This is a genomic window from Paenibacillus whitsoniae (assembly GCF_003955665.1).
Taxonomy (GTDB): domain Bacteria; phylum Bacillota; class Bacilli; order Paenibacillales; family NBRC-103111; genus Paenibacillus_E; species Paenibacillus_E whitsoniae.
The window spans coordinates 1-57,671 of the sequence record NZ_RXHU01000009.1 but is presented as its reverse complement, the minus strand read 5'-3'; the positions used below and the strand labels follow the sequence as shown (position 1 = coordinate 57,671).

54 protein-coding genes and 2 pseudogenes (1 of these 56 running past the window's edge) are annotated in these 57,671 nt (G+C 52.6%); 36 read left to right on the top strand and 20 right to left on the bottom strand.

Annotation, left to right across the window (positions count from 1 at the left end; genetic code table 11):
• Nucleotides 1-759, top strand: the 3' portion of a protein-coding gene (locus tag EJQ19_RS02250) for an L-dopachrome tautomerase-related protein (protein WP_420901656.1). The gene continues 327 nt to the left of window position 1, outside the view; 759 of the gene's 1,086 nt are visible here — the last part of the coding sequence; its start codon lies off the left edge, out of view; the stop codon is at nt 757-759.
• Nucleotides 760-912: 153 nt separating this feature from the next.
• Here the strand turns inward: EJQ19_RS02250 and EJQ19_RS02245 are convergent, their stop codons facing one another.
• The 4 genes from EJQ19_RS02245 to EJQ19_RS02225 form a co-directional block, all read right to left on the bottom strand.
• A complete protein-coding gene (locus EJQ19_RS02245) occupies nt 913-1,521 on the bottom strand; it encodes a TetR/AcrR family transcriptional regulator (protein ID WP_126139585.1) in 609 nt (202 codons plus the stop codon).
• A 399-nt stretch (nt 1,522-1,920) separates the two neighbouring features.
• Complete coding sequence (locus tag EJQ19_RS02235; RefSeq protein ID WP_126139583.1) at nt 1,921-2,565, bottom strand: peroxiredoxin-like family protein; 645 nt, start codon at nt 2,563-2,565, stop codon at nt 1,921-1,923.
• 46 nt (nt 2,566-2,611) lie between these two features.
• Nucleotides 2,612-3,304, bottom strand: a complete 693-nt coding sequence (locus tag EJQ19_RS02230; RefSeq protein WP_126139582.1) for a cytochrome c biogenesis CcdA family protein — start codon at nt 3,302-3,304, stop codon at nt 2,612-2,614.
• Between the two features lie 28 nt (nt 3,305-3,332).
• On the bottom strand, nt 3,333-3,587 hold the full coding sequence (locus EJQ19_RS02225) for a thioredoxin family protein (protein ID WP_126139581.1): 255 nt from the start codon (nt 3,585-3,587) through the stop codon (nt 3,333-3,335).
• 183 nt (nt 3,588-3,770) lie between these two features.
• On the opposite strand from EJQ19_RS02225, the gene EJQ19_RS02220 reads away from it, so the two are divergent.
• Together EJQ19_RS02220 and EJQ19_RS02215 are read left to right on the top strand one after the other, a co-directional pair.
• Entirely contained in the window at nt 3,771-4,484 is a 714-nt protein-coding gene (locus EJQ19_RS02220; protein WP_126139580.1) for a response regulator transcription factor, read from the top strand.
• Nucleotides 4,481-5,518 (top strand): sensor histidine kinase, encoded by a 1,038-nt coding sequence (locus EJQ19_RS02215; protein WP_164716272.1) that lies wholly within the window; start codon nt 4,481-4,483, stop codon nt 5,516-5,518. The genes EJQ19_RS02220 and EJQ19_RS02215 overlap by 4 nt, the downstream gene beginning before the upstream one ends.
• Before the next feature lie 80 nt (nt 5,519-5,598).
• On the opposite strand, the gene EJQ19_RS02210 is transcribed toward EJQ19_RS02215, so the two are convergent.
• The 4 genes from EJQ19_RS02210 to EJQ19_RS02195 form a co-directional block, all read right to left on the bottom strand.
• Nucleotides 5,599-6,972 (bottom strand): sulfatase family protein, encoded by a 1,374-nt coding sequence (locus tag EJQ19_RS02210; protein WP_126139578.1) that lies wholly within the window; start codon nt 6,970-6,972, stop codon nt 5,599-5,601.
• Nucleotides 6,973-6,991: 19 nt separating this feature from the next.
• Entirely contained in the window at nt 6,992-7,885 is an 894-nt protein-coding gene (locus tag EJQ19_RS02205) for a carbohydrate ABC transporter permease (protein WP_126139577.1), read from the bottom strand.
• A gap of 1 nt (nt 7,886) precedes the next feature.
• Nucleotides 7,887-8,768: a carbohydrate ABC transporter permease gene (locus EJQ19_RS02200; RefSeq protein WP_126139614.1), complete on the bottom strand. Its 882-nt coding sequence runs from the start codon at nt 8,766-8,768 to the stop codon at nt 7,887-7,889.
• 88 nt (nt 8,769-8,856) lie between these two features.
• Nucleotides 8,857-10,215, bottom strand: coding sequence for an ABC transporter substrate-binding protein (locus EJQ19_RS02195; protein ID WP_126139576.1), 1,359 nt, complete (start codon nt 10,213-10,215; stop codon nt 8,857-8,859).
• A 223-nt stretch (nt 10,216-10,438) separates the two neighbouring features.
• On the opposite strand from EJQ19_RS02195, the gene EJQ19_RS02190 reads away from it, so the two are divergent.
• The 3 genes from EJQ19_RS02190 to EJQ19_RS02180 all read left to right on the top strand — a co-directional run bounded on the left by EJQ19_RS02190 (nt 10,439) and on the right by EJQ19_RS02180 (nt 13,559).
• The gene (locus tag EJQ19_RS02190) at nt 10,439-11,197 is read left to right on the top strand and encodes a response regulator transcription factor (protein WP_126139575.1); all 759 of its coding nucleotides are present in this window, start codon (nt 10,439-10,441) and stop codon (nt 11,195-11,197) included.
• Entirely contained in the window at nt 11,124-12,980 is a 1,857-nt protein-coding gene (locus tag EJQ19_RS02185) for a sensor histidine kinase (protein WP_164716271.1), read from the top strand. Before EJQ19_RS02190 ends, EJQ19_RS02185 begins: the two co-directional genes overlap by 74 nt.
• A 78-nt stretch (nt 12,981-13,058) precedes the next feature.
• Nucleotides 13,059-13,559 (top strand): glycoside hydrolase family 88 protein, encoded by a 501-nt coding sequence (locus EJQ19_RS02180; RefSeq protein ID WP_206438352.1) that lies wholly within the window; start codon nt 13,059-13,061, stop codon nt 13,557-13,559.
• Between the two features lie 65 nt (nt 13,560-13,624).
• Here the strand turns inward: EJQ19_RS02180 and EJQ19_RS02175 are convergent, their stop codons facing one another.
• Nucleotides 13,625-13,915: a hypothetical protein gene (locus tag EJQ19_RS02175; protein WP_126139573.1), complete on the bottom strand. Its 291-nt coding sequence runs from the start codon at nt 13,913-13,915 to the stop codon at nt 13,625-13,627.
• Between the two features lie 188 nt (nt 13,916-14,103).
• Here EJQ19_RS02175 and EJQ19_RS02170 point away from each other — a divergent pair, with 188 nt between their 5' ends.
• From EJQ19_RS02170 to EJQ19_RS02135, 8 genes are all read left to right on the top strand, one after another.
• Nucleotides 14,104-14,709, top strand: a complete 606-nt coding sequence (locus EJQ19_RS02170) for a class I SAM-dependent methyltransferase (protein ID WP_206438351.1) — start codon at nt 14,104-14,106, stop codon at nt 14,707-14,709.
• A gap of 98 nt (nt 14,710-14,807) precedes the next feature.
• Complete coding sequence (locus EJQ19_RS02165; RefSeq protein ID WP_126139572.1) at nt 14,808-14,990, top strand: hypothetical protein; 183 nt, start codon at nt 14,808-14,810, stop codon at nt 14,988-14,990.
• A gap of 546 nt (nt 14,991-15,536) precedes the next feature.
• Entirely contained in the window at nt 15,537-16,142 is a 606-nt protein-coding gene (gene mobA, locus EJQ19_RS33000) for a molybdenum cofactor guanylyltransferase (protein ID WP_126139571.1), read from the top strand.
• A 103-nt stretch (nt 16,143-16,245) separates the two neighbouring features.
• Nucleotides 16,246-16,416: a cytochrome c oxidase subunit 2A gene (locus tag EJQ19_RS02155; RefSeq protein ID WP_241242684.1), complete on the top strand. Its 171-nt coding sequence runs from the start codon at nt 16,246-16,248 to the stop codon at nt 16,414-16,416.
• A 30-nt stretch (nt 16,417-16,446) separates the two neighbouring features.
• Nucleotides 16,447-16,917: a cytochrome c oxidase subunit II gene (locus tag EJQ19_RS02150; RefSeq protein ID WP_126139570.1), complete on the top strand. Its 471-nt coding sequence runs from the start codon at nt 16,447-16,449 to the stop codon at nt 16,915-16,917.
• A 31-nt stretch (nt 16,918-16,948) separates the two neighbouring features.
• Nucleotides 16,949-18,637, top strand: a complete 1,689-nt coding sequence (locus EJQ19_RS02145; protein WP_126139569.1) for a b(o/a)3-type cytochrome-c oxidase subunit 1 — start codon at nt 16,949-16,951, stop codon at nt 18,635-18,637.
• An 84-nt stretch (nt 18,638-18,721) separates the two neighbouring features.
• Complete coding sequence (locus EJQ19_RS02140; protein ID WP_126139568.1) at nt 18,722-19,267, top strand: hemerythrin domain-containing protein; 546 nt, start codon at nt 18,722-18,724, stop codon at nt 19,265-19,267.
• Between the two features lie 32 nt (nt 19,268-19,299).
• On the top strand, nt 19,300-19,830 hold the full coding sequence (locus EJQ19_RS02135; RefSeq protein WP_126139567.1) for a hemerythrin domain-containing protein: 531 nt from the start codon (nt 19,300-19,302) through the stop codon (nt 19,828-19,830).
• A gap of 139 nt (nt 19,831-19,969) precedes the next feature.
• On the opposite strand, the gene EJQ19_RS02130 is transcribed toward EJQ19_RS02135, so the two are convergent.
• On the bottom strand, nt 19,970-20,683 hold the full coding sequence (locus tag EJQ19_RS02130) for a Crp/Fnr family transcriptional regulator (protein ID WP_126139566.1): 714 nt from the start codon (nt 20,681-20,683) through the stop codon (nt 19,970-19,972).
• A 249-nt stretch (nt 20,684-20,932) separates the two neighbouring features.
• Here EJQ19_RS02130 and EJQ19_RS02125 point away from each other — a divergent pair, with 249 nt between their 5' ends.
• The 3 genes from EJQ19_RS02125 to EJQ19_RS02115 all read left to right on the top strand — a co-directional run bounded on the left by EJQ19_RS02125 (nt 20,933) and on the right by EJQ19_RS02115 (nt 23,220).
• Nucleotides 20,933-21,400, top strand: a complete 468-nt coding sequence (locus EJQ19_RS02125) for a hypothetical protein (protein WP_126139565.1) — start codon at nt 20,933-20,935, stop codon at nt 21,398-21,400.
• 70 nt (nt 21,401-21,470) lie between these two features.
• Entirely contained in the window at nt 21,471-22,121 is a 651-nt protein-coding gene (locus EJQ19_RS02120) for a response regulator transcription factor (RefSeq protein WP_126139564.1), read from the top strand.
• Nucleotides 22,114-23,220, top strand: a complete 1,107-nt coding sequence (locus tag EJQ19_RS02115) for a PAS domain-containing sensor histidine kinase (protein WP_126139563.1) — start codon at nt 22,114-22,116, stop codon at nt 23,218-23,220. Before EJQ19_RS02120 ends, EJQ19_RS02115 begins: the two co-directional genes overlap by 8 nt.
• A 759-nt stretch (nt 23,221-23,979) precedes the next feature.
• On the opposite strand, the gene EJQ19_RS02110 is transcribed toward EJQ19_RS02115, so the two are convergent.
• From EJQ19_RS02110 to EJQ19_RS02100, 3 genes are all read right to left on the bottom strand, one after another.
• Entirely contained in the window at nt 23,980-24,528 is a 549-nt protein-coding gene (locus EJQ19_RS02110; protein WP_126139562.1) for a DoxX family protein, read from the bottom strand.
• 111 nt (nt 24,529-24,639) lie between these two features.
• Entirely contained in the window at nt 24,640-27,852 is a 3,213-nt protein-coding gene (locus EJQ19_RS02105; protein ID WP_126139561.1) for a galactose-binding domain-containing protein, read from the bottom strand.
• Between the two features lie 254 nt (nt 27,853-28,106).
• Nucleotides 28,107-28,967: a helix-turn-helix transcriptional regulator gene (locus tag EJQ19_RS02100; protein ID WP_126139560.1), complete on the bottom strand. Its 861-nt coding sequence runs from the start codon at nt 28,965-28,967 to the stop codon at nt 28,107-28,109.
• 133 nt (nt 28,968-29,100) lie between these two features.
• Here EJQ19_RS02100 and EJQ19_RS02095 point away from each other — a divergent pair, with 133 nt between their 5' ends.
• The 5 genes from EJQ19_RS02095 to EJQ19_RS02075 all read left to right on the top strand — a co-directional run bounded on the left by EJQ19_RS02095 (nt 29,101) and on the right by EJQ19_RS02075 (nt 35,802).
• Entirely contained in the window at nt 29,101-31,041 is a 1,941-nt protein-coding gene (locus tag EJQ19_RS02095) for a glycoside hydrolase family 127 protein (RefSeq protein ID WP_241242683.1), read from the top strand.
• Between the two features lie 289 nt (nt 31,042-31,330).
• On the top strand, nt 31,331-31,687 hold the full coding sequence (locus EJQ19_RS02090) for a response regulator (protein ID WP_126139558.1): 357 nt from the start codon (nt 31,331-31,333) through the stop codon (nt 31,685-31,687).
• A 50-nt stretch (nt 31,688-31,737) separates the two neighbouring features.
• On the top strand, nt 31,738-32,163 hold the full coding sequence (locus tag EJQ19_RS02085) for a chemotaxis protein CheW (RefSeq protein WP_126139557.1): 426 nt from the start codon (nt 31,738-31,740) through the stop codon (nt 32,161-32,163).
• Between the two features lie 17 nt (nt 32,164-32,180).
• Entirely contained in the window at nt 32,181-34,199 is a 2,019-nt protein-coding gene (locus tag EJQ19_RS02080; RefSeq protein WP_126139556.1) for a chemotaxis protein CheA, read from the top strand.
• Between the two features lie 13 nt (nt 34,200-34,212).
• Nucleotides 34,213-35,802, top strand: a complete 1,590-nt coding sequence (locus tag EJQ19_RS02075; RefSeq protein WP_126139555.1) for a methyl-accepting chemotaxis protein — start codon at nt 34,213-34,215, stop codon at nt 35,800-35,802.
• A gap of 84 nt (nt 35,803-35,886) precedes the next feature.
• Here EJQ19_RS02075 and EJQ19_RS02070 read toward each other — a convergent pair whose 3' ends face one another.
• The 3 genes and pseudogenes from EJQ19_RS02070 to EJQ19_RS02065 all read right to left on the bottom strand — a co-directional run bounded on the left by EJQ19_RS02070 (nt 35,887) and on the right by EJQ19_RS02065 (nt 37,381).
• Nucleotides 35,887-36,528, bottom strand: coding sequence for a ThuA domain-containing protein (locus tag EJQ19_RS02070; RefSeq protein ID WP_126139554.1), 642 nt, complete (start codon nt 36,526-36,528; stop codon nt 35,887-35,889).
• Nucleotides 36,529-36,645: 117 nt separating this feature from the next.
• A pseudogene (locus EJQ19_RS32340) lies at nt 36,646-36,720 on the bottom strand (hypothetical protein); the annotation flags it as partial.
• A gap of 103 nt (nt 36,721-36,823) precedes the next feature.
• The gene (locus EJQ19_RS02065; protein ID WP_126139553.1) at nt 36,824-37,381 is read right to left on the bottom strand and encodes a hypothetical protein; all 558 of its coding nucleotides are present in this window, start codon (nt 37,379-37,381) and stop codon (nt 36,824-36,826) included.
• Between the two features lie 224 nt (nt 37,382-37,605).
• Here EJQ19_RS02065 and EJQ19_RS02060 point away from each other — a divergent pair, with 224 nt between their 5' ends.
• The 3 genes from EJQ19_RS02060 to EJQ19_RS02050 all read left to right on the top strand — a co-directional run bounded on the left by EJQ19_RS02060 (nt 37,606) and on the right by EJQ19_RS02050 (nt 42,516).
• Nucleotides 37,606-39,786 (top strand): GAF domain-containing sensor histidine kinase, encoded by a 2,181-nt coding sequence (locus EJQ19_RS02060; RefSeq protein ID WP_126139552.1) that lies wholly within the window; start codon nt 37,606-37,608, stop codon nt 39,784-39,786.
• Nucleotides 39,787-39,789: 3 nt separating this feature from the next.
• Nucleotides 39,790-40,428, top strand: a complete 639-nt coding sequence (locus EJQ19_RS02055) for a response regulator transcription factor (RefSeq protein WP_241242682.1) — start codon at nt 39,790-39,792, stop codon at nt 40,426-40,428.
• Nucleotides 40,429-40,683: 255 nt separating this feature from the next.
• Nucleotides 40,684-42,516 (top strand): copper amine oxidase N-terminal domain-containing protein, encoded by a 1,833-nt coding sequence (locus tag EJQ19_RS02050; RefSeq protein ID WP_126139551.1) that lies wholly within the window; start codon nt 40,684-40,686, stop codon nt 42,514-42,516.
• Nucleotides 42,517-42,582: 66 nt separating this feature from the next.
• Here the strand turns inward: EJQ19_RS02050 and EJQ19_RS02045 are convergent, their stop codons facing one another.
• From EJQ19_RS02045 to EJQ19_RS32760, 3 genes are read right to left on the bottom strand one after another with little or no spacing between them, the layout of a single operon-like run.
• A complete protein-coding gene (locus tag EJQ19_RS02045; RefSeq protein WP_126139550.1) occupies nt 42,583-43,362 on the bottom strand; it encodes a DUF1295 domain-containing protein in 780 nt (259 codons plus the stop codon).
• Complete coding sequence (locus tag EJQ19_RS02040) at nt 43,363-45,165, bottom strand: DegV family protein (protein WP_126139549.1); 1,803 nt, start codon at nt 45,163-45,165, stop codon at nt 43,363-43,365.
• Nucleotides 45,166-45,174: 9 nt separating this feature from the next.
• Nucleotides 45,175-46,074 carry a methyl-accepting chemotaxis protein gene (locus tag EJQ19_RS32760; protein ID WP_126139548.1) on the bottom strand — a complete coding sequence of 300 codons (900 nt, stop codon included), beginning with the start codon at nt 46,072-46,074 and terminating at the stop codon, nt 45,175-45,177.
• A gap of 182 nt (nt 46,075-46,256) precedes the next feature.
• On the opposite strand from EJQ19_RS32760, the gene EJQ19_RS02030 reads away from it, so the two are divergent.
• The 6 genes from EJQ19_RS02030 (at nt 46,257) to EJQ19_RS02005 (ending at nt 53,038) form a co-directional block, all read left to right on the top strand.
• Nucleotides 46,257-47,147 (top strand): MerR family transcriptional regulator, encoded by an 891-nt coding sequence (locus EJQ19_RS02030; protein ID WP_126139547.1) that lies wholly within the window; start codon nt 46,257-46,259, stop codon nt 47,145-47,147.
• A gap of 141 nt (nt 47,148-47,288) precedes the next feature.
• On the top strand, nt 47,289-48,089 hold the full coding sequence (locus tag EJQ19_RS02025; RefSeq protein WP_126139546.1) for an HNH endonuclease: 801 nt from the start codon (nt 47,289-47,291) through the stop codon (nt 48,087-48,089).
• Between the two features lie 150 nt (nt 48,090-48,239).
• Complete coding sequence (locus EJQ19_RS02020; protein WP_126139545.1) at nt 48,240-48,566, top strand: metal-sensitive transcriptional regulator; 327 nt, start codon at nt 48,240-48,242, stop codon at nt 48,564-48,566.
• Between the two features lie 886 nt (nt 48,567-49,452).
• Nucleotides 49,453-49,650 carry a copper ion binding protein gene (locus EJQ19_RS02015; RefSeq protein WP_126139544.1) on the top strand — a complete coding sequence of 66 codons (198 nt, stop codon included), beginning with the start codon at nt 49,453-49,455 and terminating at the stop codon, nt 49,648-49,650.
• A 20-nt stretch (nt 49,651-49,670) separates the two neighbouring features.
• Entirely contained in the window at nt 49,671-52,130 is a 2,460-nt protein-coding gene (locus tag EJQ19_RS02010; protein WP_126139543.1) for a heavy metal translocating P-type ATPase, read from the top strand.
• Between the two features lie 23 nt (nt 52,131-52,153).
• On the top strand, nt 52,154-53,038 hold the full coding sequence (locus EJQ19_RS02005; protein ID WP_126139542.1) for a hypothetical protein: 885 nt from the start codon (nt 52,154-52,156) through the stop codon (nt 53,036-53,038).
• On the opposite strand, the gene EJQ19_RS02000 is transcribed toward EJQ19_RS02005, so the two are convergent.
• Nucleotides 53,039-53,650 carry a TetR/AcrR family transcriptional regulator gene (locus EJQ19_RS02000; RefSeq protein ID WP_126139541.1) on the bottom strand — a complete coding sequence of 204 codons (612 nt, stop codon included), beginning with the start codon at nt 53,648-53,650 and terminating at the stop codon, nt 53,039-53,041.
• Nucleotides 53,651-53,848: 198 nt separating this feature from the next.
• On the opposite strand from EJQ19_RS02000, the gene EJQ19_RS01995 reads away from it, so the two are divergent.
• From EJQ19_RS01995 to EJQ19_RS01975, 5 genes and pseudogenes are all read left to right on the top strand, one after another.
• Nucleotides 53,849-54,607: an SDR family oxidoreductase gene (locus tag EJQ19_RS01995; RefSeq protein ID WP_126139540.1), complete on the top strand. Its 759-nt coding sequence runs from the start codon at nt 53,849-53,851 to the stop codon at nt 54,605-54,607.
• Between the two features lie 176 nt (nt 54,608-54,783).
• Nucleotides 54,784-55,254: a DinB family protein gene (locus tag EJQ19_RS01990; RefSeq protein WP_126139539.1), complete on the top strand. Its 471-nt coding sequence runs from the start codon at nt 54,784-54,786 to the stop codon at nt 55,252-55,254.
• Between the two features lie 203 nt (nt 55,255-55,457).
• Nucleotides 55,458-56,240, top strand: a complete 783-nt coding sequence (locus tag EJQ19_RS32945; protein ID WP_338143318.1) for a response regulator — start codon at nt 55,458-55,460, stop codon at nt 56,238-56,240.
• 306 nt (nt 56,241-56,546) lie between these two features.
• Complete coding sequence (locus EJQ19_RS01980) at nt 56,547-57,371, top strand: alpha/beta fold hydrolase (RefSeq protein WP_126139538.1); 825 nt, start codon at nt 56,547-56,549, stop codon at nt 57,369-57,371.
• A 104-nt stretch (nt 57,372-57,475) separates the two neighbouring features.
• Nucleotides 57,476-57,671: pseudogene (locus EJQ19_RS01975) on the top strand (DUF6596 domain-containing protein); the annotation flags it as partial.

Sequence of the window (57,671 nt, the reverse complement as noted above, 5' to 3'; positions counted from 1 at the left end):
TTAGTCGCTGTAGATTTAAATACGAATACCATAAGAAGCGTATTTACATTTACAGAAGATGTTGTTCTGCCGACTACTTATCTGAATGATGTTAGATTTGATTTTCGTGTTGGTAAAGCAGGGTATGCGTATATTACGGATTCGTCTTCCCGAGGACCAGGAGCCATTATTGTCGTTGATTTAGAAACGGGCTATGCCTGGAGACGGTTAAATGGAGCAAATTCAACCTCGCCCGATCTCTTTTTCTTACCGAAAGTTGAAGGTAAAATTCTGATGAATCGAAACAAAGACGGATCTACTTCACCCTTTAGATTGGCATCCGACGGTATAGCGATTTCCGCGGACGGCAAGATGCTGTATTATTGCCCTCTCTCCAGTCGTCATCTATTCTCGATTTCAACGGAAGCCCTGAGAGACAGGTCTATACCGGATATGAATTTACAATATCACGTGAAGTATTGGGGAGAAAAAGGTGCTTCAGATGGCATGATCACCGATGCACAAGGAAACGTTTATGCTGGAGACTATGAAAACAATAGTATTCGGAAGATTTTGCCGAATGGCATAATGGAAACCATCGCACATGACCCGAGAATTTTATGGCCGGATACTTTTTCTATTGGTCCAGATCAATACTTATATTTCATCGTGAACCAATTACATCGGCAGTCCAGATTTCATTATGGAAATGACCTGCGGCAGAAGCCTTATAGTTTACTCCGTATGAAAATAGACGAACCGCCTGCTCCTACTTATTAGTAAATATTAGATAGTAACCCCAACAAGTCCCGGTGATTGATTTTACATCGGGACTTTTTTATGAACGGAAAATGATATCACTCAAAAACGCCTTTTCATGAAGGCGTTTTTTTATTTTCGCAAATCACCATTATGATGTAGCATAGCCTTTACTTAACCATCCGCAGCACGTGAGCACAGCTCATGGAGATGGCGGATGACGATCTGCTCAACGGTCTCCGGTGCATAGAGCTCCGGGCGAAGCAAGGCAAGAATCGTCAAGCCTTCGATAAGCGCGGCCAATCGTAGTGTTTCGAGTTGAATGTCCACCGCGGGAGGGAGAAGCTGCGCCTGAGCTAGAATGTCAAGGGTAGCTTTAGTCAGGTAGTGGAGTCCGTCGATGAGCTCGTCTTTTTTAGCCTGCAGCGCTAAGCTCGTGAGGGAGCGGATGGCGAAGATCCACCAGACGCCGGCGGCAGTTCGTTTTTCCTCATTCATTGGGAGCAGCTGCAACAGAATTTCCTTCGCAGCCTTTATCGGAATGTGGCTTATCACCAGCCCCTCTGCTGCTCTATCAACTCCTCTAGTCAAATAATAATCCACGATAAATAGCAACAGTTCGTCCTGCGTTGAAAAATAATGCCGCAAGGCGCCGGGCGACAATCCTGCCGCAGCGGCGACAGCGCGGATGGATGCATGCTCGATGCCTTTTTCTTCAATAATACGCCAGGCCGATTCGGCGATTAGTTTTCTTTTTTGTTCGTGGTCGACGATTTTTGGCAACGGTAGCGCTCCCTTGTCTTTTTTAATACACTGTGCTAAATTAAATAATACAGTGTGTTATTTAGAATTTATTCCGTTATAACGCAACGCGATGATCATGTCAATAGGGATGAACCTTGTCGAGGAACTCATTAGGAGGGGGTAAAATGTTTTACTTTGAGGTACTATGTTTTAGTTGTAAAAAAACATTCAGAGCATACGAGGGTTCACTAAAATATAAACAAGCGAAGGAAAGGAAGGTTAAGTATTTCTGTTGCGAAGAATGCGCTGATAAAATACGCCTTGAAGCTATATTGAATTTTATGAGCAGGATAAAACGTATATAATTCATGACGGAAGAAAGCCCCACGCGTCGTCGGCGCATGGGGCTTGGTCTTGAGTCGTGTTGATGGAAACAGTTCACAACTTCCGTAACTCATCCAGAATATCCTCCGGCTCCAAGCGTTTCATAAAATCCGGGTTGACGTACGCTGAGCGGATAATGCCGGACTCGTCAATCATAAAGGTAGAGGGAATGGGGAGTATCCACCGCTCGGTCGCGTTGTATTCAGCCAGATCCAGCTTGAACAGGTTCATCATGATCTCCTGCAAGTACGAAGGTACGTCGTACAAGATATTGTAAAAGGCGGCCACCAGACCGTTCGTATCGCTCAGCACCTCAAACTGGAGTTGTTCCTTCTCCTGATGCGAGAGCGTGTTGTCCGGGCTTTGTGGGCTGACGGCGATGAGCCTGGCGCCCAGCGCTTGTATCTCCGGCAGTACTTTCTGGTATGCACGGAGCTGCGCGTTGCAGTATGGGCACCAGCCGCCGCGGTAGAAGGTGAGCACGACGGGACCTTTGGCCAGTTCGTCGTATAAGTGAACGGGAATGCCCAGCGAATTGGTCAGCGTAAACCCCTTCGCCTTCTGCCCTTCCTGCAGGCCATACTGCACACCCGACTCCATCTGCTCTCGAATGGAACGGAACATCGCGGCTTGGACTTCTGCGGGCGAATGGGCGATAAGCTGTTGTTTCATTTCTTCCAACGTTTGATTTAATGACATGAATGAATGTCCTCCTAAAATAAAGTGATTTTTCTATGTTAAACTGTTACTTCATAAACCCAATAATCAGAAAAATGATGCCAATTACGATGGAGAGGTAGCCGGCAATTTTTTTAACAGGACCGCTCCATTTTGCCAATTTGCGTAGAATGGAAATGGAAAAGACGGCAACAGCCGCGAGTACCAAGCCTTTTCCTAACGAATAGGTCGTCATGAGCAGCGCCCCGTGAAGCGGGCTTCCCTGAAGTGCAATGTAGCTGATCAGTGCAAAAAAGATGGGGACGGCACAGGGCGAAATGACAAGTCCATAGGGAATGCCTAGTTTGAAAGCGGCCATGGCGCTTTGTGGGCCTTCTGGCCGGCTCAACGGCTTTTGAAAAGCAGGCATTGCAAATGAAATGACGCCAAGCAGCTGCAGCCCCGCCAATATGTCAAAGACGGGCGGTACCCAGTTGAGCAAGTGATACTTCTCAACGAAGGGTAGGAACTGCTGGCCGAGCAGCGCGAAGATCAAACCGGCCAACAGTGAAGTGACAGCCATGCCCAGGATAAAGTTGATCGCGATGAGCATGGCTTTTCTTTTATTACCGGCTGCTCCTTTCTGGACATATCCAGCAAACATAGCAAGTACAGGCAAATAGCAGGCTAACACCGCGCTCACGACTCCGACGATAAACACAAGCAGGTAGGTAGTGGCGGAAATTCCGCCTGTAATTGTGAAATGATATAAGTTTTCCATAGGTTCTCCTTTGATTCAGTGGATGATGTTAAGTATTGAGCAAGTCTTGGACACGTTCACGAAGCTTAGACAGAGAGGGTAATGAAGTAAATTCCACTTTTCGATTGATGAGAATCGCTCCGGCGCTGAAAATGCCCAGCTCCTGGAGACGTTCAAACTGATCGACCACATGCAGCTCCTGTGTTTCGATTTGCGGATATTCCAGCGCGACTTGCGACACGGCCTTCAGCGCCTTTTCACAAATTGAACACCCTGGTCCGGCTGTTACAACCTCAATTAACAAAAGAACTCCTCCTTCTTTTCAATGCTGTTCAACATCCTCCATGCCAAAGGAAGATTTGCTTTGATTATAAAGGTCGAGCTGTTAAATCCTTGTTAAGTGAAGCTTCGAAAGAGCAGATTAATTTCTCGCATCGCTGAAATGTGTGTGATATTCTAAATGTCATAAAAGGAAGGAGTGGTGGTATTGCGAATCCTCATTGTTGAAGATGAGGAGGACCTTGCGCGTGCATTAGCCAAAGGTCTGAAGCGGGAAGGATATGCCGTGGACATCGCAGCGGACGGGCTAACCGGGTGGGAGTTGGCGGATACCAATGAGTATGATGTGATTCTCCTCGACATCAATCTTCCGGAGCTGGATGGCATTTCACTTTGCCAACGAATTCGCCGGTCCTCCCACCATAACGATGTGTTTATCCTCATGTTGACAGCACGCAGCCATCCGGACGAGGTGGAGGAAGGACTCGATTCAGGCGCAGATGACTACCTCCGTAAACCCTTTGTCTTCAATGAATTGCTGGCCCGCATTCGGGCGCTCCTTCGCCGGAGTTCGTCAGTGAAAAGCTCCGTCCTGCAGTTCGACCAGCTTAAGCTTGATTCCAAAACAAAGGAAGTCTGGTTCGAGAATGCTCTTGTGCCATTGACGAGAAAAGAATTCGGGCTGCTCGAATATCTGATGCTGCATCCCGGCGAGGTCATTTCGTCTGAAAGACTCCTTGAGCACGTCTGGGATATTCATGCGGATCCGCTTACCTCCACGGTCCGAGTTCATATTAATTCCTTGCGTAAGAAGCTTGCCCACCACGACCCAGAGGCAGGAGAAAGGTTTATTCAAACCGTTCAAGGTCACGGGTATAAATGGACGCTGCGTACAGCCGAAAAGAAAGAGGAAACGACATGAGACGTTGGAACCGTCTTTCACTGCGAGCAAGATTGACGTTGTTTGCGATTCTCTATTTGGCGGTCATGATTATCCTATATGCGGGGATAGAGTCTTTTTTCTCCGTTTACAGAATCGTGTCAGACATGCAGGGCCGAATCATAAGCTTGCTTATCGCTTTAGCGGGCATGGTTCTCAGTGCGCAATGGCTCGCAGCGATGATTCTAAAGCCTGTGAAACGGATGAGTGAAACGACTGCTGAAATAACGGCGGACACCCTCCACAAGCGACTGGAGATTGATGAGCTTCATGATGAATTAAAGAAGCTCGGTATCACGTTCAACACGATGCTGGATGGGCTGGAAGATGCTTTTCAACAGCAGGCTCGCTTTGTTTCTGCGGCTGCGCATGAATTACGAACACCGCTTTCCATTCTGCGCACGAATCTTGAAGTGGCCGGCGACAGCGAAGGTATTGATCCAAGCGAATGGGGAGATTACAAGGCGACAACGGAGCGGACGCTTTCGCGACTAGAGTCGTTAACAGAGGATTTGCTGCTGCTGGCTGACGGAACGCATGATCGGACGGAGCGTGAGCACAGTGTTGTGGAGCTTGCCAACATTCTCGCAGACGCAATTTCATTTATGGAACCGGTGGCGGCCCAGCATGGGGTGACGCTTCAACTGGTGAAGCCCTGCAAGGCTTTGGTAAAAGGAGAAGAGGGGTTCTTATTCCTGGTTTTTCGAAACCTGCTGGACAACGCTATCCGATATAATCGGCCGGATGGGAACGTTACGCTAAAGGTTGAGGATGAAGATGGACGGGTCGCAGTTCGGGTTGCGGACACGGGAAAGGGAATCTCCCTTTCGTCCAGGGAGCTGATTTTTGAGCGATTTTATCGAGTCGACTCGTCACGAGCACGTCGAAATGGCGGGGCTGGCCTAGGGTTGTCGATTGTGCGTCATTTGCTTGCATTTTTCCAAGGGACCGTTGAATTGGAGACGAGTTCCGAATTGGGAAGTGTGTTTAAGGTCACGTTGATGCGGGGAACGTAAATAACAGCGGCAGTCCAAGTCTTTTCAAATCTTGGACTGCCGCTATTCGTGTTAATCCACCGTAAGCGGCATGCGTTCCGCTACTCATAGATCTCAGCCTTCGCTACCTTTAACTGCCCTGAATCTTGGGCAGGAAGCGCATGGATCCTGGGAACGGATTCGCCAATAGTGACCATTCGCTTAATCAGCAGCTTGCGCAGGTGTGCTCTTACCTCCTCGTGCGATGGTTTATCGACAAGGTTGTTCAGCTCATACGGATCCGCCTCCAGGTCGTACAGGCAGGACTCGACGTAGTCGGAGGCGCCCCTGTCGCGAATCGGATCGCGTGATGGTGCCGTCACGGCATATTTCCAGCGGCGGGTACGGATGGCACGCCCGACTTCAGATTCGCTAATCTGGACGAATATCTCCTGCTGCCACGCGGTACCTCCACGATTGCCGCCAAGGAGTGGCAGGATGGAGTGCCCCTGCATGTGGGCCGGAACTTCGATCCCGGCAGCGTCCAGCAAGGTCGGCGGCAGATCAATTAGACTGATCAGCTCGCGCAGGGTACCGCCCCCGTTAAAACCGGGGCCGCTGAACGCCAGCGGTACCCGGATGGAGCTTTCGTGGCAGGAACGCTTATATTCGGCGTTGCGAGTTTTGAAATGGCAGCCATGATCGGAGGTAAAGGCAATCACGGTGTTGTCTGCCAGGCCGAGGCTCTTTAGTGCGTCGTTCAAGCGTCCTAGTGCCTCGTCGAGTCTTTTGACCATGCCGTAGTAGCCATCCAAATGCTGATGAGCCGTTCCCCCAAGCGCAGCGAGATCCGGCGGTACATAGCGGGACGCGTATCTTCCCCGATAGACATCAGGGGAAGGATAATCGTCGCGATGATTTTGATGGTGCGGTTCCAGAAACGAGAGAAAGAGATAGAACGGTTTCTCCGCGTTCCGGCGGTCTGTAAGATAACGGATGGCGGCATCCGTTAAAGCGTCGACGCGATAGCCGGGCAGCTCGACGGGCTCGTTATGGCTGTTAAAGAGCAGGGTCCGATAAGCATCGGACGTGTGCTCAAGGGAATCTGCGGCAAGCCAGTAGTCGTAACCGCCTCTTTTGCCTGCAGGCACCGGGTTGGTACGGGTCCCGGCCAGGTGCCATTTGCCGATATAGCCTGTATCATAACCAGCTTCCTGGAAATAGTGCGCAACGGTCCGGGCTCCTTCCGGAAGTGGGATGCTGTTCGTAAAACAGCCGGACGCCGTCGGATAAAGCCCCGTTTGCAAGGCGGAGCGGGAAGGCCCGCAGACAGGCTGACAGGAAAAGGTATAAGCGGCATGCGTGCCGTATGCGGCCATCCGGTCAAAATTCAGCGTCAGCTCCAGCGGGTTGCCATGCACGCCGGTTGTATCCCAGCGCTGCTGATCGGTGAAAAATACGAGTATATTGGGCCGCTTCTCTGCGGGCTGATTCATAGGCTAAGCGCCTCCTCCATTATCCTTTGATGCCTGTGGTTGCGATCCCTTCCACAAAATATTTTTGGGAGAAGAAGAACACAAGTACCGGTGGCAAGATAGCCAGTACAGCCATTGCCATAATCTGATTCCATTCAATGGTGCCGCCGGTCGAATCGATCGTCATGCGCAGCGCCAAGGAAATCGGAAACTTCTTCACGCTGTTAATGAAAATAAGCGGGTTGAAGAAGTCGTTCCAGGTCCAGATAAATTGAAAGATAGCTGCTGAAATCATAGCAGGCATACATAACGGCAGGAGGATACGGAATAGAATAGTTGGCGGATTGCAACCGTCCATAACGGCAGACTCATCCAGCTCCTTGGGAAGTCCCCGGAGAAACTGAACCATCATAAAGATGAAGAACGGAAAGCACCCGAAGGCGGCAGGCACGATGAACGGCCAGAAGCTATCCAGCCACCCCAAATTGCGAAAAATGAGATACCGCGGAATGATAATGACGGTATGCGGCAGCATCAAGGTGGAGATCATCAGAACAAACATCAGGTTGCGAAGCGGAAATTTGAATCGTGCAAAACCGTAGGCGACCATGACACTGGAGAGTACGGTGAGAACGACGGTAGGAATGACCAACACAAAGGTATTGTAGAAAAACGTTGTATAGGTATACTGACCGGTGCCTGCCCAACCCTTTACATAAGAATTCCATACAAATTGACTGGGCCAAAGGCTGAGCGTACCGAATAAGTCTGCATTCGTCTTAAAGGAACTCAGGAACAGCCAAATCAGCGGATAGATCATCAGCCAGCCAAGCAGCAGCAAAGCGAGATGTTTGATCGCCCTGCGCAGCACGGCGCTTTGCGCTCTGGAGGCCGAACTTCGCGGTTGGGCCGCTAGCGTTGTTGGATTCTGCATCTTATTTACCTCCGTCTTCATAGTGGACCCATGATCTTGCCGAGCGGAAGATGAAGAGGGTCAGGATAAGAATCATGGCGAACAAGAACCAGGACAGGGAGGAAGCGTAGCCCATTTTCATATTTTGAAAGGCTTCGTCGTAGATTTTCAAACCGAATAAATATGTCGATTTCACCGGTCCGCCGTTGGTTACGACAAATGCCGCGGTAAATTCCTGAAGTGCATTGATGGTCTGCATAACCAGATTAAAGAAAATGATCGGCGTGAGCAGCGGGATGGTAATCATCCCGAGCATACGGATGCGGCCAGCGCCATCGACCATGCCAGCTTCGTATAGCTCCGCTGGAATTTGCTTGAGTCCTGCAAGGAACAGAACCATGGAAGAGCCGAATTGCCACACCACGAGCATACTGATGGTGCCGAGCGCCACATGCGGGCTTCCCAGCCAATTAATGGGCGGAATATGAAGAAAGGACAAGGCTTGATTCACAACACCTTCCTTCATGAACAGGAAGCGCCATAGAATGGAGATGGCAACGCTGCCGCCAAGGATGGAAGGCAAATAGTAGATGGTGCGATACAAATTGACCGATTTTCCTTTGATATTGAGGATCAAGGCAATAAGCAGGGCAAAAGCCAGCTTAGCCGGTACCGCAATCAGTGCATATATCATCGTGACCTTAATGGAGGGGAAGAAATCCTTATCGACCGTCAACATTTTCACGTAATTATCCAATCCAATGAACTTTCCCGGCTTTACAATCGTGGAATCTGTGAAGGAGTAATAGAATGATAGGAGCAGCGGATAAAGCTGAAACCAGAAAAATCCGATAACCCATGGCGATACGAATAACAGACCCCAGAGGACGTTGCGCATGCGCATGCTTTTCAAGTCAGATGTTCCTTTCCCTATGCGGGCTGCGTGTTAAGAAGGGTGCTGCCCTGACGGACAGCACGCCTTCGCGCATCCCTTATTTTGCTTTCATTTCCTGGAGTTTGGAGGTAAAGCCAGTGTAAATTTGGTTAGCTGCCTGATCCGGTGTGAGCTGATTGTAGATCAGCTTCTGAATGGAATCTTTCACGACTTGGGCAAGCTCTGCGTTTGTGCTGACGACATTCGGTGAGATGGTTTTCTTGGCCGAAGCGAGTTCCAGTCCTTTGGAGATGTTAGCATCCAGTTTGCCGGATTCCTCGAGCGCTTTGCGTGCTGCGCTTGAAGCGGGAATTCCGCGCTGTGTTGTCAGCAGCAAGGCAGCTTCTTTGTCATTGACCAGGTAATTAATAAATTTGGCGGCTTCTTCTTTGTTCGCGGAGTCCTTAGAGATGGCAAAGCCCGTGCCTGCAACGGTAGCGTTGCCTGACTGAACTGCGCCTGAATTCTCCGGGAATGCACTGACGCCGATTTTGGCAGTAGGAACAGCTTGCTTATACTTGTCGATCGCTTGAACGTAGTCGAGCAGAAGGCCGATTTCGCCTTTCACCCATTTCGGATTTTGCTCCATCTTGCCGACGAACGCGGTACTGTCGCCGAACGGTTCAATCGCTCCGCTCTTATAGAGATTGGACAAGTAGGTAAGACCATCCGTTAACTGAGCCTTATCGAAGCCAGGTGTGAAGTCGTCGTTCACCCAGCCCTTGCCTGTTTTTTGCATGATGTACGGCTGCAGGATAAGCTTGTTAATCACGTCGATGTCAGCAGTTAACAAGTAAGCGTTTTTGTCTTGTTCATGGACTTTTTTGCCTGTTTCGATAAGCTTGTCCCAGGTCCATACGGTGTCGGCGGGAATGCCATGCTTCTGCATAAAATCTTCATTTAATATGGTCGTCGCTGCAAACATGCCGGACGGGATCATAATTTGCTTGCCCTTGTAGGAACCGTAATCCTTAAGAGCGGCATCGGGGATTTGCTTCATATCGATCAGATTGCTGAGGGAGTTCAGATCCACCATGAATTCGCTCATTTCCACGGACCATTCATAGGTGAACTGGAATAAGTCCGGAGCGGTTCTGCCGGCAAATTGCGTTGCGAGCTTTTTGTTAAACCCGTCAAATCCCATATATTCGCCTTCGATTTTTACGTTCGGATGCTGCTTCATATAGGCGTCGATGGCAGCGAGAGTTGCTTTGTGTCTGGCGTCGTTGCCCCACCACGCAAAGCGCAGCGTAACGGGCTTGTTATCACTTGCCGCCTTGTCTGATCCAGCACCTGCTGAAGCGCTGGAAGCAGCGGGTTCCTGCTTGGAGCCAGCGCTGCAAGCAGATAAAATGAAAAGGATGCTTAGCATCAAAATAAACATTTTGGATAGATGATGAAGTTTTCGTTGAAACAATGGACTTCCCCCTGTCTGGTAGTGAATTTCGGGCCCAACCTCAAGTTAACATGAATCCGCTTTCATAAAAAGGGGTTTCATTTTGGAAGATGCTTGATGCATTGCCCGTTTACTTTGGATTAGGTATCATATCTTTAGATTGTTCCCTTACCTTGTGCTAAATGCTAGACGCATTCCTTTTCCTCTTCATGAAAGGATATAATCAATAAGAGGGGGATCGATCATGTACAAGTTAGCCTTTGTTGACGATGAAGCGACGACTCGGGACACGCTTTGCAGTTGTTTTCCATGGGAGAAGGCCGGGTTTGAGATTGTGGCACAGTTCAGCAATGGCATGGAAGCGCTTAAATACCTGCTTCAGCACGAGCTGGACGCCATACTTTGCGATATCAAGATGCCTGTCATGAACGGGATTGAATTGTCGCGGGAAATTCATGAGCGTAAATTGCCCGTACAGATCATCCTGCTAAGCGGACTGAGGGATTTTGAGCTGGCACGGCAAGCCATCAGCTATGGGGTACGGCACTACATGGTGAAGCCGGCAAAGTTTCAAAACTTGCATGACGTGCTCATGCTCCTTAAGCAAGAATTGGATGAGAAAAAGGGGATAACCGGTAAACCTGACACCAACGTGTCAATTCAGACGGACGTGAACGCGCAATCCTCGGATCATCCTGTGATTCAGCGCATACTTCACTATGTCGAAGCGGAATACCGTAACGTAACGCTGGAGGATGTGGCACGGTTTGTGCATATGAATCCCAGCTATGTAAGCTCGTACTTTCGTAAGCTTACCGGGCAGAAGTTTTCGGATTACGTGCTCACGGTTCGAATGAAAAAGGCGGCTGAGCTCCTGCGCGAGCATCGTTGGAAAGCGCTTGAGGTCGGCGAAATGGTGGGGTATGCCAATGCGAAAAATTTTATACGCGCTTTTAAGCAGTATTACGGGAAAACGCCCGGGCAGTTCAAGCACGAACATTAAATATGTCAAACAAAGCGATGCGGCGCTGGCGCGAAAATTTTTCATTGAAAATTTGCGAAGAGTGATCGTCTTAACGCTCATCCCGCTGACCATATTAGGCTCCTTGTCCATCTTCATTACAGTCTGGTACATCCGGGGCTCCATGGAGCAAAATAGTGAAAACCGGTTGAATCAGATCAATCAGCTTACAGAAGTTATTCCGACTGAGCTGGATTCTTTAAGTCTCTCCTTCGATAAAGACCCGAAGATTCGAATTCGGCTGAAGAATATTTTGAATACGGCTTCCTTTTCCTTTGAAGAAGTGGAGGCGCTGTTTTATTTGCGCAATGTCATTGATGTTCCGGCCAATTCCAAGGCCTATATTCACTCCATCTATATTTATTATGAGAATTCGCAAGGGCGCTTTCTTAGCTCGCGAGATGGCATTGCACAGTTGGATTCGACGCTGGATACGAGTTGGTACTCCTTTTATCAATCCGAAGCCTTCGAAGGCGTTGAATATATCATCACACAGCCCCGCGAGCTGGTGACCAGCTCCGATCCTAACGGCACTACGAAGGTGCTGACCGTGTATCAGCCGTTCGGCGAACCGGATGTGAAGGGGCATCCCCGGGGCCTCATTGTGATGAATATCCTGCCTTCCTATTTCGCAAAATCATTGAATTTATTTAACGAGTGGCAGGGCAGTTATTCGTATATCGCAGACCCAAGCGGCGCTGCGCTGATTACTTCCGACAGTTTTGGAGGCCGCATCCCGCTGCCGGCTGACGAGCAGTTATCCCATGGGGAATTGCTTCGCTCCTCGCTTGACGGCGCTTTGGTCACGATGAAGCAATCTTCGCGCTTGGCGTGGATTGCCGTATCTGTGATTCCAACGAAAGCCCTGTACAGCCTTCCGCGGATGATCGTGTATATCACGATGGCCCTATCCGTATTCTCTTTGTTGCTTAGTATGCTGTATGCGCTATGGATTACAAGGAAAAATTACCGCCAGGTTACGCAAATCGTCCATGTACTGGAGCATGCGGACCTCCAGGAAGATGCCATTCCGGCCATGCCGGATAAAATTCAGGATGTGTATGAGCTGATCGTCAAGAACATTCTCGATACGTTTCTGGAGCAGAAATATTTGCGAATCCAGCTCTCAGAACGACAGGCGAAGATGGAACTGCTGGAGCTGAAGGCGCTTCAGTCACAGATGAATCCTCATTTTATGTCCAATACGCTGCACTCGATTTATTGGAAAGCTTTCCAGCTTACGCATTCACCGAACGACGCCTGTGTCATGATTGGGCAGTTGAGCGATCTGCTGGAATATGCGCTGCGCGGAACGGATGATGCGGTGACGCTGCAAGATGAGCTCGCGAATGTACGAGGGTATGTCCAATTGCAGAAAACTCGGTTTTCTGATCGATTAAAGGTAGTTTGGGATGTAGAGACAGAGATGGAGAACTGCCGTGTTGTGAAAATTAGCATGCAGCCGCTGGTAGAGAATAGCATCCATATCGGCCTCGCCGCACAGGATCTCCTGGCCGTTAAAATCAAATGCCGTATGAATGGCGCAAGCCTGCATGTGACCATTATCGATAACGGACCGGGCATATCGGGCGAACAGCTTGCACACATCCGCACGAGCTTCGACTCTGATTCGTTGCAGGGGAAGCATCTGGGACTTTTCAATACGAGCAAACGGCTTTCGCTTCATTACGGCGCAGGGCAGTGGGTGCGCGTGCTTAGCAAGAAAGGGAGGGGGACAGCCATCACGCTGATTTTTCCGCAATAAAGGCTGAACTGGCGTATATGTTGGGAACATCCCTGACGAGACCGTCTCGCAGATCAGAGAGAATGCGGTTACCCAATTGTGGTGCTGAACTTTCTTGTAGCGTGGTACGAGCATAACCTTCGCAGGGGGCTGCCGGAGAAAAATGTCAACACGCTATGTCCGATGCTGACGTTAAGCTATCTGGCAGAAGAAACGGGCCGTGAGGACTATCTGGTGGAATCGGTCCGTCAATTTCTCGTACACATCAAGTATTTGGCGGATCGGAAGACAGGATTATGGTATCATGGCTGGACCTTCGAGGGGCGCCACCATTTTGCCGAAGCGCTTTGGGCGCGAGGAAACTGCTGGTATACAGCCGGTGTCGTCGACTATCTGGATGCCCGCTACCTCCATATGGGACGCAGGGCGGCCCAGGCCGTAATCGCTCAAATTTCCGAAGACGGCACCGTACAGCAAGTATCGTACGGAACCGGGATGGGAGCGACGCTGGAGGCGTACCGCGCAATTGAACTTTGTCCCATGACCTACGGTCAAGCGTTGACGATTCTAATGCTGACGGAGGTTAGGAGGATAGCATAGCCATTCGACGTTTCAATGCTGACAGCTCAGAGGGTAGCCAATAAATAACCGTGAGTCCCATCTAATTAATATTGGGTTCTCATGATGTTTTTGGCGAGCTGCTCGACGACGACATCGCGGAGGCTGTCTGTTTTCTCCTCCTGGATGTGGATCAGGTATTCCTCACCCGGCTTGAATGCCTTGAAAATAATATGTTCGGGATCCACCAACACGACCTGATGCCCGCAATCCTCCAGACATTGTTGATAGTCATGCAAGGTGGGCAGTTGGTTTTCCTCCAGGTAAAGAATCCCTCTTAGCAGGGTGGTTTTGTCGCGATGGATGATTTTAAAGTAGACGGTAACTTCCTTTTTCAAAGCAATCCGCTCCTTCCGGCTTGGTAATACGCTTATCGTATCAAATGCAGGGAGAGTCGTTCTGTGAGGATTGTCACTGTCAGGCAAGAAACCTTTGGTCAAACAGATCGGCGATGATGCTCAACCGCCTCCGCGTCTGGCACGTCTGATTTAACAGACGACTGTTTAGGACATATGGAGGCTGAGCAATGGAGACTTATTGGAACCACAACACGGCGTTTCACGACGAGTTGGTAGCTGACGCACGGCTGCGCGGCGGGCGTGTGCTGGACATCGGCTGCGGGGACGGCTTGCTGCTTCAGCGGTTGACGCCTTTCGTCCGGGAGAGCGTGGGCATCGATCCCGATGAACAGGCGATTGCGCGCGCCAGAGAGCGGCTGATCAACGTGCCGAATGCTTCGTTGGTGAGCGGCGATTTCCTCCAGCTGCCGGTTCCGGCGGAGGCGGAGCGCTACGACACTATTACCTGCGTAGCAGCGCTGCACCATATGCCCCTTAAGGAAGCGCTGAGGCAGATGAGAGAGCTCCTTGCGCCCGGCGGCAAGCTGCTTGTGGTGGGCTTGGCGGCGGACAAGACGCTGCTTGATCTTGCGATCTCGGGCGCGTTCTTACTCCCGATTCGCCTCATGGACCGGCTGCATGGCGGCATGCAGGATGTTGGGGTGCGAATCGCTGAACCCAAGGAATCGCTGCGCGAAATCCGCCAGGCTGCGCGGGAGGTGCTGCCGGGGGGGGACTGTGCGGCGGAGGTTTTACTACAGATATGTGTTAGCGTGGGAGAAGCCGAAGAGTGAACCGGGGAAATAATTGTCAAAAGGTATGGTCAAAAGGCAGACGATCCTTTACATTCAAGAGAGCGGAGCGAAGCTTGAACATAGGGGGACGGAAAAGCGTGCATATGCAGGACGGGATGATCGCGATTGTCAGTATTTTGCTTTTAGGGATGGTCATTTACGGATCACTGTGGTGGCAGGGCAATAACCTGACGCTGCGGATTACGAAGTGGTTTGCCATCATCACGCTCGTAGGGGCGTTGATCGGCGGCGGTTATTTTGCTTTTGCGGGATTGGAGTAGCCGATAGCTCTCCCATTACGCAGCATGGTGCATAGTAGAGAAGAGGTCTTCCTGGGGGAAGGCCTTTTTGGCGCGGCGGCATATCTGCAAGGCGAAGAGCTTCCAAAGCTTCTAGAACCTGCAAAATGTGCAGGCAATTTGGGGATTTCGGCAAAATTCCCACGATAACCTGCAAAAGCTACAGGAAAAATTGGCGACTCCTCATTTGAAAGGGTTTCCATTTGAGGGATCCTCACAATTTCATGTATAAAATGCAGGATGTTATGCCAATTTCGTCTTGTTCAGACAAAAGAACTGTAGGTTTTGCAGGAAGTGATTGAAAGGCGCGAATGGCTTGCCTGCTTGCCTCCTGGCGTAAACAGTGATCGTTGCGGCTGCCGTCGGAGGAATGACTTCGGAGGTCATTAGCATGTTTTCGGCCAAAGGACTGTCTACCATACTTCTCACGCCGCCTCACGTGTCCGAACTGTGACATTCCTCACTTACAGCCTTCTTCGCGCGAGGTACAGTGGAACTATACCTGCTGTGAAAGGAAGTGCGGACGCTATGCTCACAGGCGTCATATTGGCCGGCGGCGAGAGCCGCCGGATGAACGGGCAGGTCAAGGCGCTGCTGCCGTTTGACGGGCAGCCCTTGATCGCTCGCCAGCTTGAACGGATGCGAGCGGTGTGCACGGAACGGATCGTGGTGACGGGCGATCCAAGACCGCTGCTTCCCGTACTCGATCGCTCCGTACGGGTCATTACCGACTACTACGCCGGCTGCGGCATCATCGGCGGCTTGCACGCGGCGCTGTCGCTCGCGCGGAACGCCGAGATCTGGGCGGTCGGCTGCGACATGCCGCTCATCTCCGGCGAGGCCGCCGTGCTGATGCAGCGCAGCTTGCAGGACGGCGCCGACGCGGTCCTGCCGCGGATCGGCGGCGCAGCGCATCCGCTGCACGGCATTTACCGCCGGCGCGCGGTGGAGAAGCTGCAGCCGCTGCTCGAAGCGCGCGAGGCGGACCCGGCCGCGCTGCTGCGCCGTCTCCGCTGGCAGGCGCTGCCGGAGGCCCGCCTGCGGGAGCACGGCATCGCGCTGGATGCCGTCGCAAGCATCAAAACGCCAGCCGACTACGAACGGCTGCTGCAGCTGTGTCAAACAGGCGTGTGACACAATGTTCACGAAGCCTGTGATATTCCTCACAGTGTGCAGCGGGCCTCCTTTTTATAATGGGAGTAAGACAGTGAACAAGGACGTTGGAGGCGAAGCTGCAATGAAGATCACAGAGAAGATCACAGAGAAGAACATAGAGAAGCCGAGCGATACCCGTCAGGACCATACGGAACAGGCGCTGAGGGGGACGTTTGCGGCAGTGCTGATCATGATGGCGGTCCTCGTGTCGAGCTGGCTGGCGGTATTTTTTCTATTTCTGCATCGGCAGTAGTTGGGGGAAGCATGAAAAGGGGGTTGCAGGATGCACATTCATAAACTTGAGAAAATTTGGTTGACCATCGGCATTGCGATGCTGTTTGTTTTTCTGGCGGTGCTGGGCGTTTCGGCATTCGCTATGGGGGTGAAGCCGCCGAGCGAGCATCATCATCAGATCGATCCCGCCAAGGTGAAGGAGACGGCGCCGTTCGATCAGCCGGGGATTCATCAAACCGGGGAGAAGCGCTTCGAGGCCGTCATGACGGCGTTTACGTTCGGCTATGCGCCGGATGCGATGGAAGTGCCGGTGGGGTCGACGGTTGATTTTATGGTGACCAGTCAGGACGTAGTGCACGGCTTCGAGATTCCGGGGACGAACGTCAATATGATGATCGTGCCGGGAGAAGTCAGCCATGTGAGCCACACCTTTACGCAGCCGGGGACCTACTTGATTCTCTGCAACGAATACTGCGGCGGTGCCCATGAATTTATGAAAACGACGCTGATCGTCAAGTAACGTTCATCAGAGGAAAGAGGAGGACACGGATATGAATAGGAATTTGTCTTTACAAGCGGCTGCGCAGCAGGGCGAGCTGGAGCATCATCCCTTTGATCCGAGGGACGCCAAGCTCGTGATCGCGTATCTGATTGTCGCATTCGCGGCGCTGCTGATCGGCGGCATTGCAGGATTGCTGCAAACGATGGTGAAAAGCGGTTCGATCAAGCTGCCATACGGTATGGGGTACTATGAGCTGCTCACCGCACACGGCGTATTGATGGCGATCGTGTTTACGACGTTTTTCATTATCGGCTTTATCTACTCCGGCGTCTCGCATACCCTGGGGGGTAAACTTCTGCCGGTCGTTAGCCGTGCAGGCTGGTTGGGCTTCGCCCTCATGACCGCCGGAACCGCGCTGGGTGTGGCGATGGTGCTGACCGGCAAGGCGAGCGTGCTGTATACCTTTTATGCGCCGATGAAGGCGTCTCCGTATTTCTATATTGGGCTGGCGCTGCTCGTGGTCGGCAGTTGGGTGAGCGGCTGGGGGCTGTTCTATCAGCTGAAGTTCTGGAAAAAGACGCATACCGGCAAAATCTCCCCGCTATTCGCCTTCATGGGCGTCATCACGTTCCTGATGTGGCAGATCGCGACACTGGGCGTGGCCGCCGAAGTATTGATTCAGCTCATTCCCTGGTCGTTCGGTTGGGTGGAGACGATTAACGTCATGCTAAGCCGCACCCTGTTCTGGTATTTCGGCCATCCGCTGGTGTATTTCTGGCTGATGCCTGCGTATATGTGCTGGTACGTCATCATTCCGAAAATTATCGGAGGCAAAATCTACAGCGACGCACTCGCGCGCCTCGCATTTATCCTGCTGCTGCTGTTCTCGATTCCGGTCGGGTTTCACCACCAGTTGATGGAGCCGGGCATCAGCCCGTTCTGGAAGTACCTTCAGGTCGTTCTGACGTTCATGGTCGTCGTGCCTTCGCTGATGACGGCGTTCTCCCTCTTCGCGACGTTTGAACTGTACGGCCGGGAACGGGGAGCGAAAGGCTTGTTTGGCTGGTTCAGCATGCTCCCCTGGAAAGACGTGCGTTTCTTCGCTCCTTTCATGGGGATGCTGATTTTCATTCCCGCCGGAGCGGGCGGATTAATTAATGCCAGTAATCAAATGAACGCCGTGGTGCACAATACACTCTGGGTAACGGGGCATTTCCACCTGACGGTGGCGACCAGCGTGGCGCTGACGTTCTTCGGCATTACCTACTGGCTCATTCCGACCGTGACGGGCCGCGTGCTGACGCCGAAAATGAACAAGCTCGGCATCGTGCAGACCATTCTCTGGTGCGTGGGGATGTTCCTGATGTCCGGCGCGATGCATCTGGTTGGCTTGTTCGGCGCGCCGCGCAGAACGGCGTATACGACCTATGAGTCGAATCCCGATGCGCTGAGCTGGATGCCGTATTACGTCTTCATGGCGGTCGGCGGCACGGTGCTGTTTATCGGTGTGCTGCTCATGGTGTATAACGTGGCGGCGCTGCTGATGGCGCCGAAGGGCGAGACCGCATATCCGATCGGCGAAACGATGGAGAATGCGGAGGCGACGCCGGCTTATCTGGAACGCTGGGGCGTCTGGATCAGCTTGTCGGCCATCTTGATTCTGATTGCGTATACGATTCCTCTCATGGATATGATCATGAACCCAGGCGCAGGGTCGAAAGGGTTCGTGACATGGTAACGCCTGGCAGCGCAGCCCGATTGTCGGGCGGACGAGGGTTGCCTAAGGGGGCCCGGTAGCAATTATGGAAGGGAGAGGATTCGTATGACAACGTTAAGCAATACGGGAGGCCCACTAGGATTAGCTTCGGCTAATCCGGCCGAGCTTGTTTTTGCGACGGATCGCTTGAGGGTGGAACATGAATGGTTGCGTCTGCATCTGAAAACGCTGGAAGCGAAGGCCAAGGAAGCCAAGCAGCTGAATACGGCGGCCAGCGGCGTTACGGCGCTCCGCGAGCTGTTAGAGCAGGCGTCGGTCTTGGAAGAGGAACTGGAGCGACACGCCATGTGGGAGGAACGAGAGCTGTTCCCGTTTCTTCTCGCTTATCATCATCGGCATGCCGTGCCGTCGATAGTCCCCTCGTTTTGGGTGCTGGAAAAAGATTACCAGTTGGCGCTGCTGTTCCTGCAATCGTTCCGAGAGACGGCGACGAAGGCGATCTCGCCTTTTGCAAAGCCGCTTCTGGAGGAAGCTGTCGCCAACCTGGTTCAAGCCTGCCTGATTTTGAAGGACCACTTGACGATGGAGGAACAGTTAGTGTTCCCGATCACGGAGCAGGTACTGACGGATCTCGATTATTTTTTCTCATAGCTGTAGACAGGAGCAAGAAGGAGGAGAGCAAGATGGGGAATTTCTATCCGCTAGAACACGCGCATGCCGAGGAATTGGTACGTATCGTAGAGCGCTTAAAAGAGGAGCATAGCAGGCTGCAGCAGCGTCTGCAGCACCTGCTTGAGCGCATGAGTCATCTGTTGGTGACGCTGAGCGGGACTGAGGTGGACGCTGAAGACGTCTTTCAGTCGCTTCGTCAGGAGGCGAGCGATTTCATGGCAGAGTTGGAGGCGCACGAAGCTTGGGAAGAGCAGGAAGCCTTCCCGTTCTTTGCCGGGCTTGCGCATAGCGACATGGAGCCTGGATTCACGATGGCGGGATGGATCATTGAAGAAGATCATAAGCAGGCGGGGAGAATGCTGCACGCTTTTCTGGAGCAGGCGGGCGCTGAGGAGGAGCTGGATCGAGTGCGGATGATCAAGGCGATTTCGCTGCTGGATGTGGCTTGCAGTGTACTGACCGAGCATTTGACCTCCGAAGGGGAGATGCTGTTTCCGATTGCCGATCGTCTGTTGAAGAGGAGAGACGGTCGGCAGGCGTAACGCTTAGCGGAGCACGGCGGGACTAAGGGAGCAAGGGCGAACAAGATTCGCAGGAACTGCCCGCAACGACGCAAAAACGGCCCTTCTCCCACTGGGGCAGAAGGGCCGTATGTACAGCCGCGGTGGACGTATTCCGGAGCTACATGCGGCAGATTTCTTTGGGGCAATTCTCGCAGTGGCAAATGTCGCGCAAATAATTAGCGTCCTTAATCATAATGTGACCGTCGCGGAAGTCGATGGCGTCTTCTTTTTTCATTTCATGCAGCATGCGGTTGACGCCTTCCCGTGTCGTTCCGATCATTTCCGCCATCTCCGTATTGTTCAGCTTATAGGTGATCAGCGTATGGTGCTCTTTCGGAACGCCGTACGAATTGCTAAGCCGGATCAGCAGGGAGCAGAGCGCGCCGGGCTTGCCGTACATCATCAGATCGCGGAACTTGGATTCCGTCATGCGGTGCATAAGGCCCATCCATTTCATAAATTCTACAGCCAGATCACCGTGCTGCCACAGGAGAATTTCGAGATCCTTGCGCTGAATCACGCCGATCGCCGTATCTTCCGTCACTTCCGCGCTGAAGCTTTGCACCGAATCCTGGAACGGGTCCATCTGGCCGAAAAGGTCGCCCGTTTGATGCAGATAAAGGACGAAGCTCTTGCCGGTATCCGACAGCTTGGTGATGCGGACGCTCCCTTTTACGATATAATACAGACGCTCGGCGGGATCCCCTTCACGGAAGAGGTAATCCCCTTTTTTCGCTTGCTTGCTGTACATGATGCCTTCTAATCTATGAAAATTTTCCTCGGAAAAAAATTGCCGAATTCCTTGTGTGGTGGTGGGGTATTGCTTGATCATCCGTACCAGCTCCTCGTTACCTACTTGATATGTTTATTGTAGCGTGTTTAACGGTTTTCGGTTATCGGGAGATTCACTGATTATGGTGGGGGAAAATCCTGATTCTCTCTCATCCCCGAGAAGTGGCGGTGCCTCTAACCTGAGTGAAAAATCAGGGAATTCCCTGACAGACAAACGGAGGCGACCCGTTTACAATAGCAGTAAAACAAGTTTCACTCTGGCGCCAAGCAAGTGGAGGTGGCTATCGGTATGTCAGAGCATCAGACATCAACGCTTATGGAAGTGCTGCAAAGCGTGCAGCGTGCCGCTGCGAGCGATTTCGCCGCCTTGGCGCCGATAACGGGTGGGCAGTCTCGCATTCAGTGGAGGATGGCGGCGGGCCATCGCAATGAACGCTATACGCACATGGTTGTAAAAGCGGGCCAAGGCTTGGCCGGTGAAGTGCTGCGCCACGGCAAATGGGCGAAGCTGGAAGAGAGCGGCGCTTTCGTGGGAGGTCAGCAGCTGCGGTGCCCGTTGATGTTGGCGGAGCAGCTGCTTGCAGCAGCGGTGTTCCCCATCCCTGATCCGGGTGGGTCGGCTCAGCCGCTCGGTCTGGTCTATGTGGGGAGAAGGCAGGCGGACAGTTATACGCCGAACGATGTTGCGAGGATCGAGGCAATTTTGCCTGAATTGGCCTCCATTTTAAAGGTAAATCAGCAGCGCATATCGAAATGAGTTCCATTCGCGGAATTCATTTTTTTGCGTAGCAACACCATTGATCGATGGTTGTAGAAGGAGGATGGCGATGCCTAAAATTGTGGTGGTAGACGATCACGCCGTCGTTCGTTCAGGCTTGATGAGCCTGCTCAGCGGCAAGCATGGCAATGAGGTGATCGGCGAAGCGACGAACGGGGAAGAAGGCATTCAAGCTGCGTTGACGCTGAAGCCCGATGTGGTGCTGATGGATTTGAATATGCCGGGTATGGATGGACTGGCGGCAACGGCGGAGCTGAAGCGGCTGATGCCGGAGGTAGAGGTGCTGGTGCTCACGATGCATGATGACGACGAGTATTTGTTTCAGGCGATTCATGCCGGGGCCTCGGGATACGTGCTCAAGAGCGCGCCTCATGAGGAGCTGCTGCTTGCGATTCGCTCCGTCTCCAACGGACAAGCTTATTTATACCCGACAGCGACCAAACGGTTGATGCATGAATATATGGAACGGTTGAAGAACGGTGAGCCGGCGGGCACGTACGAGACGCTCTCCGAGCGGGAGAAGGAAGTCATCGCGCTGCTCGCCAAAGGGTTTTCCAATAAAGAGATTGCTGAACAGTTGATTATCTCCGTCAAGACCGTCGAAACGCACAAAAGCAATGCGATGGAGAAGCTCGGGCTGAAAACGCGGCCGGAGCTTGTCAAATATGCAGCCCAGAAGGGGTGGCTGACCTTTGAGTAAAGACGACCGCCGTGCCTACCCGGAAGTGATCGGGCAGCATGTGGAGGGGCTGATCGCCCGCATCGGCGAACATGTGACCGACCCCGAGTACCGGCAGAGCTTGGAACTGACCTTGAAGCAGTTGTCGAACGTGAAGTTCGCGCTGGACGAATCGTCCATCCTGGCGGTGACCGATGATAAAGGGCGAATCGTATATGTGAACGACAAGTTTTGTTCCATTTCTCAGTATTCGCGCGAGGAGCTGCTGGGGCGGGACCACCGGATTATCAATTCCGGCTATCATGGCAAAGATTTCATGGCGCAGCTGTGGAACACCATCGCATCCGGCCAAGTCTGGCACGGCGAAATCAGGAATAGAGCCAAAGACGGCTCCTATTACTGGGTGGATACGACGATCGTTCCTTTTGTGAATGAAGCAGGGAAGCCCTATCAATATTTGGCGATTCGGAACGAAGTGACGCGGCTCAAAAAGGTGGAAGAAGAGCTGCAGCTTATGATGTCTCAGGTGCTGCAGATTCAGGAGGAGGAGCGGCGAAAGTTCTCGCGCGAGCTGCATGACGGCATCGGCCAAAGCCTGTTCTCGCTGCTGATTCAGATGGACCGCCTGATTGGAGAGGACGGCAGCGAGGAGATTGTGCGGCTGAGGGAGATGACCTCGGGCGTCATCGAAGAGGTGCGGAGCTTGGCCTGGCAGATCCGGCCGTCCGTGCTGGACGATCTCGGCGTGCTGCCTGCGATTCGCACGTATATTGAGAATTACACGGAGTATTACGGCATCCATGTGAAGCTGACTGGTACCCTCCGGAGGCGGCTCGGTGCGCTGGAAGAAACAGTGATCTACCGGGTCATCCAGGAAGCCTTGACCAATATCGCCAAGTATGCCGATGTGTCGGAAGCCGGCGTGTTCGTGCTGGACGAGGCGGATGGCGTGAACGTGCGCATCGAGGATAAAGGCAAGGGCTATGATCGTGCGACAGCAGGGAAAGGCGTCGGCTTGTTCGCGATGGAGGAGCGGGCCAAGAGTATCGGTGCCCGGTTCTCGGTGCAGTCGGAAGCCGGCGTCGGAACGACGGTGACGCTGCAAATTCCGAAGGTGTAGGCTCGCTGTCGGCTTTGTCAGCACCGTGGGTATGGAGCGGCTACTCCGTAGGATGGTAACGGCGCGTTACTGTCGCTAAAGGCCGCCAGTGAGCTTATTTGCCGAAAAACCGTGATTCCTGCACGTACCTTTGCAGCAGCGGTACTGTTTTCAACTTGTTACGCTCATCGAATTTGTTAGTTCATGAAATGGAAAACTGCCCGTTCATTTTGGTTAAAATCGGCTTCTGTGCTGACTGAACTGGAAAACCTCCAGCTCATTCAGCCGTTTCGAGGGAGGTGCCGCCAAAACGGGCAAATGGACTGGAAGAATTCCAGTTGAACATCCTGATTTACGCCAACATGCGAAAATATACGGGAGAAATTCCAGTTCATTTAACAAGCGGTGACAGGTGGGGACGGTGAGTTCGATCAACGTTGCCAAGTTCAGGAGGCCTCTTGTGCGCTTGAGCTGACAGCAGGGGACCTTACCTCCTCAATGTTGTCAGGTTAAGCTTCTGTAAGCCATCTCGTCTGCGTTTGGCAGAGTTGCATCCAGGATCGGTATTGCACGGTAAATTCGGGGTTTGAGGCTCGAATAAGGCATCTATGCTCCCCAATTATCCTGAAATGGAGCAATTCTCCCCAATAGCGCACTGACATTCCGCTAACTTCTTAACCTGACAATAAGGGGCCTTCCTCTCCGCGGCAGCCAGCGGTTATGCCAATACAAAAAAGAACGCCTAGCGAGTCAACTCGCTGGGCGTTCTTTTAAATTTGCCTAGTGGAGATGCGCCGCGCCTGCGCCTGCGCCTGGCCCCGTTTTCTGAGCGGCGGGGTCTTTCTTGCGGAAGACCCAATTGCGGATCAGCGGCAGCAAGTAGTAGTCGGCGCCGAACCGGCCGGTGTTCGCGCCACCGATGAAGAGAACGAAGCCCACGAGAATGAACCAAGGATTCGTGCTTACGGTGCCGGCGAACATGAACATGAAGTTCATCAGCAGTCCGAAGAAGGCGGCGGCGGTTGTCAAAGCGCCCAAGATCAGGCCAAGTCCGACGAGGAACTCGCCGAGTGGAATCATGAGGTTAATCAGCTTCACGTTCGGCACAGCGAAATGCTCGACGAATTTCGTGAAGGTCGGATAGACAAGTTCGTTCGTCGCTTTATCCAGGACAGGCTTCGTCACGGCGTTGGTGAGAAAGCCTTTGGCGTCGAAGCCGTCGCGGAGTTTATCCCAGCCGTGAATGAACCATTGAAAGCCCAAATACAGCCGAATGATCAGAAGCGCAATACCTGCATACTTGTTCGTTCTTACCCAATTGATGAACATAAGTCATCATCTCCTGCCAAGTTTTTGTTGTTTCCTTGATGACTTAACTGTACCACTTGGCAAAAGTTCCCGATGTGAGAAAACTCACAATCGCAGAAATTAGGCTGATAGTTAATTGTACACCTTGAATTCATACGCTGAAGCGCTGCCGCCGCTGTAGCTGGAGCCGGTCACTGTCACTCGAATGTAGCGGTAAGTCCCTGTGAGGGTGTCCGTCGTGAGCCCCTGCGTCGTGTTGCTAGTACGATCTAGAATCGTCGTATACGTGACGTCGTCGTTGCTGCCCTCAATGACGTACTGGTAGTAGCGCGGATAGGTCGTGCTGTTGTACCAGTAGCTCTCCAGCTTACTGACGCTCGTCGCGCTGCCAAGATCCACTTTCCACCACTGCGGGTAGGTGTTGGTGACAGCAGCCCAACGGGTCGACGTTGTGTTGCCGTCGTTGGCTTTCGCTACGTCGTTGCCGGTTTGAACCGAGCTGGCGGTCGACGCTTTGCCCTGCGAGACCAGTTGGCCTGTCGGATTGGCATCGCCATAGACGTTGAATTCATACGCCGAAGCGCTGCCGCCGCTGTAGCTGGAGCCGGTAACGGTCACCCGGATATAGCGGTACGTCCCTGTCAGTGTATCGGTGGTCAATCCCTGCGTCGTGTTGCTGGACTTATCCACAATGGTTGTATACGTTGCATCGTCGTTGCTGCCTTCGATCTTGTATTGATAAGAGCGCGGAAAGGTTGTGCTGGTGTACCAATAGCTGTCCAGCTTCGTGACGTTCATGGCACTGCCAAGGTCGACTTTCCACCACTGCGGATAGGTATTGGTTACAGCCGCCCAACGAGTCGACGAGGCATTGCCGTCGTTCGCGTTCGCCACCTCGTTGCCGGTCTGGAAGGAGCTGGCGGTCGCCGTCTTGCCGGTAGAGATAATGCCTGTCGATGTTGTGGCGCTGATCGGCACGGTCCAAATGCTGGTGCCGTTGCTGTTCTTGGCGTGCACCTGATACGTGTGCGTAGAGCCGGTTGCCAAGCCTGTGTGGCTGTACGGGCTGCTTACGCCGCTGACGAGCGTGCCGTCGACGAGCAGGTCATAGCCGGTTGCCCCGGTTACGTTGTTCCAGCTCACGTTGATCTGGGAAATGCCCGCCGCTGTCGCGCTAAAACCGGTTGGCGCCGCAGGGATATTCGGATTCGCCGCAACCGGCGCGATTGTCATCGCTTGGGCGTTGCCTGCGCCGAATTTGATGCTTTGAATTTTGGCCTGGCCGGATGCAAATTCAACACCCAGCGCGCTAGTGCGGTTCACGAGGCGGTAGGACGAGAGGCCGTTCAGGCTCGTATTCGTAGCTGCGGCAATCGTCGCCTGGGAAGAAGACGGCGTCAGATAGGCCGGTGTCGCTGCGCCGATCGGCAGCAGGTACCACTGATCGCTGCCCACAGCCGAGCCGTTGCCCGCATTGCCAGTCGGGTCCGCGCCGTTGTCGGCAGTTCCCGTAGTGACGGAAGCGCCCATCGCCCGCGTCGCGGAAGGGGTGGAACCGGATACCTTCAAGAACTTGCCTGTAGCCACGTTCTGCAGCCGATAGAAGCCGCTGTTCTTGGTCGGATCGAACTCGTCTGGCACAGGGACGAACTGCCACTGGCCTGCTGTGCCGTCTTGCAGCGCATTGCCGCCGATGGAAATCGTATAGGCCGTTCCCGGCGCAATCGCCGTGCCGTTCTGGTCTTTCGGCGCGTTATACGCCGAGTAATAGGTCTGCCCCGCGCTTGGCGTGGCGGCGGAGTAGTTCTTTTGCACGCCGGACAGGTCGGAAATCGTGCGGAACGAGTAACCGCTCACCTGCTGGTTCGTCAAGCTGCCGGTGTCGATCTGGGACAAGTAGCTGCCGACCGTCGAGGGTAGTTTGCCGACCACTTTGAACGTATCGGGCTTACCGAGATCGTCCGTTTCGTATACGTAGCCATCGTAGCCGACGGAGCGGTATTTGCCGCTGTAGGCGTTATACGAGAACGCGTTCTCATATTGTGTGTTGACCGGCAGGAACAGCCGCCCTGTCGTGTTCTCTTTAAAAACCGGCGAGCCGGCGCTTGGCTTCACAGTTGTGAGGTAGCCGGTCGCGTTGTTTTCCTGGGTGATGACGACCTGGCTGCTTTGAATACTGACGGTCATGGTCGCATCCAGCGCCGGGTCGGAGTAGGTGACCGATGGCAGGGAGGTGCCGCCCGCATTTTTGATCGTGCCGTTGACCGTATTGGCCGTATAAGTGTTGCCTGCAACGTCTTTAAAAGTAAAGTCACCGCTGCTCGGCACCTTCAAGAAGCCGATGTTCAGCGAGGAGCCGTCCATGCCGGTGCCTGTCAACGTCAAGCTGTCCGTCGACGGTGTATAATTGACGGTCAGGTTATGGTCGCTGCCGGCCCCCATCGGGCTGCCGATCCAACCGGCATAGCCTTTGATTGCGGAGCGGGTCCACGTGCCGTTGTACCACACGTCCCAGGAGCCTTCCGCCATTTTGGCGCTGATCGGGGAACGGGCCAGGCTGAAATACGTCAGGATGTTGCTGTAGCCCGGCTTCCAGTTAATGTGATTGTTGTACAGGACGTAGAAATAGCCGTTCACATTATCGACGAAGAAGCGGGTGCCTGCTACGCCGTATGACCAGGTCGTGCCAGGGAAGTTCGTACTCGTTGCCGCTTCGTTGCTGTCGTTCCACGGCGAGGTCGCCACTTGCCCGATAAGCTGCCAGGTTGCGCCTTTATCCGTCGAGTAGGTAGCCAGGACGCGATTGTTATGAACCCCTGTGGCAATGCGCTGATTCGTTGTCGGGTTGTTCGTCGCAAAAGGCGAGAATTGATATTCATCGTTGGTCAGCGCATACCAGTAGCCTGTGTCCGGGTCGATCCAGACGCCGATACCGTCGTTGTGGTCATCCTGATAAGGCGTAGGGATACCGTAGGTTTGATCGATTTGGTAATTGATGGTGCCCGGCCGGTTCCAGTACGAATTGTACACCGTCGTCGTTCCCCAGTTTGTATTCAGCTTGCCCAGATCGGTGTTCGTGTTGTACTTGATCCAGGAGCCGCCGTTGTCCGCCTGCTCGTAATTCGCCAGCGAATACATCCAGTGAAAGTCGCCGTCCTTATCGACGAACGCCGAAGCGGCAATATCGGCTGTGCCGGAGGATAAGTTCGGAACGGACCCATTTTGAAGATAGGTCGGAAATTTCTCGGCAGCGAGTGCCGCCGTCGCTCCACCGAACGCTTGAGCCGTCAACAGTGTCAGCAGTGCAAGTGGAACAGTGACTTTCAGTTTCTTTTTAAAACGCACACCATTACCTCCTCATAAAATTGAGTTTTCATAAATGGAAACGCTTTCCCTTGCCGGGATGAAGCCGTGCGCCAGGTTGTTCGCGCCATCGCTCCCCCTTTCGTCTGCCACGCGCCGGATACCGGCTATTGGCTCCCGGTTCTTATTGTAGCCTTAGCTTGCGGAGGGCGGATACGCTCTCTTTTTCACATGGATGAGATTTTCTTAAGCTTCAGGAGGCAGGTTGAAAAAAAGACAGTGGAGATGAAAAATCGTCAGTGCACATATTGCTTGCGAAACTGCAGTGGGGATACGCCGACTTTCCGGTGAAAGCAGCTGGAGAAGTAAGGCGTGTAAGTAAAGCCGACGTGTTCCGCAATCTGGGCAATCGGCCAGACTGTGTTGATGAGAAGCCGCTTCGCCTGATCGATCCGGTAGTTGTGCAGAAACTCGCTTGGCGTGCAGCCATAGACATCTTTCATGCAGCGTACAATGTAATTGCTATGAAAGTGCAGCGCAGCGGAAAGCGTCTCATTCGTCAGCTCTCTCTGGTAATTTTGCTTAATGAATGTTTCCGTCTTCTCAGCTAATTGGCGAACGGGGGAAGAGTGGTGGGGACGGCCCTCCTGCTCCAGCAATTGCCAGAGCTGCATGAACAGCGCCATCTCCTGCCAGAAGGAGCTCGAGCGCTGAACGGCGGCAAGCTCCAGCAATTCGTCGAAGATTCGGCGTGCTGCCGTAACCTGGGCTAGCTGCGCAGCTTGTGGAATTCGAAGTGTGTATCGATTCGCGAACGGCTGCCCGCTCGGTGGATAGAGGTTCGTCGTCTCCTCCTGGAGTGTCCAGGGACCAGCGTATTCAAAATGCAGCCAATAAAACACAGTCTCCGACGTGCACGACCCGGTGGGGTAGTGGTGGCCATCCGGGCTCAACAGCAGCATATGGCCTTCGGTTAGCTCCCAAGTTCGACCGTTCTCACCCATAAACAGTGTGCCTTTGACGACCAACAGCAAATCGAAGATTCCCAAATGCCGACGGTTCGGATGCTGCTCCCCGGGCGAGTACTCGGACTTGCCACAGCCCAAATAGTAAGGAGCCGGCGGCAATTCAAACGCGTAATGCTGGTGATTGTCCATCGTCGATAGTCCCCTTTCATTTGTGTTGAATTTTATAAAAATAAGGTGATTTTATTCGTTCTCTATCCTTATTTTACAAGTTATACTGGCGAAGATGAAGGGTTTATTTCTGATGTTTTGGAGGCGGAAAAAAATGGGGCAAGCGCGAATTCATGATGACTTTTGGAATCGGTATAGGGATCTGGTACGAGGAACGGTTATTCCTTATCAATGGGAGGCGTTGAACGACCGTGTGGAGGGTGCGGAGCCGAGCCATGCCATTCGCAACTTTCGGATCGCAGCCGGGCTGGAGGAGGGAACGTTTGGCGGTTTCGTGTTTCAGGACAGCGATCTGGCCAAATGGCTTGAAGCCGTAGGCTACTCGCTTGCGTCGGACCCGGACCCGGAACTAGAGCGGATTGCGGATGGGGCGATCGAGCTGATTGCGCAGGCCCAGCAGGAGAACGGTTATCTGAACACCTACTTTACGATCAAGGAACCGGGAAAGTCCTGGACGAACCTGCTTGACTGCCATGAACTGTACTGCGCAGGGCATATGATAGAAGCAGCCGTAGCTTATTACCATGGAACGGGCAAACGCAGGCTGCTCGATATGATGTGCAAATTCGCCGATTACATCGAAGAGGTTTTTGGCGCGGAAGAAGGGAAGCTGCCAGGGTACGACGGCCATCAGGAAATTGAGTTGGCTTTGGTCAAGTTATATGAGGCGACCGGCGAGCTCAGATATTTGAAGCTCAGCACCTATTTTATCGATCAACGGGGGCAGGAGCCTTCTTATTTCATGGAAGAGTGGGAGCGCAGGGGTCGAATGGGCTATTGGCAGCCCGGCGTGAAAACGCGTCAGCCGGATCTTGCATACACGCAGTCTCATCTGCCGGTGCGGCAGCAGACGGTGGCGGTCGGCCACGCGGTGCGAGCTGTGTACATGTATACGGCGATGGCCGATCTGGCACGGTTGAACGGGGATGCGGAACTGGCTGCAGCCTGCCGGACCCTATGGGGGAACATGACGCGAAAGCAAATGTATATCACCGGCGGCATCGGCTCGACGCATCATGGCGAAGCGTTCACGTTCGATTACGACCTGCCGAACGATACGGTCTATGCGGAGACCTGTGCCTCGATCGGGCTCATCTTCTTTGCGCAGCGGATGCTTCGCCTTGAGGCTCGCAGCGAGTATGCGGATGTGATGGAGCGGGCGCTGTACAATAATGTCATCGGCAGCATGTCGCAGGACGGCAAGCACTACTTCTACGTCAATCCGCTGGAGGTATGGCCGGAAGCCAGCTGCAAAAACCCTGGTCGCCACCACGTCAAAGCGGTGCGGCAGCCGTGGTTCGGCTGTTCCTGCTGTCCGCCGAACGTGGCAAGACTGCTGAGCTCGCTGAACGACTACATCTACACAACCGATGAGAAGGAGCGTACGGTGTATGCGCATTTGTTCATCGGGAGCGAAGGCTCATTCTGGCTGGGCGATGGCGAGCTATCCTTACAGATGAGCGCTAGGCTGCCATGGGAAGGCCACGTACAGCTCGACATTCGCGGCAATACTGCCGGAGAGAGCACGCTGGCGCTGCGCCTCCCGGACTGGTGTGGCGGTCAGGCGCAGCTGGCTGTGAACGGGCAGCCGGTCGCGTATGAAATGCGTGACGGCTACGCACGCGTGACACGCGCCTGGCAGGCCGGCGACAGCGTGAGCTGGGAGCTGGCGATGAAGCCGACGTGGATGGCTGCGCATCCGTCCGTGCGGGCGAACAGCGGCAAGGTGGCGCTGCAGCGCGGGCCGCTCGTCTATTGCTTGGAAGCGGCCGACAATCGGAGTCCGCTGACAGCGCTGGCCGTGTCGCCAAGCGGCAGGCTGTCGGAGCAGCTGGACAACGAGCTGCCGGGCGGCGTGATCGCGATTCACGGCGAAGGCTTTGTTGATCCCGAGGCAACGGGAGATGAACAGCTGTATCTGCCGATTGAGTCCGCCGGTGCCGCCGAGCCGTTCACCTGGAAGGCGATTCCCTACTATTTATGGGGGAACCGGGGAGAGGGCGAGATGAGTGTGTGGGTGCGCAGGACGAATTAATGGAGCGTCTTGTACGCGCATCGCAAATAGACAAAAGCAGGGCTGCCCCGATGGGGGCAGCCCTCTTTTGCCGAAAGTGTAAACGTTGATAAGCTTCAAAAACAAGAACGTAGTCGTTTAGTACCTGGGAACAGGGTAATTAAAACTATTTTCATATACATAAATAGGGTTATGTGGTAAAATAGACCTATAATTCGACACGGAAATACAATTTATGACAATCGAATTTGATTCTATCTTTATCATGAGGGTGCTAGTCAACTAAGAAATAACACGAGGGGGATCCCAAATGGCGCGAATACTGATTGTTGATGATGCTGCATTTATGAGATTATCACTAAAACAAATCTTAGCGGCCAATGACCATGAGGTGGTAGCGGAAGCCCAGACCGGTAAAGAAGCCATTCAGGCTTACGATATATATCGACCGGACATTGTTACAATGGATATTACAATGCCGGATATGGATGGGATTGAAGCTGTAAAAAGAATAAAGGAATTAGATCCCAAAGCTAAGATAATCATGTGTTCCGCGATGGGACAGCAACAAATGATCTTAAGAGCCATAGAGGCGGGGGCGATGGATTTTATCGTGAAACCTTTCCATCATAATCGCGTGATTGGATCGATAGCAAATGCGTTGTAAGATTTAACTTACAAGAGGGTGTAAACAAGAGGATGTAAAGGAGGTTATCCATGATTACGACTCATGAGCAATATGTTGAATTTGGTATTGGTGATGAAAATTACGCTATCAAGATCTCGGAGATTCAAGAGATTATCAGAAATCAGGCTATGACGGACATCCCAAATAGCAGGCATTATGTACGCGGGGTCATCAATTTGAGGGGAAGAATTGTGCCTATTATTAGTTTGAGAAATTTATTCTCCTTACAGGATGATGCTGAATCGAAGTCTACACGGATCGTTGTTGTTAATCATCAGGAGGAGTCCATTGGCATTATCGTTGACCGCGTGAATAAGGTAACGATGTTTACCGATATTCAACCTCCGCCTGAGCGGATAGGCGGCATTAGCGGAGATTTCTTTGTCGGCATTGGGATTACTGCAACAGGATTAGTCGGGATTTTGAAGCTGAATGAAGTGCTGCTTCGGAATTAGCGAGTGGAGGGGGACGCATGCTGGACCTATCGGACTTTCGGGAAGTATTTTTAGAGGAATTGGAAGAACAGCTTCAAATGATGGAACAGGAAATATTATCGTTGGAGATCGATGGTGGAAGCGATGCAGGAATCCAACGGATGTTTCGAGCGGCCCATACCTTAAAAGGCTCTTCTGCCGCAATGGGCTTTGATAAGATGAAGACCCTTACGCATGAAATGGAGCATTTTTTGGATAAAATCAGAAACCGATCTGCATCGGTATCGTCTGCTTTAATTAATTTGTTTTTTGCCTGTTTAGATAGAATGAAAAATTTACAAGCTGAGATTGTTGAACATCACAGGGAGCAATCCGATATTACTGATCTGGTAGCCAAACTGCAAGCCATGCATATGGAATCGGAATCCAAGCGGCGAGGAAAGCCTCAAATTCCGGTGGAAGTTTTCAACTCTGCGCAGATGGCGGAAGGAAAAGAATGTATATTCCTCCGTGTCCGCCTATCCGATGAATCCGTTATGAAGTTAGCCAGGTTCAATGTCATCAACACGAAATTATCCAATCTTGGTACGGTTTACTGGAAGGATGCCGATCTCGAAAGTGAAGTAGACGATGACAAAATTCAGGATGCGCAATGGTTACTCTCGTCGCAGTTGGAACAGGACGAAATCAAACGGATTGTGGAATCTATGATGGATGTACAATGTGTTGAAATTGAAAAGCTTCAATTTGAGCATCTAGAGGTTGATGCCACAGAAATAACAGAAGGAACTCAGCATACAACGTATGAAGGCAAGGAAAGTCCGGAACCGGCTGCTTTGGAGCATGTTGAAAAGTATAAATCCAGCACAATTCGCGTGAATGTAGACCGACTGGAACAGCTAATGAATTTTGTCGGAGAGCTCGTCATTGAGCAGACACGTATACAACAAGTGGAAAAGCAATTCCGTCAGAAATTTGGCGGAGAGCATTCTGTTGAAGAGCTTGGTGATATCTCTTATCATCTGGCACGTATCGTTGGGGAGCTGCAGGAAAATGTCATGAAGGTACGCATGCTTCCGATAGACCAATTGTTTAGCCGCTTCTCAAGGATGATTCGGGATTTATCCCAATCGCTTCATAAAGAGGTTGAACTTGTGCTAGAGGGTAGGGAAACTGAGCTTGACCGAACCCTGATTGAAGAAATCGGCGACCCGCTGATTCATTTAATTCGCAACGCCATTGATCATGGCATCGAAACACCCGAAGTTCGGAGAACATCAGGGAAACCGGAAAAAGGAACTATTCGTATTCAAGCGGCGCATGAAGACAATCAGATAGCGATTACCGTTTCCGATGACGGCACAGGTATCGATCCCAACAAAATTCGCCATGCAGCGATTAAGAAAGGTGTAATCAGTGAAGAAAAGGCAAACCAATTATCAGATCACGATGCCATTCAACTGATTTTCCATCCGGGATTCTCGACAGCATCGCAATTAAGCGAGGTATCAGGTCGCGGTGTTGGCATGGATATTGTACGAACGGATGTCGAGCGGCTCAATGGCCTTATCGACATTGAAACCGAATTGGGAAAAGGCACGATATTTAAGATCAGGCTGCCGTTGACGCTGGCCATTATTACGGGATTGTTAGTGGACATAGGGAGAAAGACATTTATTCTGCCGATGAGCAATGTGACTGAAATTGTCCGTGTAGAGCCTTCAAGCCTTCAAAAAGTCAAAGGGATACCTGTGATTACGATAAGGAACCAAATTATTCCGGTCATCTGGCTGCATGATTATTTTGGCTATGCCAGATCAAATGAAACAAGTAAATTTGTACCGATCGTCATTATTGGAAGAGCGGAAAAGCGCTTGGCGATTGCTGTCGATGAATTGCTGGGCAATCAAGAGATTGTTATTAAATCGCTGGGTGCCTACGTAGGCCATCTAGATGGAATTTCTGGCGCAACAATTCTTGGGGATGGCAAAGTCGCGCTCATACTGGAAGTAGGCGGCATCATGAAATTAGTTAATGATCACATAACGACAAAATAAGGGGTGCAGCATCATGAATGTGTATCTAAACTTGAAATTAAAAACAAAATTAATTTCCGCCTTTATGCTTATCGCAATAATTATGGGGTTTGTCGGCTATTATGGCTTGAGTAACGTCAGTAAAATGAATGACCGTGTCGATTACATGTATGCGGGGATTGCAATTCCGATCAATGATGTATTGAATGCGCAAGTAAATTACACCCTAATGAGGGTTTCCATTCGAGATTTATATATAGCGCAAACCGCAGATGAGAAGAAAAAAATTGCTGATTCCTATCAAGCTGCAAAAGTCTCTATTGAGACAGCCATCGCCAAGTATAAAGCCAGCGAATTAACGGATATTGACAGAGAAGCGCTTCAACCTTTTGATGCGGCATGGTCTGCATACACCAAAACTTATGAAAAGGCCATTGAAGCCGGTGTATCCCAACGTAATGCTGATCTTCTTGGGCTAATCACAGGCGATTTAAGAACGCAAGGCGATACTTTACGGGATGTATTGAACAAGATTGTGGCAGCGAATTTAAAAGATGCGGAAACCTCCAATAAAGAAAGCAGTTCTTTATACAAAAGTTCACGAAATATAACGATTGGTGTTGTCATCCTAGCTGTCCTGCTCAGCATGGGATTAGGCTATCTCATCGCACAACTGATTGCAAGACCGCTGAACCGTGTTGTTTCGCTCGTTGCCAAAGTGGCTAATGGCGATCTTAGTGATCATATTGACATCAACACCAAGGATGAAGTCGGCATGCTGGCCACTTCCATTAATCATATGATTGAGAATTTACGCGGCACGATCGGGAATATTCTGAATTCGTCCCAAAGCGTAGCTGCAGCAGCGGAGCAAATTTCCGCTACGACACAAGAAATTGCAAGTGGAAGTGCTAGTCAGGCAAACGCTGCACAAACGATCAATGAATTATTCAGAGAGCTATCCGTAGTCATCCATAGTGTAGCGCAGAATACAGAAGAAGCCTCCGAGCTTTCTAACAATACGGTTCAAGTGGCCAAAGCCGGCAGCGAAGTGATTCAATCCTCCATGAGAAGTATGAGTGAGGTCAGCACGAAGATGTCCCGGTTGGAAAGTGATTCGCAAAAGGTAGGTGATATCATTGAAGTCATTGAAGATATTGCTGATCAAACGAACTTATTGGCGCTGAATGCCGCCATTGAGGCAGCGAGAGCCGGTGAACAAGGACGCGGGTTTGCTGTTGTGGCTGATGAGGTTCGCAAACTTGCCGAACGAAGCGGAGAAGCGACGAAACAGATTACAGTCATCATTAAAGGGATGCAGGAAAATACACGTCAAAGCGTCGCTGCGGTTCAGGAAAGCGCAGCCTTGTCTAAGCAAACCGGCGAATCTTTTCAACAAATTGCTTTGATGGTCAACGAAGCGGGAGAAAAGGTATCTGAGATTGCTGCTGCAAGTGAAGAGCAGTCTGCTCAAACCTCAACGGTATTGATCTCGGTCGAAAACATTTCGACCGTCACAGAAGAATCCGCTGCCAGCAGTGAAGAAACAGCAGCCACAGCGCTGTCTTTGGCTCAATTGGCAGAGGACCTGCAACAATCCGTTGCCATTTTTAAAATCAAATAAATTCAATTGAATGGCTACATATTCACAAGATAAAAAGCGGGTGCTTTCCCGTCCGAATGGACGGATAAGCACCCGTTTGGCGTCTTAAGCGAGGCTGGTGCTGCTTGCCCACTGGGCGGCAGCGCGGATCCAGTCGGCGTACGCCTCGGATTGGAAGGAGGGCAAGTGGTGCCCTGGCGCGAGGTAGGCGACACGGCCTAGTCCGTACGGGCGCACCCAGGCGGCCGGCCAGTCCTTGCCTTCGTGCGCGTAGGTCAGCAGCACGTCGATTTGCGCGAGCGGGTCCAGCTCGAAGCGGTAGGGCTCTTCATCTATGACGAACGGCGCAAGGCCGTTCGTGAGAGGATGCCCGCTAGCCGTCAAAGCGAACGGGAGCGTGGTGTAAGCCGGGTGCCCGGTGAAGCGGGCGCCGATGAGCTGGCTCAGCTCCGGACTGCCTTGGACGGAGATGCCGTTGTGGACGACGAGCAGGCCGCCGCCGCTGGCGACATAGTTCAACAGGCCGGCGACCTCGGCGGCTGCGGGCACCTTTTTCCAGACGTCCAGATAGGAAATGACCAGTTGGTGCAGTCGCAAGGTTTCCAACTGCAAGTGGGAGGTGCCTTCGGCTGCCGTCACCTCGTAGGATGGGCCGAGAATATCGATGAATCGTTCCTGTACGGCCCGTAGGGGATGGTACGGCGCATCGTCGTTATTGCCAAGCAGAAGCGTAGGAATACTTGTCATAGGGATTCGTCTCCTTTTAATGTGCTACGGTTTGCGTTACCACGGCCAGCGCTTCCCTTGATAATCGATCAATGCGAGCGGTTCATCCGGCCAGTTGGGGCTATGCCGCTGCTCGATGACGCCGAAATTCATCGTGCCCAAACATAATTTGCTCACTCGGGGCCCGGATCGGCCCAAAAAGTTATACTCCATGCTTCATATCTCCTCACACCCGATGATGATTTCATTCTAGTTGAATTGTTGTGAACCAGCTATACTGGAATGGCAGGAATATATAGCATTATGTCAGGGGCAATTAAGCCAATCCCTGCTTTGAACGCTGCAATTTGCCCGTGCAGATGGCATATCCCATGCCGACATAGGTCAATCCCCAGAAGAATGCCATATATTTATTGTCTTCTATCGGCAGCACCATGGAGAGCAGCATCAGCGCAAACAAAGCGACGACCCAGCGGGGGAAGACGCGTGCTCGATAAGTAAGGATGGCGAAGACCACGGTGCCGATGGTCAGGCCGATCAGCATGAGCATTCGCAAAGCGATAAGGGCAACACCTCCGGTCTCTTCCGTTGGGATTGCACCTTGGAGTGTCGACCAGAGCATACAGACTGTCGCGATGTTGCCCAGACTGATGGCGAGCGCCGTCACGAGTCCGATCCTCCCCGTTTCTCTGGATTGCACCAAATAGAGGACGATGGTGCCGACGGACATGAGGATGCTGGCGACGAGGCCGAAGGCAAGCTCTTGAGGACTATCGGTTCCCCAGATGAAGGCGCTCGGCGTCATCCCCATCCGTGCGAGGCCCGCCAGCAAACAGACCATACCCAGCCATTGCAAAACACGAATTTCATTCATAGTGATTTCCTCCTTGAATCGAATCGATTGATTACGATTTTGAGTATAGCGGATAGGAAATCACGGACGACAGAGCATGCCGTTCACATCATTCGGGAAAAAGAGACCGGGATGTTTTCGGGAAGTTTGGGAAATCCCCCGGGAAGTTGCGGTTTCTCCGTATTCAGGGAGCAAGCTGGCAGATATAATAGAGGAAGCTTTCGAATCAGAGGAGCGTGTTCCACATGCAAGAACCAATTGCGGAGCGAGCAGCGCCGCCGGGGGTGGGGATCATTCGGAAGGGGCTGTTATCGATCCTTCCCTTGCTGTCTGTCGTGTTTACGGTCATTACGGGCGTGTTATATGCGATCGGCATCCCGCGCTACTACGATAAGCTCGTTGCCACTTGTATTATCGACGGATGCGGCAAGCTCGTGCCGGCAATGCCGCTGACGAACGCGGGATCTTTTCACCTTTCGCTTGAAGACTATGCGCTATTGTTCGTCTGTATAGACGTGATTTTTACGTGTGTTTATTATGGGGCGGCGCTTCTTCTTATGTGGAAAGGATTTCGCGAGCCGATGGCGATTCTGGCTGCTCTCGCGATGGTTGCCTTCGGAACAACGTTTCCTTCCTTATCCTCCGTCGCTTTTTCAACTGACACCTTTCAGGGCTGGTGGTTTTCTCTGGTAGCGTCCTTGGGGTGGGTGGGCTTATCTCTGTTGTTTCTGCTTTTTCCTAACGGTGCGTTTGTGCCGAGGTGGACGTTAGGGGTATTCATCTTCATTTTGATTGTGGATGTCAGCTCTTTCTTTCATCATGGACTCATTTGGATCGACATAACCGGCTCCGAGTATCTCGAGCCCATGTGGTATTTCGGGACGACGCTGACTCTGTTGTACGCGCAAATCTATCGGTATGCGAAGATTTCTTCTCTGGCTCAGCGCCAGCAAACCAAGTGGGTCGTGTACGGACTTACTGTCGGCATGATCGGTTTTCTCGGAATGAGCATATTATTCAGCCCCGGCATGAATGACGGAACCGCGCTGACTTACGTGTATCTGAACGCTGCGCTTAACCTGGTCCTGCTCGCCATCCCCATGACGCTGACGATGGCTGTGCTGAGACACCGATTATGGGAAATCGATCCGCTTGTCAAAAGAACGCTGGTATACGCTGCTTTAACGGTATGTGTAGCGGCGCTTTATATATTGTCGGTGTATTACTTGGGCCGCATATTCGAAACCCGAGATAATCTGTTTGTCTCGTTAACCGCGACGGCGATCGTTGCGGTCGTGTTCGCTCCGCTCAAGGAACGGCTGCAGCGGCTGATCCATCGGATGTTGAAAGGCCGTCATGACGATCCGTATGCCGTTTTGCTGGAACTCGGCAGCCAGTTAGTCAGACCGCTCCCGCCGGAATCGATGCTGGAGGCGTTGGCCGACACGGTCAAAGACTCGCTACGGCTTCCCTACGCAGGCATTGCCATCGGCATCGGCGGAGAGGATGCGTTTGTCGCCTCATCGGGGACGGTTCAGCCCGACGTGATGGCGTCTCCGATTATTCACCGGGGCGAGCGGCTGGGCACACTGTATGTCTCCAACCGCTCGCCGGGAGAATCGTTCTCGTCGGAAGACCATAAGTTTCTGGAAGTGCTGCTGCAGCATGCCGGGCCGATTGTAGAGAATGTCAATATGACGCTGGGGATGAAGCTGCTGGCCAAAGATTTGCAGGAGTCCCGCGAGAAGCTTGTGCTGGCGAGGGAAGAGGAACGGCGGCAAATTCGCAAAAATCTGCACGATGACCTCGCGCCCCGGCTTGCAGCACTAGCGCTCAATGCCGCAACAGCGGAGAAGTATGTCCTCAAGAAGCCGGATGCTGCCATTGAAATGCTCGGCGACCTTCGCCATATGATCCGCGCAACCGTAGCTGAGATTCGCACGCTTGTTCATGATTTGCGTCCGCCGTCATTGGATGAATTGGGCTTGCTGAGCGCGATTCAGGAGCGCATTAACGAATTGAACAAGCCCGCCAAGCTGCTGGCGGATGAGCAGGGGACGCCCTTGACCCGGATTAGGCTGCTGGAACCGCCCCAGCTTCCCGAACTTCCAGCGGCGGTCGAGGTGGCGGCTTACCGGATCGTTACGGAATCCTTGGCTAATGTCGTGAAACATAGTCAAGCGACCGAATGCTCGGTCAAATTATCTATTTTGACGGCGAATCGACTGGTTATCGAAGTGACGGATAACGGCAGGGGCGTTCATACCACATATCCGCAGCGTTTTCCCGGGAAGGGCGGGATCGGGCTGCAATCGCTTCGGGAACGGGCAGCGGAGCTCGGCGGCCAGTGTACGATTGAGCAAGTTGAACAGGGCGGGACGCGCGTAATGGCGGTGCTGCCGTTTTATCAAAACGAGGAGGCATAAACGGTGAAAATCGTAATCGCAGAGGATCATCCGATGTTTCGCAGCGGCGTGCGTAATTTGCTTAGAACAACCGACGATCTTGAGGTGATTGGAGAAGCGTCGACGGGGGAAGAGGCGCTAGTGCTCGTTGAATCCTTGCAGCCCGATCTTGTGCTCATGGACATTCGCATGCCGGGCATGAATGGAATCGAGGCGACACGGCTCATTAAAGAGCGGCATCCGCTGACCGCGGTGCTCATTCTGACGATGTTTCAAGACGACCAGTCGGTCTTTACGGCCATGCGGGTAGGGGCCAAAGGCTATATTCTGAAAGATTCGGACGAACATGAACTGCTCCAAGCGATTCGCATGGTTGGCAATGGCGGTGCGGTGTTCAGCTCCGATATTGCCAGCCGGATGATGCACTACTTCTCTCAGTCTCCTGTGGTGCCGGCCGAGGATCCCACCTTCTCCGAGTTGACCAGGCGAGAAATGGAGATTTTGGAGCGAATTGCGGAGGGGGACAGCAACGCTCAGATTGCTTCAAAGCTGAGTATCAGCAACAAGACGGTTGCCAACTACGTATCCAACATCCTGAATAAACTGCAAGTCACGGATCGCAACGCGGCGAAACGCTTGGTTCAAATGACGCGAGAAGAATAAAATAAGCGGGTCGAAGCCTCTACTTCCAACGGATTTGTTGGGTTAGAGGCTTTTTTATACCATTAAATTTCCTGATCTATTCCCAAAACCATCCTGAAAGTTTCCCGCTCCATTTCCTGGCCATGACTCATGCAACCCAATCGACGGCGCGATAAGATGAAGATGCAAAGGCGTGAGTGATGCGTTGCACAGTAGGCAGTTGATCTGTGAAGCCCGGCTCCCGCCAACATGGATAAAAAGGAGTGTTACGGAATCATGATTAGAATTGGCAAAGTAACCAAATTGACAGGAGCGGCACTTTTGCTTGCAGGTAGTCTGACGTTTGCCGGTATTGCTGGGGCATTCGGTGAAACGGTGCCTGAAGATGTGACCATAAGGGAATTCAGCTTGCTGGATACGGCGTCCGATGTCGTCGGTGCGGCGGATTTTACGCCGGAGGGCAATAAGGACGGCCATTTCAGGCTGCAGCTTAGTTTGAACAAGAAAACAACCATTAACGCCGTCGTGCTGCGTTCTACAGATGATTACGGGAAAGATAACGATCAAGGGATATGGCGGACAAATCGCGCAACCACCGGCTGGCTGCTCGGTATTGTGCAAGATAAGGTCGTAACCACGGGAGCTGGCGTTACCCATGAGAGCGTCATTGTCAATCCGGAATTCCGGAAGGATGTCAAAGAGCCTGTGGGGGAATTTGACGGCAATCTGACCTTGGATTTATATGCAAGCAACAATGGCACGATCAAGGAGACGCAGGCTTATGTGCTGGAGATCGAGACGCCGCAGGGCACCATTGTTTCGAAGCCCATTAAGTACAAGAAGCCAATGATCGCGGAGGGGACGCCTGCGCCGGTATCGAGTCCTTCCCCGTCGCCATCCGCTACGCCTCCGGCTCCAACGCCTACCCCTTCGGTTCCATCGCCTGCGCCTTCACCTGCACCTGTCCCAGCTCCAGCGACGGGGGAGAAGGATATTGACATCCGTGTTTTCTTCAAAGGAAATGAGCTTCACTTTGCAGACGCACAGCCTGTCGTGAAGGATGGCAGAACGCTTGTGCCATTCCGGCAATTGTTTGAAACGCTTGGGTTTACCGTAAAGTGGGTCGAAGAAGGCTCGGTGCAAAAAGCAATTGGCACGAAAGATGGATTGTCGATTGAACTCACGATTAATAGCGTCAATGCGAGTGTGAATGGCAAAACAGTCGTTCTGGACGTACCGGCTCAAATCATTGACGGCCGCACTATGGTGCCTCTCCGATTTGTATCGGAAAGCAGCGGCTACGATGTCGGATTCGCAAGCAGCGGCAATGTGTGGACGATTCAAATTGAGGATGCCGTCCCTGGCACAGATCCGCAACCGACGCCAGTACCGACACCGACACCTGACCCAACGCCAACACCGGTACCGACACCCGTACCGTCTGCCGGGGAAGTTGAACCCTATGTTGTGAAAGGCTACCTGCTCAACGCGAGCGGACAGCCGATATCGGGTGTTACGATCAATGCCGATAACTTATTGCTCTATGACAGCAACATGCAAGGAGAAACCGACGAGAACGGATTCTATCGGATAGAACTGGCTCCTATTCCTGCAACCTGGCGCATGACGACAAGATTCTCCCTCGATTATAACGGCAAAAAGCTCGATTTTTGGTTAACGGCTGACGGCGATAAATCGTTCGCCGGAGCTACAGGGGCCATTCGCAATTTTACCTTGAAGGATGTTGTAGGGCATATTGAAATCCACCCTGATTTCTTTTCGTTTGACGACAATATGCCGCAATTCGACACGACCGACTTGGAAATTACGCTTACGCCTGTTGGCAAATTATTTGATGGAAGCGCCGGCAAAACGATAACAACCAATGTAGAAGCACTTGAAACAGGCGGTCACGGCGTGGATAATATCCCGCTTGGTCGTTACAAAATATCCGCGACATGGAAACCGGAAGGCCACGCGCCAATGCCTATGCTGTTAGCCATTACAGGAACGACCAAATATGCGCAGTCGCTCGAATTCGATTTTCGCAACATCTTAGGGGGAGGCTCCATCTTTGTCAACCAGTTTGAAGCCAAACTGGCGAAATAGTCGGTAGAAGAAAAGCAGTCTCTCTTAGGTGGAGAGGCTGCTTTTCTTGCGGATGGCGAAGCTCCATCAACTATTCTGCTTTTTGGGAAACCAAGGAATGAATCGATTCGTTTCTTTCTTATACTGCTGGTACGCTGCATTCTCGGCATAACGGCGATCCAGGAAGGGAACACCCGAAATTTTGAGCAAGAGCAGGTTAATCAGAAAAGCGCTGATAAGCGCTCCCCAGCCGCCGGGCAAGGGAAGCACGATCAAGGCAATGCCCCACCACATGGCAGCCTCGCCAAAATAATTGGGATGACGCGTATACCGCCATAACCCGCTGGTCAGGACATCTTCAGAGCGCTTGCGCCGGCGCTTGAATACCCGAAGCTGATAATCGCCCACGGCTTGAAACAGAAAGCCGACGAGCCAGACAACGAGGCCGGCGTAGGCGGCTGCGTCCAGACTGCTGTCGGGATTCGCATTTGCAAGAATGATGGGATAGGCCAGCCCGAGCATGATAACGCCTTGCATCAGGAACACTCGGAACAGAGCGATCACGACGGCGCGCTTTCCCCATTGCTTGCGAAAATTCGCATAGCGGAAATCTTCGCCCCTGCCTAAGGAGCGAAGCCAGAGGTGGAGGGCTAACCGCAATCCCCATGCGGCAACTAGGCCAGTCACGAGCAGCCGCCGCGCTCCATATCCGGGTAGGTAGGCAAAGGTTAGCAGCGCGATGATCACAAATCCGATTCCCCAGCCGATATCCACGATGGAATTGTCTTTTTTCACTTGGGCAACGCCAAATAGCGCTAGCATAAATAATCCAATGGCGATTCCGCTAACCCCGTATAAAGACCACATTCAATGTTCCTCCCTCATATTGGTGTTGCTTAACAGCATGGCTACACTGACCGCGCCCTTGCCTGCATTCAAGCCGATCACGGGCGAGACGCTTGTTACATAGACCGGGGCACGACCCGTTAGGCGTGTCATAGCTTCAACGCACGTTCTGCTCTCCACTTCAGCTTCCGCATGAAGAACCACGTATTGTTCAATCGGGTTGCGGGCATGAAGATTAGCAAGGTGCTTCAGCATTTTCCGAAGATTTGAACGTTGAAAGAGTGTCTTCCCATATAGCTTAGATTTTCCTTCGTGATTCAGGGAAACAATCGGCTTCATACGAAGCCATTTTGCCAGAAGGCCCTGCATAGGACTCACCCGCCCTCCTCGGATCATGTGCTCCAGTGTAGGGACGCTTACCAAGATTTCTGAACGGGGGATGGCTGTAAGGAGTGATTGCCTTACGTCATCCACGCTTTTCCCGGCCTTAATGGCTTCAGCGGTTTGCAGGACAAGCAAACCGTAGGCTCCGGATAACGTTCGGGAGTCGATGACATGGATTCGGTCAGCGTTGATAAGGCTGGCAGCCTGACGGCAGGCGTCGAAGGTTCCGCTTAAAGGTTTGGCCAGATGAATGGAAATCACATGATCGTAATGATGCAGCAGCTGTTCATAGAGCGCGGAAATGGTCTCTTGGGCAGGCTGGGAAGTGCGGGCAGGCTCGCTCAGCGTTTCCAGCTTGTCATAGAAGGACTGGGAGCGCAGCGTCACTTTATCCAAGTAAACCGAGCCGTCAAGCTCCAGGAGAAGCGGAATACGATAGATCTGATAGCGATCAAGCCACGCTTCCGGAATGTCACAGGCGGAATCGACCACAAGCGCAACCGAAGCCTGCCGGCGATGAAGCATGTCATACTGCCGCTGCATGTCGTCTACCTTCTGATAGACAATGTGTCCCCGCTCGTGAATGGCTTCCGCGATTTGATCCGGGACATTCGTATGGATATGAATTTTTCCTTGGTGGCTGTTGCCGACAGCGACCATGGAATTGCCCATAGCGGCAACCTTGTGCTGAAGTTTCTCCCAATCGTTTTTTACATCAATGAGAAATTCGGCGCAGTATCGAAGCTCCGGCGGTTCAGCCAAGAAGTGGGAGGAGGCATTCCCTTCCGAAAATGTAAGCTCTGTCAGGCTCGTCGGCTGCTCTTCGCTTACGGCGGTTTCACTTAAAGAAGAAACGAATCCCTGCAAGAAATGGACGAACCCCTTGGCGCCTGCATCGACAATGCCGTGGCGATGAAGAATAGGAAGCTGGTCCTTCGTTCTCTCCAACGAAATGAAGGCGGCCTGAAGAGACGGCTGCAGCAAGCCGAGAAGGAGATCGGATTCTCTCAGTCTCGAACGCAGCGCGAGAGCCCAGTCTTTCATGACCGTAAGAACGGTTCCCTCCTGCGGATCTTGAACGGATCTGCGCGACATAGCGGCGGAGTGCTCGCACATTTCTACGAATTGCGCCCCGTTCAAAGCGGGATGAACCCTCAAAAAATCACACATGGCAATGATAAACTGTGAGAAAATCATGCCCGAATTGCCGCGTGATCCTTTGAGGCAAGCTTGCTTGATGCTGTCCAGCATGTGAACGGAGGGCTCACACCAACGCGATTCGCGCAGGATCATTCGCATCAAGTGGGCAAGATTGCTTCCTGTATCGCCGTCAGCAACAGGGAAAACATTAATGGCATTTAATTCTTGCTCTCGGTGAATGACTTCCTTGGCGCCTGCAATCATTAGGGCATAAAATGTTCGGTGATCTAGCAGCTGCATAACCTCACCTCAATTCGCGATTAGCATAATTTCGGAAGCTTTGTCTTCCAGCCGGAAGGTCGCTTCTTCAATTTGGGCAAATGCTTCGATCGCTTCTTCAATTGTTCGCTGGCTTTCAGCAGCAAGCTGGCTGGAACGCTGGGTTGAGTTCCCGATCTTGTGGACTTGATCCGCAAATTCAGATAAATATCGGCCAGCTTCCTTAGTGGCATGCTCAACTTGAACCGCCAGCTTACGAACCTCATTCGCTACGACACTAAACCCCAGGCCGTATTCCTTGGCATGAGCGGCTTCAATTGCAGCGTTCAGGGCAAGCAGCTTGGTTTGGTCAGCGACCTCCTGTATCGAGCGAACGATTCTGGACATCGAGCTGGAGCGTGTATGCAATTCATGAAGGCTCTCAAGATTCTGCTGGGAGCTGGAGACGACATGGCGGACGGCGTCTTCAATATTGCGGCTGCGTGCCAACCCCGTGCGGGCGCGTTCCATCAGTTCCGTCGACAAACCGATCAGGTTGGCTCTAAGCCGGACAGAGGTTTGTTCGCGCTTATCGATATTTGTGGCAATTTTCAGCACGCCGTAGGGCTTGCCTACCAGGTCCAGGATTGGCATATAGGTCGCTTCTAACCAGATAACGCGGCCGTCCTTGCGGACGCGTTGAATCTTGTCTTGAAAGGTGCGGCCTTGACGCAGTTCATTCCATAGCTTTACATAGTCGGGACTGTTCACAAATTCGGGCATGCAGAAGGCGCTGTGATGCAAGCCGATCATTTCTGCCGGAGTATAGCTCAGCGCATGGGCAAAATGATCGTTAACTCGGACAACATGACCGTTCGTATCGAATTCGATGATAGCGAGAGAGCTTTCAATAGCGGTCATGACCGCCAGGAGATGGGCATTGCTGTTCATGGGGATCCTCCCTTTGCAAGATTGTATAGGGATCTACGCAAATTTGTATAGATATTGTATAGTTATACTATATAAAAACTATACAAAATAAACAACGTTTTTTTCATTTTCTCCTCATCGTGTGTTTGCGACATACAAAAATTGTATAGATTATGTATAATTGTTGTAAGGAGTGATTGTCGATGTACAGTATGAAGCAAGCCTCGGAGCTTGTGGGCCTGCCTGTGGTAACAATTCGCGCTTGGGAAAACCGGTATGGGGTGATCTCCCCGAGTCGCAGTGAAGGCGGACATCGGCTTCTTAGTGATGACGACCTCTCAACCCTCCGGTATCTTAAACGCAAAGTTGAACAAGACGGTCTTAAGATTAGCGACGCCGTAAGGCAGTTAAAGAGCAAGAGCCGGATTGTACATAACGACACAGAGAAGCCGACTGTCGAGACGGACGCTTACGACAGTTTGATTAATAAGTTGTACACAGAGTTAATTCATTTTCGTGCTGCGCAGGCCGATGAAGCCATCGATTTGGCGTTTGCCCTTTTTCGTTTTGAAGAGGCGCTTCAGCGTGTTATTGCACCTGTCTTATATCGGACCGGTGAAGCCTGGGAGGCCGGGCATATTACCGTGGCGCAAGAGCACTTTGCTTCGGAAACGATTATGCGAAGACTGTCGGCCTTTTTTAGAATTTTTCCCGTGATTGCCGGGCTGCCCGTTGTACTGGCCCTGTGCCCTGAAGGAGAGCGTCATCATCTCGGCCTCATGATGTTTAGCCTATTTTTGCGTAAGCGCGGTGCAGAGGTGCTATACTTGGGGGCAGATACCCCCTTTAACGGGCTGGCGGAGATGATTCGGAGCCATGGCGTTTCCTACGTCGCAATCTCCGTGACGGACAAGCAGAATGTCGATCGCGTGCATGCGTGGATTGACGGTATTAGGGAAATCTTTCCTAAGTTGAGGTTCCTGCTTGGCGGGGCGGCCTTCAGCGATGCTGCCGCGCAGCCGGCGAAGGCTTATATCCGATATTTGGCAAGAGAGGAATGGGAGGATTGGCAAGGGGGATTCTTTGAGGGCTAAAGCGAGCAAGGCGCCCCATGTCTGCGGAAAGGTTCATTGGACGTGTGAAATATGATACGATAGAGGCAACATGAGGAAACGGAGCTGACATGCAGAATGAAGGGTGGCGAGGTATTTTTCAGCGGTGAGGATATAGGGGCAATGCCTGTTGCAGAGGACAACATAATACAGACGAAGCCTTGCGCCTATTGCGGGCTGCCTAAACCGCTGACCGCGTTCAAGCGGAGAACGGGCAGACGCCGCGGGGCCACATCGCGCCGGGGCGCCTGCAAGGACTGCCGGGATAAACGGCTGGAGCCGGGGGTGGCGGCGGGCAGTTCGGACGAGTTAGCTGCCGACATTGTTGCCCTCGGAAAATCAGCTGAGTCGGTTGCGGGCAATGCGGAAGCAGCGGGCAGTGTGTTCGCCGCAGATCAAGCGGAAGAAGCCAAAGGCAAGAAAAAACGTAGACGCCGGCGCAAGAAGAAGGCGAAGGGGGGAAGCCCTGTTACGGCGGCACCGCATGCGGTAACTGTGGCAGTCCAAGAGAAGAAGCCACCGGAGAAGAAGCCGGTACCGATTCGTGAGCTAAAAGCCGTCGGCTTGCTGCCGAATCGCAATGGATTCATCCGCATGCGCGGCAAAACGGACAACGGCCGCAAGTGGCATCAAGAAGTGGAACCCGAGCTTGCACTGACACTTGTCAAGGAGCGGGCAGCCGTGGTGGTGAACCGCTACACGATCCGCCGCTTGTACAGCAACAAGGAATTCCGCCAGTTGATTCTGGAGCGGGATAACTACACGTGCCGGTTTTGCGGCCAATACGGGGACACCATCGACCACATGCTGCCGCGGGCCAAAGGCGGGCACACGACGCCGGACAACTGTGTCTGCGCCTGCATGCTATGCAATCAATCCAAAGCAGATCGGGATATGGATGAGTTTATCACTTCCCGCATATAGGAGGCTGCCCGACGATTTGAAAATGCCTTGCCGGGCAGCATCATAAGATGCTCTCATAGGGCGTTATTGGCGGCTGCGTTGTGTGCTTGATACCCTCTTCCCATAGGGGAGGGGGCTATGTTACAATGCAAACAGGAAGGAGGGATCGCGATGTCTGAAGCCGAAGCGTGCAGCCATGAATCGTGTGCGAACCCAAGCGAACGTAAGAGTCATCATTCCGATAAGGCGAAAAGCAACCTGATCACGCGGCTGAACCGTATTGAAGGGCAGATTCGCGGGGTGAAGGGCTTGATCGAGAAGGACACGTATTGCGACGACGTCCTGAACCAGATTTCCTCGATCCAGTCGGCGCTGAACGGTGTAAGCAAGCAGCTGCTGGAGCATCATATGAAAAGCTGCGTCATCGAACGTATCCACGATGGGGACGAAGATGTGATTACCGAGCTGTTGACGACCATTAACAAGTTGATGAAATAAGATCTGGCCTGTGTAAGAGGCCGGGTCTTTTTGTCTTGTGGGGGATGCTTGGGAAAAGCCAGAACAGGTTGGAGAAGAAAAATAGGCGTTTGCAGAAATTAGATATCGACGATATCCTATTTCAGCGTCTGAGTCGATTTTTAAGATAATAAGTTTGGGAAACGAACCTATTTGCAGCAAATGTGCTTGAAACACGGTAAAAACCGACGAATAGGACAACGCCGTTATCTTATTCTGGAAATCGGAGCCCAAGCGATGAAAATAGGTAATTACAAATAACTTATTTCCAGGAGATAGCCTGACTTTTTCATGAGAAAAAAACACCCCGCTCACGGCTTGTCACAAGGCTAGCGAAATAAGCCAAAGCCTGCAAAAATGCAGGAATTTTCTCCATTCGCATCTTGATTCTGTGAAATTCCTGCGAAAATGCAGGCATTTTGAGTGAAAAGCTTCTTTTGGAACGGACCTGGCCGAAATAACTGCATATTCGCAGGCATTTTGTAAAAAACGCCCTTTTTTTGAAAAAAGCCTGCCTTTTCGCAGGAATTAGCCTGTTCACCTCAGCAGGCGGTAAGGGGTAAACTATTGCTGCTCCACGGCATCGGGCGGACAGTAGCCGGATGTATCTCAATTGCGGTCAACGGCTCCACGGCCGAATGCATCACAATCACGGTCCACGGCCTCCCAGCCAAATGCAACACAACAACGGTCCCACGAGCATCATGCCTCTAGCACACGAACGGTTGTCACTGTGCCATGAAGCCCATGATTATAACCAGCCGATCGGGGAAATATAGAATTTTAGAAAGAGGGCTTGACGTTGTATAGGGTAGGGGGGTATACTAAAATCAAGAAAACAACCATCAAATAAAAGGAGCGATGAAATATGCAACAAATTACATTAAAAGTCAGCGGAATGTCCTGCGGTCACTGTGTAAATTCTGTGGAGGGCGCAGTTAAAGCGATTGGCGCGACTGGCAAGGTCGATCTGGCAGGCGGCACGGTAACGGTAGATTTCGACGAAACAAAGCTGTCGGTGGATGCGATTAAGGAAGCGATTGAAGAGCAAGGCTACGACGTTTAAAACGGTGAGGTGAGGATCGTATGGAACTGAGAAACGCGGAATCTGCCAGCACGAAGACAGCATCGATGCAGCTGACCGGCATGACGTGCGCCGCATGTGCAACACGCATTGAAAAAGGCCTCAATCGGCTGGACGGTGTCGCCGAAGCGAATGTCAACTTCGCGCTGGAGCGCGTGACGGTTCTGTACGATCCTAGCCGCATCGATGTCGCGAAAATGGAGCAGACGGTGCAGAAGCTGGGCTACGACACCGTGAAGGAAGCTGTCGATCTGACACTGACGGGCATGACCTGTGCGGCCTGCGCAACGAAGATCGAGAAGGTCCTGAACAAGCTGCCGGGCGTGGAAACGGCGGCGGTGAATTTAACGACGGAGGCCGCGCGTATCACGTACAATCCGGCGGAGATTGCACCTGCCGCTATGATCGCCCGAGTGGAGAAGCTCGGCTACGGCGCGGCGCTAAAGCAGGAGCAGGGCTCGGAAGCGTCCGAGCGTCGCGAGCAGGAACAGAAGCGGCATAAGCGGAAGCTGCTGCTTTCAGCCGTGCTGTCTGCACCGCTGCTGTGGGCAATGGCGGGGCATTTCTCGTTTACCGCCTGGCTGTGGACGCCGGAGCTCTTCATGAACCCGTGGTTCCAGCTCGTGCTGGCCACGCCGGTGCAGTTTTACATTGGCCGCCAGTTCTACGTCGGCGCGTACAAAGCGCTGCGAAATGGCAGCGCGAATATGGATGTGCTCGTGGCGCTCGGCACGTCGGCGGCGTTCTTTTACAGCCTGTACCAGACGTTGGATTGGTACGCGGCAGGCGCCGACATGCATCATGGTGCGCCATCCTTATATTATGAAACGAGCGCAGTTCTGATTACGCTAGTTGTAATGGGGAAACTGCTGGAGTCGCTGGCCAAGGGCCGTACGTCCGAAGCGATCAAGTCGCTGATGGGCTTGCAAGCGAAAACAGCCTTGGTTGTCCGAGACGGCGAAGAACTAAGCATTCCGACAGATGCCGTTCGAGCAGGCGACATCGTCATCGTCCGTCCCGGCGAGAAAATTCCGGTTGACGGCGAAGTGCTCGAAGGCGAGTCCTCCGTCGACGAGTCGATGCTCACGGGCGAGAGCCTGCCTGTGGCGAAGAGGCCCGGCGATGCCGTGATCGGCGCGACGGTCAACCGCAACGGCCGCCTGCGCTTCCGGGCAACGAAGGTCGGCAAAGACACGGCGCTGGCGCAAATCATCAAAGTCGTGGAAGAGGCGCAAGGTTCCAAAGCGCCGATTCAGCGGGTGGCGGACGTGATTTCGGGCATTTTTGTCCCAATTGTCGTCGGGATTGCCCTCGTCGCCTTCCTGGTGTGGTATTTCGTTGTGACGCCGGGGGATTTTGCGGGAGCGCTGGAGAAAGCAATCGCGATTCTCGTCATCGCCTGCCCTTGCGCACTCGGATTGGCCACGCCGACGTCCATCATGGCAGGTTCCGGCCGCGCCGCAGAGCTGGGCATCCTGTTTAAGGGCGGCGAGCACTTGGAGCAGACGCATAAGATTGATGCGATTATTTTGGATAAAACGGGCACCATTACAAAAGGGGAGCCCGAACTCACGGATGTGATCGTTGCGGCTAGCGGCGTCTCTGAAGATGAGTTTCTACGGCTGGTTGGTGCGGCGGAGCGGAATTCTGAGCATCCGCTGGCGGAAGCGATCGTCGCCGGTGCCCGGGCGAGAGGCCTGGAGCTGCCGGAGGCGGCATCTTTTGCAGCGATTCCCGGTTACGGCATCCAAGCCGTCATTGAAGGGAAAGCGCTGCTGGTCGGCACGCGGCGCTTGATGGAACAGCAAAGCATCTCCGTTCCGGAAGAAGCGCTCACCGCGATGACGAAGCTGGAGGATGCGGGCAAAACCGCGATGCTCGTCGCCATCGAGAAAGGGTACGGGGGTATCGTAGCAGTAGCCGATACGGTTAAAGAATCGTCTCAGGCTGCCGTCAGCCGCCTGAAGGCCATGGGCATCGCGGTCATCATGATGACCGGCGACAATGCGCGGACGGCGAAAACGATCGCCGCCGAAGTTGGCATCGACCGCGTGCTCGCCGAGGTCTTGCCGGAAGGCAAAGCCGCCGAAGTGAAACGGCTGCAGGCCGAAGGCCGCATAGTCGCCATGGTCGGCGACGGCATCAACGATGCGCCGGCGCTGGCCTCGGCGGACATCGGCATGGCCATCGGCACCGGCACGGACGTGGCAATGGAAGCCGCGGACGTGACGCTGATGCGCGGCGATCTCGCGAGCATCCCGGACGCGATCTACATGAGCCGCAAGACGATGGCTAACATTAGGCAAAATCTGTTCTGGGCGCTCGGCTACAACGCGCTCGGTATTCCGATTGCCGCCTTGGGCCTGTTAGCCCCTTGGGTGGCGGGTGCAGCGATGGCGCTGAGCTCAGTTTCCGTCGTGCTGAACGCGCTGCGGCTGCAGGGGGTTCGCATTCGAAATTGACAATGTAGGAGCGATTGGCATACATGCGTAAAAAGAAAAGGATGATCCTCCCGGCGATTCTCATGCTGGGGTTGTTAACCGCCTGCGGTCAGGCGAAGGAGACCGCCTCGACCGCCCATGCGGGGCATGGCGCGGCCGCAACAGCGGCTCCCGCCAGCGCGCAGCCGGACGGCCATAGCGGCCATAGCGGGCATGAGGCCGCGCCGCAAACGCCTGCCGCCGCCTTGCAGGCGGCGATCACCTTCGCCGCCGGCTCTCCGAAGGCCGGCTCCCCCGCCGAGTTGACCGTACGGATCACGGATCAGGTGGGTAAGCCTGTGCAGGATTTTCAAGTGAATCATGAAAAGCTCCTGCATCTTATCGTCGTGAGCCATGATCTCACGAGCTTTCAGCATCTTCACCCCGCGTACAAGGGCGGCGGTCTGTTCACAGTCCCGGTCACGTTTCCAGCGGGCGGGACGTATAAGCTTTTTGCCGATTTTATCCCGAGCGGCGGCAGCAGCACTACGTTGAGTCAGCAGGTAAAGGTGGAGGGGGCCGAGTCCGGGCATACGCCCCTTGCCGCGGACAGCAACCTGGTCAAAGAAGTGAGCGGCAAAGAAATTTCCCTCGCGGCGAGCGGCTTAAAAGTGAATCAAGAGACGACGCTGACTTTTACGATTCGCGATGCCAAGACGAAACAGGACATTACGAATCTGCAGCCGTACCTGGGTGCGGTCGGGCATGTCGTAATCATTTCCGCGGACAGCGAGCAGTACTTGCATGTGCACCCGCTGGATGAGGCGGCGAAGGGGCCGGAGGCAAAATTCGCCACGATGTTCCCGAAGGCCGGCATCTACCGCATCTGGGGACAGTTTCAACATAACGGCGAAGTGATCACGGTTCCTTTTACCGTGGATGTGAAATAGTTATTTCGGCGGCTTGATGGCGGTTCTGGCGTCTCGCGGATGATAGTGAATCAGCTTGATGAGCTGCTCCTGCATGTAGGCGGTAGAGTGCTGAAAGCCGCTTTCAATCCAGTGAAACAGCAGCCCGAGCAGGGCGTTGATCGAAAAAACGGCGGCCAACTCCGGATCAATGTCGGTTGCTTCGTAGAGCAATTCTTCCCGCGAAATGTGTTTGAGGGCGAGAAACATTTTTTGCTTGAGTACGGGCAGCACGTCGCTTTGGAGCAGGGTAGTATAGACCTTAGCATTCTCGTACACATGCTGAAAAATCATCACCGACTGCGCCTGCAGCTCGTTAATGCGGAAGATGGCGACTTTTTCATACGGGGCTCTAAACGATTGAAGCAGTTCCTGAATTAATTCAGCGAACACATCATCGAGCAGGGCTTCTTTGCTTTCATAATTGGCGTAGAACGTCCCGCGGTTATAGTTCGCCTGCTCCACAATTTCCGTAATCGAGATGGAGGCAAAAGGCTTCTGCGCCATGAGCGTGAGGAGCGCTTCCCGCAAGGCACGCTTGCTGCGGAGGATTCTGCGGTCGGTTTTTACCGCTGGTTTGGTCGGATCGGTCATCCCATTCATTCCCTTGTGTTAAATAGTGAACAAAAACCTTCGATTTGTTGGTTAGCTAACAAACGGAGGTTTTTTACTGATTGTTGGGGTTAACCCCTCTCTATTATACTGAACATAACAGATGTTCTCTACTCAACATTTGTACAGTAAGTATGATTTTACCCCTGAGTTCACAACCTAATCTGGGAGGGATTCCACATGAAATTGACTGGAAAAGTGGCTGTAGTGACCGGCGCAGCGTCGGGTATGGGTAAAGCGATCGCGGAACTGTTCGCGGCGGAAGGCGCCAAGGTCGTTGTCTCCGACCTGCGTGTCGAAACGGCGGAAGTCGTTGTTAACGCCATTAAGGAAAAAGGCGGACAAGCCATCGCCGTGGCGGCGAACGTGGCAAAAGAAGAAGACATTCAGCATTTGATTGATCATACCGTGTCGGAGTTCGGCACTGTCGATATTTTGGTCAATAACGCAGGCATCATGGACAACTTCGTCCCTGCGGCGGATTTGACGGACGAGCTGTGGGAGCGCGTGTTTGCGATTAACACGACGGGCCCAATGCGCGCAACGCGCAAAGTGCTGCCCATCTTCCTCGAAAAACAAAGCGGCGTCATCGTCAACGTGGCCTCGGCTGGCGGACTGTTCGGCTCCCGCGCAGGCGCAGCCTATACGGCGGCGAAGCACGCGGTTGTCGGCTTCACGAAGAACGTCGGCTACCAGTACGCGAAGCAGGGTATCCGCTGCAATGCGATTGCGCCAGGCGGCGTAGCCACGAATATCTCTACAAGCATCAACGCGCCGAATCCGTTCGGCATGGAGCGCGCGATGACCGGCATGGGCATCAACCCGCGTACCGGCGAGCCTGAGGAGATCGCGAAAGTTGCGCTGTTCCTGGCGTCGGACGACTCCAGCTTCGTGAACGGCACGGTCGTCACCGCGGATGCGGGTTGGACGGCGTATTAATTGAAACTGCCCGAAGAGGGTAGGGGAGGGCAGGCCTTGCGGGGCTTGCCTTTTTTGTTGCGGAAAGATTATGTTCCCGGACGGATTACTTTAATAAAAGTACAAGTAGTGTTTTTGGAATAGAAACAAAAGTTCTGATATCATATCAATTATATTGAAATTGAAAGGAAGCTTTTATGAACGCAATTGAAGCCATTGTTTGGAATTTTGAAGAAGTTAGACGTAGAAGCATCATGATATGGGAAGGCATACCAAGTGAATATCTGGACTGGAAGCCGGATTCGGATGCTATGAGCATGAAGGAGATGATTCGTCATGTACTGGATAGCGAACACTACTACCACCTTGCATTGTTGAATAAAGGAAGTCTGCACACTTATGACTCTCCTTACGAGAAGCGACCTTTTACAACACTGGTAGAAGAGATTGCGTTCTCTCAAACTTATCGTAATGCTTTTATAGAAACCGTAAAATCATATGGAAACGAAGATCTATCCCAAATCAAGATCGACCGAAGTGATGCTGGGTATATAAGGACATTAGGCGATATGCTTATGAGAATTGCCTACCATGAAGCTGTCCATGCAGGCCAACTATTGGATTATTTGAGAACAGCCGGATTAAATCGACCAAAAGTATGGGACTAGAAAAACACAACCTTTTTTCATTAAGCTATCGGGTACATAACTCAATAGATGATCAGCGACAGTCTAAATAACGCTATCTAACTACCAAAATTTTCTGTATACTCAGGGGGTAGACGCACAACATGCATTATATGGAACATTAACCAAATCAACCCCGCCTTTCGGGATATCCGAAGGCGGTTTTTACTCCGAGGAGCCACCAAATGAACTCAAATGACAGGTATGACAGCATTTATAGAGACGAGCAGATCCGAGAACAAGCAAGACGTGACATGAGGGGAACATCTTCATCTGACGACGGTTTAGGTTTGCTAATTTTAATCGTTATAGGTATCCTTGCAGGTGTAATTTGGTTTATTATTCAGCACGCGGCAGTAATCAGAACTATTGGGATCGCTCTAATCCTTGTCTCGCTCCAACTCGTAAGGTATAGCCGTAAACAACGAAAAAAACGGAAAAAAGTGATTGAATTACATCGCATACAAAAACGCGAAGAGGAAACGAGGGCAGCCACAATCGATCAAAAAAGACATGAGCAGTGGCTTAAAGAGTATGAGGCCCGGGAAAAAATAAACAACGACATTAAGAATAAGATCTACCTAGATAGAGTAGTCGCAGATAAAAGGAAAATTTTAATTGTCGATGACCAAAACGGAATTCGGATTTTTCTATACGAAACATTCCTGAATGAGGGCTTTAATGCCTTCATGGCAGTTGACGGAAGAGATGCGCTAGCAGTATTCAAAGCGGAGTCCCCTGACATTGTGCTTCTTGATCTTAGAATGCCTAAAATGAACGGCATTGAATTTCTGACCAAGATTAAAGAAGTCAATCACTCTGCAGTGGTCTTTATGATGAGTGCCTATGGCGAATTGGCTGACTTACATAAAGGCGTAGAACTGGGCGCATCCCCGATGTGGTTTACGAAACCGTTCGATACCGATGAACTACGGAAAACCGTACTCCTTACCTTATATCCGAATTGACCAAAACGGGTGAAGGGGAATCTTCACAGAGTTTGAACTGGATACCTCTTTTATGGCAAGAGGGCAATGCCAATTTTTCCGAAATTAGCAATCTTGCAAAGTTAGGCCCCGAAAGAAACATTGTTTGGGTTTGCGGAGCAACTGGAGACAATAGTTAAAGAGTACTTCGGCAGCCGTCAGGCTGCTTTTTTATTGAACGAAAGGGCAATAGTGCGAATGTGCGTATTCAGGGAATAACCGAAGCGCAAAGGCCAAAATGCGTCAGTACTGCTCATTAACACGCCCTCCCTTTGAACAAGCTGTTCAATGCACTTTGTATACTCACAAGACGGCACCAAAATAGCTTACGACAAGTCCGGTCAAGGCCCGGCCCTGATCCTCATCGCGGGGGCGTTCAGCTACCGCCATTTTCCAGGGCAGGTGGAGCTCGCGAAGCGGTTGTCCCCGCATTTCACGGTGTACAACTATGACCGGCGCGGGCGCGGTGACAGCGGGAATCCGCAGCAGCCGTACGCCATCGACCGCGAGATCGAGGATCTCGCGGCGCTCATGGAAGCCGCCGGCGGCTCGGCGTATGTATACGGCCTCTCGTCCGGGGCGGCGCTTGCGCTGCATGCAGCAGCCAAAGGGCTGAACATCACGGCACTGGCGCTGCATGAGCCGCCTTTTGTAGTCGATAGCGAGGGGCACCAGCCGCCGGCAGATTTTCTCCAGCAGGTTACAAAGCTGATGGCAGAGGATCGGCGCGCCGAGACGATCAAGTATTTTATGACGAAAGGGATGGGGGCGCCCGGTTTCGTCGTGACGATGATGCGGCTGATGCCCGGCGTCTGGGAGCGGCTCATGGCGGTTGCGCACACGCTGCCGTACAATTCGGCGCTCCTGGAGGGGCTGAACGCGGGCAAGCCGCTGCCCGCTCAAGCGTGGCGCGGCGTTCATATGCCGACCGTGGTGCTGGAAGGCCCGGAGAGCCCGATCGCCCTCCGGCGCGGTACCCAAGCGGCGGCCAAAGTGCTGCCGAATGCCCGACTGGTGACCAAGAAGGGACTCGGTCACACCAAAAAGCTGGGCGCCGAGGCGATTGCGCAGGAGTTGATTGCTTTTTTCGCAAGGGAGCGGGTTGGCGTGTAGTGCGCCTTCATGTGCAGGGATTTCCAGCCTGCCGCCGAAAGAGTAGTGTATTTCAGCCGGACAACTTTGCTTTATACCATTAACTATTAGGAGGATTAATCCCATACGGGCTGGTTGCCTTGATGGAGCTGCAATCGTCCCGGTTCAGAACCCGTGTGAACGCAAGCGGCGAGCCTGTGCTGCTGATGGATCAAAACCGCGCCGCCTGGGACCGGCTGCTCATCGGCCGCGGCCTCGCCGCGCTCGAGCGGGCCCGCAAGCTGGGCCGGTCGCTCGGCCCCTATGCTGTCTCTTATACAC

Coding starts and splice junctions, on each gene's coding strand:
- EJQ19_RS02185 (WP_164716271.1), top strand. CDS start 11,124: ATGCGAAAAATTTTATACGCGCTTTTAAGCAGTATTACGGGAAAACGC.
- EJQ19_RS02065 (WP_126139553.1), bottom strand. CDS start 37,381: ATGAATGAAATTCGTGTTTTGCAATGGCTGGGTATGGTCTGTTTGCTG.
- EJQ19_RS02215 (WP_164716272.1), top strand. CDS start 4,481: ATGAGACGTTGGAACCGTCTTTCACTGCGAGCAAGATTGACGTTGTTT.
- EJQ19_RS02155 (WP_241242684.1), top strand. CDS start 16,246: ATGAAGATCACAGAGAAGATCACAGAGAAGAACATAGAGAAGCCGAGC.
- EJQ19_RS02145 (WP_126139569.1), top strand. CDS start 16,949: ATGAATAGGAATTTGTCTTTACAAGCGGCTGCGCAGCAGGGCGAGCTG.
- EJQ19_RS02150 (WP_126139570.1), top strand. CDS start 16,447: ATGCACATTCATAAACTTGAGAAAATTTGGTTGACCATCGGCATTGCG.
- EJQ19_RS01990 (WP_126139539.1), top strand. CDS start 54,784: ATGAACGCAATTGAAGCCATTGTTTGGAATTTTGAAGAAGTTAGACGT.
- EJQ19_RS02080 (WP_126139556.1), top strand. CDS start 32,181: ATGCTGGACCTATCGGACTTTCGGGAAGTATTTTTAGAGGAATTGGAA.
- EJQ19_RS32760 (WP_126139548.1), bottom strand. CDS start 46,074: ATGAACAGCAATGCCCATCTCCTGGCGGTCATGACCGCTATTGAAAGC.
- EJQ19_RS02070 (WP_126139554.1), bottom strand. CDS start 36,528: ATGACAAGTATTCCTACGCTTCTGCTTGGCAATAACGACGATGCGCCG.
- EJQ19_RS02120 (WP_126139564.1), top strand. CDS start 21,471: ATGCCTAAAATTGTGGTGGTAGACGATCACGCCGTCGTTCGTTCAGGC.
- EJQ19_RS02060 (WP_126139552.1), top strand. CDS start 37,606: ATGCAAGAACCAATTGCGGAGCGAGCAGCGCCGCCGGGGGTGGGGATC.
- EJQ19_RS02040 (WP_126139549.1), bottom strand. CDS start 45,165: ATGCAGCTGCTAGATCACCGAACATTTTATGCCCTAATGATTGCAGGC.
- EJQ19_RS01980 (WP_126139538.1), top strand. CDS start 56,547: ATGCACTTTGTATACTCACAAGACGGCACCAAAATAGCTTACGACAAG.
- EJQ19_RS02075 (WP_126139555.1), top strand. CDS start 34,213: ATGAATGTGTATCTAAACTTGAAATTAAAAACAAAATTAATTTCCGCC.
- EJQ19_RS02130 (WP_126139566.1), bottom strand. CDS start 20,683: ATGATCAAGCAATACCCCACCACCACACAAGGAATTCGGCAATTTTTT.
- EJQ19_RS02010 (WP_126139543.1), top strand. CDS start 49,671: ATGGAACTGAGAAACGCGGAATCTGCCAGCACGAAGACAGCATCGATG.
- EJQ19_RS02000 (WP_126139541.1), bottom strand. CDS start 53,650: ATGACCGATCCGACCAAACCAGCGGTAAAAACCGACCGCAGAATCCTC.
- EJQ19_RS02230 (WP_126139582.1), bottom strand. CDS start 3,304: ATGGAAAACTTATATCATTTCACAATTACAGGCGGAATTTCCGCCACT.
- mobA (WP_126139571.1), top strand. CDS start 15,537: ATGCTCACAGGCGTCATATTGGCCGGCGGCGAGAGCCGCCGGATGAAC.
- EJQ19_RS02050 (WP_126139551.1), top strand. CDS start 40,684: ATGATTAGAATTGGCAAAGTAACCAAATTGACAGGAGCGGCACTTTTG.
- EJQ19_RS02110 (WP_126139562.1), bottom strand. CDS start 24,528: ATGTTCATCAATTGGGTAAGAACGAACAAGTATGCAGGTATTGCGCTT.
- EJQ19_RS02190 (WP_126139575.1), top strand. CDS start 10,439: ATGTACAAGTTAGCCTTTGTTGACGATGAAGCGACGACTCGGGACACG.
- EJQ19_RS02235 (WP_126139583.1), bottom strand. CDS start 2,565: ATGTCATTAAATCAAACGTTGGAAGAAATGAAACAACAGCTTATCGCC.
- EJQ19_RS02005 (WP_126139542.1), top strand. CDS start 52,154: ATGCGTAAAAAGAAAAGGATGATCCTCCCGGCGATTCTCATGCTGGGG.
- EJQ19_RS02045 (WP_126139550.1), bottom strand. CDS start 43,362: ATGTGGTCTTTATACGGGGTTAGCGGAATCGCCATTGGATTATTTATG.
- EJQ19_RS02100 (WP_126139560.1), bottom strand. CDS start 28,967: ATGGACAATCACCAGCATTACGCGTTTGAATTGCCGCCGGCTCCTTAC.
- EJQ19_RS01995 (WP_126139540.1), top strand. CDS start 53,849: ATGAAATTGACTGGAAAAGTGGCTGTAGTGACCGGCGCAGCGTCGGGT.
- EJQ19_RS02090 (WP_126139558.1), top strand. CDS start 31,331: ATGGCGCGAATACTGATTGTTGATGATGCTGCATTTATGAGATTATCA.
- EJQ19_RS02125 (WP_126139565.1), top strand. CDS start 20,933: ATGTCAGAGCATCAGACATCAACGCTTATGGAAGTGCTGCAAAGCGTG.
- EJQ19_RS02140 (WP_126139568.1), top strand. CDS start 18,722: ATGACAACGTTAAGCAATACGGGAGGCCCACTAGGATTAGCTTCGGCT.
- EJQ19_RS02135 (WP_126139567.1), top strand. CDS start 19,300: ATGGGGAATTTCTATCCGCTAGAACACGCGCATGCCGAGGAATTGGTA.
- EJQ19_RS02205 (WP_126139577.1), bottom strand. CDS start 7,885: ATGCAGAATCCAACAACGCTAGCGGCCCAACCGCGAAGTTCGGCCTCC.
- EJQ19_RS02095 (WP_241242683.1), top strand. CDS start 29,101: ATGGGGCAAGCGCGAATTCATGATGACTTTTGGAATCGGTATAGGGAT.
- EJQ19_RS02200 (WP_126139614.1), bottom strand. CDS start 8,768: ATGCGCATGCGCAACGTCCTCTGGGGTCTGTTATTCGTATCGCCATGG.
- EJQ19_RS02025 (WP_126139546.1), top strand. CDS start 47,289: ATGCCTGTTGCAGAGGACAACATAATACAGACGAAGCCTTGCGCCTAT.
- EJQ19_RS02015 (WP_126139544.1), top strand. CDS start 49,453: ATGCAACAAATTACATTAAAAGTCAGCGGAATGTCCTGCGGTCACTGT.
- EJQ19_RS02020 (WP_126139545.1), top strand. CDS start 48,240: ATGTCTGAAGCCGAAGCGTGCAGCCATGAATCGTGTGCGAACCCAAGC.
- EJQ19_RS02210 (WP_126139578.1), bottom strand. CDS start 6,972: ATGAATCAGCCCGCAGAGAAGCGGCCCAATATACTCGTATTTTTCACC.
- EJQ19_RS02085 (WP_126139557.1), top strand. CDS start 31,738: ATGATTACGACTCATGAGCAATATGTTGAATTTGGTATTGGTGATGAA.
- EJQ19_RS02030 (WP_126139547.1), top strand. CDS start 46,257: ATGTACAGTATGAAGCAAGCCTCGGAGCTTGTGGGCCTGCCTGTGGTA.
- EJQ19_RS02170 (WP_206438351.1), top strand. CDS start 14,104: ATGGAGACTTATTGGAACCACAACACGGCGTTTCACGACGAGTTGGTA.
- EJQ19_RS32945 (WP_338143318.1), top strand. CDS start 55,458: ATGAACTCAAATGACAGGTATGACAGCATTTATAGAGACGAGCAGATC.